58 protein-coding genes, 1 CRISPR repeat array and 1 other annotated feature (1 of these 60 only partly in view) are annotated in these 57,671 nt (G+C 41.4%); of the genes, 8 read left to right on the top strand and 50 right to left on the bottom strand.

What is annotated here, in order from left to right:
- Nucleotides 1-22: 22 nt before the first annotated feature.
- From Gferi_RS15940 to eutS, 22 genes are all read right to left on the bottom strand, one after another.
- The gene (locus Gferi_RS15940) at nucleotides 23-490 is read right to left on the bottom strand and encodes a cupin domain-containing protein (RefSeq protein WP_069978204.1); all 468 of its coding nucleotides are present in this window, start codon (nucleotides 488-490) and stop codon (nucleotides 23-25) included.
- 14 nt (nucleotides 491-504) lie between these two features.
- Nucleotides 505-1,602 carry an ethanolamine utilization protein EutH gene (gene eutH / locus Gferi_RS15935; RefSeq protein WP_069978202.1) on the bottom strand — a complete coding sequence of 366 codons (1,098 nt, stop codon included), beginning with the start codon at nucleotides 1,600-1,602 and terminating at the stop codon, nucleotides 505-507.
- Nucleotides 1,603-1,649: 47 nt separating this feature from the next.
- Nucleotides 1,650-1,931 (bottom strand): BMC domain-containing protein, encoded by a 282-nt coding sequence (locus Gferi_RS15930; protein WP_069978200.1) that lies wholly within the window; start codon nucleotides 1,929-1,931, stop codon nucleotides 1,650-1,652.
- A gap of 19 nt (nucleotides 1,932-1,950) precedes the next feature.
- The gene (locus Gferi_RS15925) at nucleotides 1,951-2,223 is read right to left on the bottom strand and encodes a hypothetical protein (RefSeq protein ID WP_069978198.1); all 273 of its coding nucleotides are present in this window, start codon (nucleotides 2,221-2,223) and stop codon (nucleotides 1,951-1,953) included.
- Between the two features lie 17 nt (nucleotides 2,224-2,240).
- Nucleotides 2,241-2,789 carry a BMC domain-containing protein gene (locus Gferi_RS15920; protein ID WP_069978197.1) on the bottom strand — a complete coding sequence of 183 codons (549 nt, stop codon included), beginning with the start codon at nucleotides 2,787-2,789 and terminating at the stop codon, nucleotides 2,241-2,243.
- Nucleotides 2,786-4,129 carry a 4Fe-4S dicluster domain-containing protein gene (locus Gferi_RS15915; protein ID WP_069978195.1) on the bottom strand — a complete coding sequence of 448 codons (1,344 nt, stop codon included), beginning with the start codon at nucleotides 4,127-4,129 and terminating at the stop codon, nucleotides 2,786-2,788. Before Gferi_RS15915 ends, Gferi_RS15920 begins: the two co-directional genes overlap by 4 nt.
- A 19-nt stretch (nucleotides 4,130-4,148) precedes the next feature.
- A complete protein-coding gene (locus tag Gferi_RS15910; RefSeq protein ID WP_069978193.1) occupies nucleotides 4,149-4,421 on the bottom strand; it encodes a EutN/CcmL family microcompartment protein in 273 nt (90 codons plus the stop codon).
- Nucleotides 4,418-5,116 carry a hypothetical protein gene (locus tag Gferi_RS15905; protein WP_069978191.1) on the bottom strand — a complete coding sequence of 233 codons (699 nt, stop codon included), beginning with the start codon at nucleotides 5,114-5,116 and terminating at the stop codon, nucleotides 4,418-4,420. Before Gferi_RS15905 ends, Gferi_RS15910 begins: the two co-directional genes overlap by 4 nt.
- A 30-nt stretch (nucleotides 5,117-5,146) precedes the next feature.
- Nucleotides 5,147-5,779 (bottom strand): phosphate propanoyltransferase, encoded by a 633-nt coding sequence (gene pduL / locus Gferi_RS15900; protein WP_069978189.1) that lies wholly within the window; start codon nucleotides 5,777-5,779, stop codon nucleotides 5,147-5,149.
- Between the two features lie 13 nt (nucleotides 5,780-5,792).
- A complete protein-coding gene (locus tag Gferi_RS15895; protein WP_069978187.1) occupies nucleotides 5,793-6,545 on the bottom strand; it encodes a hypothetical protein in 753 nt (250 codons plus the stop codon).
- Nucleotides 6,546-6,605: 60 nt separating this feature from the next.
- Nucleotides 6,606-6,890: a BMC domain-containing protein gene (locus Gferi_RS15890; protein ID WP_069978185.1), complete on the bottom strand. Its 285-nt coding sequence runs from the start codon at nucleotides 6,888-6,890 to the stop codon at nucleotides 6,606-6,608.
- A gap of 15 nt (nucleotides 6,891-6,905) precedes the next feature.
- Nucleotides 6,906-8,354, bottom strand: a complete 1,449-nt coding sequence (locus tag Gferi_RS15885) for an acetaldehyde dehydrogenase (acetylating) (RefSeq protein WP_069978183.1) — start codon at nucleotides 8,352-8,354, stop codon at nucleotides 6,906-6,908.
- Nucleotides 8,355-8,915 (bottom strand): BMC domain-containing protein, encoded by a 561-nt coding sequence (locus tag Gferi_RS29490; RefSeq protein WP_069978180.1) that lies wholly within the window; start codon nucleotides 8,913-8,915, stop codon nucleotides 8,355-8,357.
- 31 nt (nucleotides 8,916-8,946) lie between these two features.
- Nucleotides 8,947-9,600 (bottom strand): ethanolamine utilization microcompartment protein EutL, encoded by a 654-nt coding sequence (gene eutL / locus Gferi_RS15875; protein ID WP_069978178.1) that lies wholly within the window; start codon nucleotides 9,598-9,600, stop codon nucleotides 8,947-8,949.
- A gap of 26 nt (nucleotides 9,601-9,626) precedes the next feature.
- Nucleotides 9,627-10,511 carry an ethanolamine ammonia-lyase subunit EutC gene (eutC, locus tag Gferi_RS15870; protein WP_069978176.1) on the bottom strand — a complete coding sequence of 295 codons (885 nt, stop codon included), beginning with the start codon at nucleotides 10,509-10,511 and terminating at the stop codon, nucleotides 9,627-9,629.
- Nucleotides 10,512-10,527: 16 nt separating this feature from the next.
- A complete protein-coding gene (locus Gferi_RS15865; protein WP_069978174.1) occupies nucleotides 10,528-11,895 on the bottom strand; it encodes an ethanolamine ammonia-lyase subunit EutB in 1,368 nt (455 codons plus the stop codon).
- Between the two features lie 12 nt (nucleotides 11,896-11,907).
- Nucleotides 11,908-13,275, bottom strand: coding sequence for an ethanolamine ammonia-lyase subunit EutB (locus Gferi_RS15860; RefSeq protein WP_330389328.1), 1,368 nt, complete (start codon nucleotides 13,273-13,275; stop codon nucleotides 11,908-11,910).
- A 12-nt stretch (nucleotides 13,276-13,287) separates the two neighbouring features.
- The gene (eutA, locus tag Gferi_RS15855) at nucleotides 13,288-14,724 is read right to left on the bottom strand and encodes an ethanolamine ammonia-lyase reactivating factor EutA (RefSeq protein WP_069978173.1); all 1,437 of its coding nucleotides are present in this window, start codon (nucleotides 14,722-14,724) and stop codon (nucleotides 13,288-13,290) included.
- Between the two features lie 103 nt (nucleotides 14,725-14,827).
- The gene (locus tag Gferi_RS15850) at nucleotides 14,828-16,237 is read right to left on the bottom strand and encodes a sensor histidine kinase (protein ID WP_069978171.1); all 1,410 of its coding nucleotides are present in this window, start codon (nucleotides 16,235-16,237) and stop codon (nucleotides 14,828-14,830) included.
- Between the two features lie 67 nt (nucleotides 16,238-16,304).
- On the bottom strand, nucleotides 16,305-16,874 hold the full coding sequence (locus Gferi_RS15845; protein WP_069978169.1) for an ANTAR domain-containing response regulator: 570 nt from the start codon (nucleotides 16,872-16,874) through the stop codon (nucleotides 16,305-16,307).
- A gap of 475 nt (nucleotides 16,875-17,349) precedes the next feature.
- The gene (locus Gferi_RS15840) at nucleotides 17,350-17,775 is read right to left on the bottom strand and encodes a EutP/PduV family microcompartment system protein (RefSeq protein ID WP_069978167.1); all 426 of its coding nucleotides are present in this window, start codon (nucleotides 17,773-17,775) and stop codon (nucleotides 17,350-17,352) included.
- A gap of 8 nt (nucleotides 17,776-17,783) precedes the next feature.
- Complete coding sequence (eutS, locus tag Gferi_RS15835) at nucleotides 17,784-18,131, bottom strand: ethanolamine utilization microcompartment protein EutS (protein WP_069978165.1); 348 nt, start codon at nucleotides 18,129-18,131, stop codon at nucleotides 17,784-17,786.
- Nucleotides 18,132-18,299: 168 nt separating this feature from the next.
- Between eutS and Gferi_RS15830 the strand changes: the two genes are divergently transcribed.
- Complete coding sequence (locus tag Gferi_RS15830; RefSeq protein ID WP_069978162.1) at nucleotides 18,300-19,379, top strand: DUF2157 domain-containing protein; 1,080 nt, start codon at nucleotides 18,300-18,302, stop codon at nucleotides 19,377-19,379.
- Nucleotides 19,369-19,920 carry a GDYXXLXY domain-containing protein gene (locus tag Gferi_RS15825; protein WP_069978161.1) on the top strand — a complete coding sequence of 184 codons (552 nt, stop codon included), beginning with the start codon at nucleotides 19,369-19,371 and terminating at the stop codon, nucleotides 19,918-19,920. The genes Gferi_RS15830 and Gferi_RS15825 overlap by 11 nt, the downstream gene beginning before the upstream one ends.
- 32 nt (nucleotides 19,921-19,952) lie before the next feature.
- Here the strand turns inward: Gferi_RS15825 and Gferi_RS15820 are convergent, their stop codons facing one another.
- From Gferi_RS15820 to Gferi_RS15775, 9 genes are all read right to left on the bottom strand, one after another.
- Nucleotides 19,953-20,489 (bottom strand): GNAT family N-acetyltransferase, encoded by a 537-nt coding sequence (locus Gferi_RS15820; protein ID WP_069978160.1) that lies wholly within the window; start codon nucleotides 20,487-20,489, stop codon nucleotides 19,953-19,955.
- A gap of 96 nt (nucleotides 20,490-20,585) precedes the next feature.
- Nucleotides 20,586-21,299, bottom strand: a complete 714-nt coding sequence (locus tag Gferi_RS15815; RefSeq protein WP_069978159.1) for a YetF domain-containing protein — start codon at nucleotides 21,297-21,299, stop codon at nucleotides 20,586-20,588.
- A 229-nt stretch (nucleotides 21,300-21,528) separates the two neighbouring features.
- Nucleotides 21,529-22,593 carry a ribosome small subunit-dependent GTPase A gene (gene rsgA, locus Gferi_RS15810; RefSeq protein ID WP_069978158.1) on the bottom strand — a complete coding sequence of 355 codons (1,065 nt, stop codon included), beginning with the start codon at nucleotides 22,591-22,593 and terminating at the stop codon, nucleotides 21,529-21,531.
- A 411-nt stretch (nucleotides 22,594-23,004) separates the two neighbouring features.
- A complete protein-coding gene (locus tag Gferi_RS15800) occupies nucleotides 23,005-24,057 on the bottom strand; it encodes an ABC transporter substrate-binding protein (protein ID WP_069978151.1) in 1,053 nt (350 codons plus the stop codon).
- 13 nt (nucleotides 24,058-24,070) lie between these two features.
- On the bottom strand, nucleotides 24,071-24,844 hold the full coding sequence (locus Gferi_RS15795; protein WP_069978150.1) for an ABC transporter permease: 774 nt from the start codon (nucleotides 24,842-24,844) through the stop codon (nucleotides 24,071-24,073).
- Nucleotides 24,838-25,671: an ABC transporter permease gene (locus Gferi_RS15790; RefSeq protein WP_069978147.1), complete on the bottom strand. Its 834-nt coding sequence runs from the start codon at nucleotides 25,669-25,671 to the stop codon at nucleotides 24,838-24,840. Before Gferi_RS15790 ends, Gferi_RS15795 begins: the two co-directional genes overlap by 7 nt.
- A gap of 2 nt (nucleotides 25,672-25,673) precedes the next feature.
- Nucleotides 25,674-26,717, bottom strand: a complete 1,044-nt coding sequence (gene potA, locus Gferi_RS15785; RefSeq protein ID WP_069978145.1) for a spermidine/putrescine ABC transporter ATP-binding protein — start codon at nucleotides 26,715-26,717, stop codon at nucleotides 25,674-25,676.
- A 482-nt stretch (nucleotides 26,718-27,199) separates the two neighbouring features.
- Nucleotides 27,200-27,547: a DUF6054 family protein gene (locus Gferi_RS15780; protein ID WP_069978143.1), complete on the bottom strand. Its 348-nt coding sequence runs from the start codon at nucleotides 27,545-27,547 to the stop codon at nucleotides 27,200-27,202.
- Between the two features lie 28 nt (nucleotides 27,548-27,575).
- On the bottom strand, nucleotides 27,576-29,222 hold the full coding sequence (locus Gferi_RS15775; RefSeq protein WP_069978141.1) for an MFS transporter: 1,647 nt from the start codon (nucleotides 29,220-29,222) through the stop codon (nucleotides 27,576-27,578).
- A 250-nt stretch (nucleotides 29,223-29,472) separates the two neighbouring features.
- Between Gferi_RS15775 and hcp the strand changes: the two genes are divergently transcribed.
- Entirely contained in the window at nucleotides 29,473-30,801 is a 1,329-nt protein-coding gene (gene hcp, locus Gferi_RS15770; protein ID WP_069978140.1) for a hydroxylamine reductase, read from the top strand.
- 41 nt (nucleotides 30,802-30,842) lie between these two features.
- Here the strand turns inward: hcp and truA are convergent, their stop codons facing one another.
- From truA to ilvB, 9 genes are all read right to left on the bottom strand, one after another.
- Complete coding sequence (gene truA, locus Gferi_RS15765) at nucleotides 30,843-31,580, bottom strand: tRNA pseudouridine(38-40) synthase TruA (RefSeq protein WP_069978139.1); 738 nt, start codon at nucleotides 31,578-31,580, stop codon at nucleotides 30,843-30,845.
- A 61-nt stretch (nucleotides 31,581-31,641) separates the two neighbouring features.
- Nucleotides 31,642-32,208, bottom strand: a complete 567-nt coding sequence (locus Gferi_RS15760; RefSeq protein WP_083273597.1) for a cysteine hydrolase family protein — start codon at nucleotides 32,206-32,208, stop codon at nucleotides 31,642-31,644.
- A 208-nt stretch (nucleotides 32,209-32,416) separates the two neighbouring features.
- Nucleotides 32,417-33,181 carry a L,D-transpeptidase family protein gene (locus tag Gferi_RS15755; RefSeq protein WP_236932611.1) on the bottom strand — a complete coding sequence of 255 codons (765 nt, stop codon included), beginning with the start codon at nucleotides 33,179-33,181 and terminating at the stop codon, nucleotides 32,417-32,419.
- A gap of 144 nt (nucleotides 33,182-33,325) precedes the next feature.
- Nucleotides 33,326-34,393, bottom strand: coding sequence for a 3-isopropylmalate dehydrogenase (gene leuB, locus Gferi_RS15750; RefSeq protein ID WP_069978135.1), 1,068 nt, complete (start codon nucleotides 34,391-34,393; stop codon nucleotides 33,326-33,328).
- A complete protein-coding gene (leuD, locus tag Gferi_RS15745) occupies nucleotides 34,390-34,884 on the bottom strand; it encodes a 3-isopropylmalate dehydratase small subunit (protein WP_069978133.1) in 495 nt (164 codons plus the stop codon). The genes leuB and leuD overlap by 4 nt, the downstream gene beginning before the upstream one ends.
- Nucleotides 34,878-36,146: a 3-isopropylmalate dehydratase large subunit gene (leuC, locus tag Gferi_RS15740; protein ID WP_069978131.1), complete on the bottom strand. Its 1,269-nt coding sequence runs from the start codon at nucleotides 36,144-36,146 to the stop codon at nucleotides 34,878-34,880. Before leuC ends, leuD begins: the two co-directional genes overlap by 7 nt.
- 3 nt (nucleotides 36,147-36,149) lie before the next feature.
- Entirely contained in the window at nucleotides 36,150-37,679 is a 1,530-nt protein-coding gene (locus tag Gferi_RS15735) for a 2-isopropylmalate synthase (protein WP_330389326.1), read from the bottom strand.
- Complete coding sequence (gene ilvN / locus Gferi_RS15730) at nucleotides 37,679-38,206, bottom strand: acetolactate synthase small subunit (protein ID WP_069978127.1); 528 nt, start codon at nucleotides 38,204-38,206, stop codon at nucleotides 37,679-37,681. The genes Gferi_RS15735 and ilvN overlap by 1 nt, the downstream gene beginning before the upstream one ends.
- 22 nt (nucleotides 38,207-38,228) lie before the next feature.
- Nucleotides 38,229-39,863 (bottom strand): biosynthetic-type acetolactate synthase large subunit, encoded by a 1,635-nt coding sequence (ilvB, locus tag Gferi_RS15725; RefSeq protein WP_069978125.1) that lies wholly within the window; start codon nucleotides 39,861-39,863, stop codon nucleotides 38,229-38,231.
- Between the two features lie 61 nt (nucleotides 39,864-39,924).
- Nucleotides 39,925-40,152: a binding site (T-box leader), on the bottom strand.
- 339 nt (nucleotides 40,153-40,491) lie between these two features.
- Here ilvB and Gferi_RS15720 point away from each other — a divergent pair.
- The gene (locus tag Gferi_RS15720; RefSeq protein WP_069978124.1) at nucleotides 40,492-40,758 is read left to right on the top strand and encodes a hypothetical protein; all 267 of its coding nucleotides are present in this window, start codon (nucleotides 40,492-40,494) and stop codon (nucleotides 40,756-40,758) included.
- 117 nt (nucleotides 40,759-40,875) lie between these two features.
- Here Gferi_RS15720 and Gferi_RS28485 read toward each other — a convergent pair whose 3' ends face one another.
- Both Gferi_RS28485 and Gferi_RS15710 read right to left on the bottom strand, forming a co-directional pair.
- Entirely contained in the window at nucleotides 40,876-41,073 is a 198-nt protein-coding gene (locus Gferi_RS28485; protein WP_069978121.1) for an FmdB family zinc ribbon protein, read from the bottom strand.
- A 22-nt stretch (nucleotides 41,074-41,095) separates the two neighbouring features.
- Nucleotides 41,096-42,247, bottom strand: coding sequence for a THUMP domain-containing class I SAM-dependent RNA methyltransferase (locus Gferi_RS15710; protein WP_069978119.1), 1,152 nt, complete (start codon nucleotides 42,245-42,247; stop codon nucleotides 41,096-41,098).
- 213 nt (nucleotides 42,248-42,460) lie between these two features.
- On the opposite strand from Gferi_RS15710, the gene Gferi_RS15705 reads away from it, so the two are divergent.
- The 3 genes from Gferi_RS15705 (at nucleotide 42,461) to Gferi_RS15695 (ending at nucleotide 45,963) form a co-directional block, all read left to right on the top strand.
- Nucleotides 42,461-43,717, top strand: coding sequence for an MDR family MFS transporter (locus tag Gferi_RS15705; protein WP_069978117.1), 1,257 nt, complete (start codon nucleotides 42,461-42,463; stop codon nucleotides 43,715-43,717).
- A 187-nt stretch (nucleotides 43,718-43,904) separates the two neighbouring features.
- A complete protein-coding gene (locus Gferi_RS15700) occupies nucleotides 43,905-45,116 on the top strand; it encodes a Tm-1-like ATP-binding domain-containing protein (protein ID WP_069978115.1) in 1,212 nt (403 codons plus the stop codon).
- A 19-nt stretch (nucleotides 45,117-45,135) separates the two neighbouring features.
- Nucleotides 45,136-45,963: a phosphoenolpyruvate hydrolase family protein gene (locus Gferi_RS15695; protein WP_069978113.1), complete on the top strand. Its 828-nt coding sequence runs from the start codon at nucleotides 45,136-45,138 to the stop codon at nucleotides 45,961-45,963.
- 51 nt (nucleotides 45,964-46,014) lie between these two features.
- Here Gferi_RS15695 and Gferi_RS15690 read toward each other — a convergent pair whose 3' ends face one another.
- The 7 genes from Gferi_RS15690 to Gferi_RS15660 form a co-directional block, all read right to left on the bottom strand.
- Complete coding sequence (locus Gferi_RS15690; RefSeq protein ID WP_069978111.1) at nucleotides 46,015-46,770, bottom strand: NYN domain-containing protein; 756 nt, start codon at nucleotides 46,768-46,770, stop codon at nucleotides 46,015-46,017.
- A 189-nt stretch (nucleotides 46,771-46,959) separates the two neighbouring features.
- Nucleotides 46,960-48,207, bottom strand: coding sequence for a GNAT family N-acetyltransferase (locus tag Gferi_RS15685; RefSeq protein WP_069978109.1), 1,248 nt, complete (start codon nucleotides 48,205-48,207; stop codon nucleotides 46,960-46,962).
- A 141-nt stretch (nucleotides 48,208-48,348) separates the two neighbouring features.
- The gene (locus tag Gferi_RS15680) at nucleotides 48,349-49,413 is read right to left on the bottom strand and encodes a DmpA family aminopeptidase (protein ID WP_069978106.1); all 1,065 of its coding nucleotides are present in this window, start codon (nucleotides 49,411-49,413) and stop codon (nucleotides 48,349-48,351) included.
- A gap of 75 nt (nucleotides 49,414-49,488) precedes the next feature.
- On the bottom strand, nucleotides 49,489-50,523 hold the full coding sequence (locus Gferi_RS15675; RefSeq protein ID WP_069978104.1) for an HD-GYP domain-containing protein: 1,035 nt from the start codon (nucleotides 50,521-50,523) through the stop codon (nucleotides 49,489-49,491).
- A 209-nt stretch (nucleotides 50,524-50,732) separates the two neighbouring features.
- Entirely contained in the window at nucleotides 50,733-51,152 is a 420-nt protein-coding gene (locus Gferi_RS15670; protein WP_069978102.1) for an Hsp20/alpha crystallin family protein, read from the bottom strand.
- 193 nt (nucleotides 51,153-51,345) lie between these two features.
- Nucleotides 51,346-53,223 carry an HD domain-containing phosphohydrolase gene (locus tag Gferi_RS15665; RefSeq protein ID WP_069978100.1) on the bottom strand — a complete coding sequence of 626 codons (1,878 nt, stop codon included), beginning with the start codon at nucleotides 53,221-53,223 and terminating at the stop codon, nucleotides 51,346-51,348.
- Nucleotides 53,224-53,417: 194 nt separating this feature from the next.
- Nucleotides 53,418-54,026 (bottom strand): hypothetical protein, encoded by a 609-nt coding sequence (locus Gferi_RS15660; protein WP_069978098.1) that lies wholly within the window; start codon nucleotides 54,024-54,026, stop codon nucleotides 53,418-53,420.
- A 738-nt stretch (nucleotides 54,027-54,764) separates the two neighbouring features.
- On the opposite strand from Gferi_RS15660, the gene Gferi_RS15655 reads away from it, so the two are divergent.
- A complete protein-coding gene (locus Gferi_RS15655) occupies nucleotides 54,765-55,823 on the top strand; it encodes a 2,3-butanediol dehydrogenase (RefSeq protein WP_069978096.1) in 1,059 nt (352 codons plus the stop codon).
- A 288-nt stretch (nucleotides 55,824-56,111) separates the two neighbouring features.
- Here the strand turns inward: Gferi_RS15655 and Gferi_RS15650 are convergent, their stop codons facing one another.
- Nucleotides 56,112-56,720: a hypothetical protein gene (locus tag Gferi_RS15650; RefSeq protein WP_069978094.1), complete on the bottom strand. Its 609-nt coding sequence runs from the start codon at nucleotides 56,718-56,720 to the stop codon at nucleotides 56,112-56,114.
- 247 nt (nucleotides 56,721-56,967) lie between these two features.
- Nucleotides 56,968-57,671: direct repeats of the CRISPR family, unit length 29 nt; unit sequence ATTTACATCTCACGTAGTGCAGATAAAAC (it continues 2,943 nt past the right edge of the window).

Below are 57,671 nucleotides of genomic sequence, written 5' to 3'. Positions count from 1 at the left end.
CGCTGCCAAAATCTTTAACCCTTTATCCTCTTTCCTGCACCAGCTGCTCCCAATTGGCAGGATAGGTTACATAAAGAAATCTAACCTTATCAGGACACCCAAACTTGATAGTGGTATCTTTCGGAATGAAGAATACATCTCCTGGTTTGCCGGTCATTTTTCGCCCATCAATGGTGATTTCCAACGTTCCCTCGATAATATAATCGATTTCGTCATACACAAGTGTCCAGTCAAACTCTGAGGCTTCCATTTCCATAAATCCGCAGGCCATTCTTGGGCTTTCCTCCAGGGTAAATATATCCCGCAAAAATACCTTATCTCCTGCTTTTCCTGTATCAAATGGATTGCATTTTACCGTACTGCCCTTGACGAGATGCACGCCACTGGCATCTGCAGCCTTATCAAATTTCTGTAAAGCAGAACTTTTCATTTGTTCTTCAATCACTTTACGGACAATTTTTTCAATCAACCCTACGTCAAAAGCTTCCATGTGCATCCCCTCCACTATACCTCTTCTTTTTCTGCAGCCGGATTTTTAGGTGTAATCATTGCAGCCAAAGCGACTGCAGTCATACCGGCTACCAGCTTTCCTACAACCATCGGGAAGATCATTTCCCGGTTTACCCCTGCGGTAAAGCCCAGATGATCCCCGAATACAAAAGCGGCGCTGACCGCAAAAGCTACGTTTAATACCTTTCCTCTTTCATCCATATCCTTCATTAAGCCAAACATAGGAATATTATTGGCTAAGGTTGCCACCATACCGGCAGCAGCCACATCTCCCATCCCTAATAATTTTCCCATCTTCATTAAAGGCTTCTGGAATACTTTTGTAATAAAGAATACCATTGGGAATGCACCGATCAGCATGATGGCAATAGCGCCCACGATCTCAATACCGTCCCAAACCGGTGCCATACCCGGAATAATTACGATGCCTGTAAGGGTTTCCACTACGATGGCTGCTGTTCCAATGGTAATGACCACCACGACACCCTTTCCAAAGTTGGTAAAGCCCCTGATCATCTTATCCGGTATTTTCCACAGCCCCAGTGCAATCAATACAGCTACGATGATAATCGGAATCAGATTACGGATAATCATGCCAAAATCAAAACCTGCCACCAATCCCCCGGCCAAACATCCAATAGGAATGGTAATCATCCCGGCCAATATGCCCTTTGCCAAATATTTATGGTCCTCTTTTTCAATGATCCCCAATGCAACCGGTATGGAGAATACAATGGTGGGTCCCATCATTGCCCCAAGGATCAAGCCTGCAAACAGCCCTGCTTCCTGACTTTGGGCCAGCTCCATCGCCAACGGATAGCCGCCCATGTCGTTTGCCAGCAATGTGGTTGCAAACATGGCCGGGTCTGCACCCAATGCGGTATAGATAGGTACAATAACAGGCTTTAACAAATTTGCCAATACCGGTGCCAAAGAAACGACCCCTACCATGGCAATGGCCAGGGAACCCATAGCCATAAAGCCCTCATCAAACTTTTCTCCCAAACCGTATTTGTTTCCGATGATTTTATCCAGTGCACCCAGCACCATAAAGCCTACCATAATATAGACGATAATCTCATTAATACTCATTTCAGTTCCCCCTTCATCTCATTGAACTGTTTTCAGCAAACCCCCCATTATTTAGCTTTCAATAGGATATTGTCGACTTCACCATGGGGTCTTGGAATTACATGGACAGAGATCAACTGTCCTACACGTTCTGCCGCAGCCGCACCTGCGTCAGTGGCTGCCTTCACTGCACCTACATCGCCTCTTACCATGACGGTTACCAATCCACCGCCAACATGTTCTTTTCCTACCAATGTTACGTTGGCCGCTTTTACCATCGCATCGGCGGCTTCAATCGCACCTACCAAACCCTTCGTTTCAATCATTCCTAATGCATTTGTAACTGCCATAAAATCTCCTCCTCCTCTATCATTCCTTTATTTTTTCTAAGATCTTCTCCAGCACCTGCTTGCGCTGTTCACGATCAACCATTTGGTACTGCTGCTGCAGCAGAATATCAATTTTATTTTCAATGGTCTCTGCATTTTCTTCCTGCTCCCCATAGATGACACGAAAGCCCTTATCGTGGGCAAAATCTCTGGCACCAGGCGTTATGATTACTTTGTCGTTTACATAGAGCTCACAAATACCCTCTGAATGCATTTTAGCAATTTCCTTTAACGTAATAAGCTTCTTTCCCATGTACTCACCCCTTTATTTTAAAGTAGGCTCTGGAATAATTCCTTTCCAGGAGATGGAATCACCGCACGATACACCAGCATTCCCTGTTCCTGTGCATACCGCACCCCACTTTCTACGGCCTCTGTTACGGCACTAACATCTCCAGTCAAGGTCACAAAGGATTTTCCTCCGATTCCTATTCCTAACCGGATCTCCATCAAATCCACCTGTGCAGTTTTTACAGCAATATCTGCTGCGGTTACTGCTGCCGCTACACTAAAAAACTCCATCACCCCCAGTGCATTCAACTGATCGATTACAGTTGTTGCATTGATTGCATGGATCACCTGAGGATGGATTCTCGGCAGCATCAAATGATCCACTACAAAAACTCCTCCACCGGCTAATCCGGTTTCTATAGATGCATTTACTGCTGCCACATCCCCAGCAACTAAGATAATAAACTTCCCGGGACAAATGGCCTTCGCAAATAGCAATTCTACCTCCGCAGCCTTGATCATAAAATCTGCCGTTTCGATCCCTTTAGCAATGCTGTTGAATTCAATCATACCGACGGTTCTGATCATTCCATCACCTCCTGTTCTCCTATGATCTCAATGCTAGGCCCTATTGCAGCGATTCGTCCCCGTATGCTGGCATGGACATTGGCTCCCAGCTTGCCTTCTTCTACGATCCCGATACATTGTCCCTTTTCCACCGGATCTCCTACAGAAACCACCGGCACTGCCGCTGCTCCAATATGCTGCTGCAAAGGAATGGTTACCTGTTTCACTTGCAGTTCTTCCAATTCCCCCACCTTCTGATGGGTATATTTCTCCAACCCCAGCCTGGCGATCAATCGGTTTACGGGAATTTTTCGATATTCTCTTGTTTCATTGGGTACGACAGCGCCTTTTTCTCCTTGATAGGCAATCCCTTTCTTTCGCAGTTCCCCCTTAATATAGCCATTCACCAGTCGCGGAGACAACCCCATTGGACAGGCATACAGCTCGCAGATACCGCAATCACAGCAAATCAGTGCCTGATTAAAAACTTCATCTTCTATAGATTTTGTCGCAATGGCACCCATGATTTTATGGGGGCGCAGGGGATGACCGATTAGATAACGGGGACAGAGGTCGGTACAAAAACGGCATTGAATGCATGCGGATTTGCTCTGGTTGATAATATGTGTCATAGGCGTCCGCTTCCGCTTTACGATGTACTGGTCCTTCGGCACTACAATGATAGCTCCATCGGTCTTTTTGATCACTTGATTGCCAATATCAAAATCATCCATGATCTGCCCCATCATAGGTCCTCCCATAATGGCACAAAACCCCTCTATGGCAGCACCGCCTGCCGCCTCGATACATTTTTTCACCGGCGTTCCAATAGGAACCTTCAATAGTTTTGGCTGCTTCACTTCTCCCAAAACTGTCACATACTTATCAGTTACCGGTTTGTCCTGTACGGCCTCATAGATATTGACCATGGTCCCTACATTTGATACGACCACCTGTGCCTGCAGCGGAATCCCTCCCGGCGGCACGGTCCTTCCTGTAACTTCATAGACCAGCACCTGTTCATCTCCTGCAGGAAAAAAATTGTCCATAAGAAATAGGGCGATTCTACTGCCGCGGTTTTTCAGGGTTTTATTGAGTACTTCAATCTCTTTCCCATATTTTTTTTTCAATGCAAGAAAGGCTTTCTCCGCACCAATTTCCCGTTGCACCATTTCTATCGCTTGAACCAGTTCTTCTGTTCTTTCCCGCATGAGATATTGGTCTGTCTTCAGCAAAGGTTCACATTCTGCACCGTTTATGATCAATATTTCTACCTGGCTCTTCATCTTGACATGGGTAGGAAACCCGGCCCCACCGGCTCCGACAATACCTGCATGCTTTATTTTTTCCAACAAGTCCATCTGGGCACCTTCTTTCCCTTTACTCTGATTCAACCTCTACCGAATCAATGATTCCTACAACAGCCGCATCCACCGGTATGTCTTCTTTTCCCTGAATTCTTCTGGCAGAGCTTCCCTGTACCACCAGTACCGTTTCCCCTATCCCTGCACCAATCATATCCGTGGCTACCAAAGTGCTGCCTGCCGTTTTTTCATAGCGGTCCAATGGCTGAATCACTAGAAATTTTAATCCTCTTAATGCTTCTTCTTTTCGAGTCGCCCAAACATTTCCGATGACTTTTCCGATAATCATAGACTGCTTCCTTTCTCCGATTCTCCCAATCCCCGGGTGATCTTCAACTGCTTCTGCTTAATGTAGTCTGCTGCAAGGGGCGTAATCACCGCATTTTTTGCAACTCCAATTTCCTGATATCCCTTTAGAAACAATTCTTCCAGGAGGGATTCCGTAATGAGGCGTCCACTTACGCAGTAAGCCCTACTTTGCTCCCGGGATACATAAGGCTGCCCTGTCTCTCCAGAAAGCTCCAGCTCCTCCCAATCCACCAAAGAAATTCCAAAATGACTTAACTGGGTTTCATACCCTTGCAGCATTTTATAATAGGCCGGATTTGCCGTAACTTCACTCTCCCTATAGTCCAATCCATCCCGCAGCATGCAGACCTTCTTTCCCAGCAGCAGGGCCTTTGAAACCAGCGTTTCCGTCTCTCCCTGCTGAATTCCCAGGGCTATATGGACCATTTCTCCAACACTCACCTCCGGTAAAATAATGGCATCATAACTTTCAATCTCCTCCAAGCCTCTAAACTGTATCCGGTCCTGCAATTGCTCTATGGGAAGCTTTAGTTTTGCAGAAAGCTGCTCTTTCATCTCCCAGCTTTCCGTCCACACCAATATCTTTTTCTGCTGAAGGATGGTCGCTTTCTCCTCTGCTTTTAACTGATTCAATACTTCCATGGTGATTTTTTTGATTAACTTTTCCAGCTCCATAGGATTCACATCCTTATCTATACACATTGCTTATTCTAGAGAAATAATTCTACCCTGCGTTCCCGGCATATAGTTGCATGCATTGGCTTCGTCATAGTCAATATGCAGACTAAGCCGGTAATTTTCGTTCACCCGTACGGTAACATCCTCGAAGACTACAGGCCGGTCCGTCATGATCCGCACCGCCACCTTTTGCCGGTCTGCTACCTTTAACCGCTCTGCATCCGCAGGCTCCATATGAATATGTCTTTTAGCGATAATTGTGCTTTCTTCTGCCAGGACAACGCCTTTTTCAGAAGCGATCAACAAGGAAGCACTCCCTGTCAGGTCTCCCGACTCCCGAACCGGTGGATCTAACCCCAGCTTTACTGCATCAGTCTTTGATAGTTCTACCTGTGTATTCCCTCTCGCCGATCCTAATAGGGTAACCCCTTGAATAATCCCTTTGGGACCAATTAATGTTACCCGCTGCTGATATTGGTACTGTTTTGGCTGGGACAATTCCTTTTTGACAGTCAGCTGATCCTCACTGCCAAAAAGCTGTACGGTATGCTCTTTGCTCAGATGCACATGCCGGCCGGAGGCTTCTACTGGGAGATTTACGGTCTCTTCGATTTTTTCTATTACCCGTTCTATGATTTTACGTATTTTTACTTCATTCATTTCGCCTTTCCCCCTATTTGTAAAACCCGCCAACACATCGGCACATCAGAATATATACACCGCTGCTTAAACGGTTTAATGCCTGCAATAAATCCTGCCGTTCTATGTTTTCTTCTTTCTTAAATGCCTGGACTGCAGCCAGCTCTACCTCCCGTACCGCACTGCGCAGGCTGTTCAGCCCTAACACCAATTCCCCCATATCGTAACTGGGCACAATATGGCCAAAATCAAAGAATTTTTGGGGATGATGGGACATTTCCCTCAGCATATCCTCTTTATAACCAAAAAGGGTGATCTCCGGCAAAACTTCCTCCAGTACCTCGGCTCTCAAAATATTCCGCAGCAGCTGCAGTACTTCTCCCAAATCCTTCCGCAGCTGCTCTGTTTTGTTTTTATACGCTAAGTACTGCAGTTCTAAGGTTTTAGACTGCAGACTGTCTAGCCTGCCCCGCAGGAAAATCTGGGGATGATCCTTGTACACCAGCTTATTGCCGTAAAGCTGCGTCATGTACTCCGGTTTTTTCTCAAAAAAACCACCGGTCGTTCCACAGACATATTCGGGTTGAAATCCCTTTTCCGGTTCTGCTTTTTGAGGTGCTTCCCCCAATACCGCTTTCGACTTATTTTCAACTACCAGTTCAATATTTTTATCCTTTAGATACTGGCGTGCGGAGGGTGTGATCAATATGTCGGGACTTACTACATACCGGTCTGTTTTTTGATTTTTTAATTCGCTTCTCAGGGCGGACTCTGTTAATACGCTCATTTCATCACTTCCTTTTCAGAAGGTTTAGGACCCGGGCTAATACTAGCCCGGGTGAAGAGTTTATCCCTCAACCTTTGGCAGGATAACTTCTACCTCATTATGGGGCCTTGGAATGACATGGACAGAAACCAATTCTCCAACCCTTTCAGCCGCAGCGGCGCCTGCATCAGTAGCAGCCTTTACTGCACCTACATCTCCTCTTACAAGGACAGTTACCAATCCTCCGCCTACATGAACCTTTCCGATAAGGGTTACATTGGCCGCTTTTACCATTGCATCTGCTGCCTCAATAGATCCTACAAGCCCTTTTGTCTCAATCATACCTAAAGCATTCATATTTGCCATTTAGAATACCTCCCTTTACATTTTTTGTAATTGCTCCAGGACAAGCCTGGTGATTTGTTCAAGATCGAACCCTTGAATTTTCTTTGTTTCAGGCTTTAATGCCTCTACTTCCCTGATCCCGTATACCATCCGCTTGATATTGATAAGATGCATAGGACTTACATTGTCAGAGGTTGCACTGCCGCCAATGGTACCGCAGCCAAGGGTTAAGGATGGCGCCAGGCTGGTAGTTGCACCGATTGCCCCTTGAGAAGATGCTGTATTAACCAGAATTCTGTATACGGGCTTTTTTAATGCAAACTCCCGGATGATGGCTTCATCATTGGAATGAATCACCAGGGAATGACCCAATCCACCATAGTTTAAAAGCTCGATGCATCTTTCACAGGCCTTGTGCCAATCTGCTTCAACATAAAAAGCAAGAATGGGTGAAAGCTTTTCCATAGAGAAGGGGTACGCCTTTCCTACTCCCTCTTGTTCACAAATCAGCACCCGAGTCTGCTCAGGTACTGTAATTCCTGCCATGGCCGCAATAATTTTGGCCGGCTGACCTACGATTTTAGGGTTCAATCCACCACCGGCCTTCTGAATCACAGCCGCTACTTTCGGAATTTCTTCCCCCTTCAGAAAGTAGCCTCCCTGATGTATGATTTCTTCCCTTACTTGATTTTCTACACAGCTTTCCGTTATGATTGCCTGCTCAGAGGCACAGATGGTTCCATTATCAAAGGTTTTACTATCAAAGATCCGCTTCACTGCCATAGGGATATCTGCTGAACGCTCGATAAAAGCCGGTACATTTCCAGGCCCTACTCCCAAGGCTGGTGTCCCTGAACTATAGGCGGCTTTTACCAAAGCAGAACCTCCTGTAGCTAAAATCAGTGCTACATCTTGATGGGCCATGAGTTCTTTACTTCCCTCCATGGTTGGAAGATCCATGCAGCCAATCAATCCTTGTGGTGCCCCCGCTTTAACCGCCGCTTCATGCAATATGACTGCCGCCGCTAAGGTGCATTTTACTGCTGCTGGGTGGGGGCTGAAGATAATCCCGTTACCTGCTTTTACGGCAATTAATGCTTTATAAATCGTCGTAGAAGTAGGATTTGTCGAGGGAATCATGGCTGCGATCACCCCTACAGGCGACCCGATTTCTACAATCTTTTCTTCCCGGTCTTCCCGAATGACCCCCATGGTTTTCATGTTCCTGATATATTCATATACTGCTCTGCTGGCAAACAGATTTTTTATGATTTTATCTTCATATTTACCAAATCCAGTTTCTTCGGCAGCCATTTTTGCCAGTTTATCTGACGCATCTTCCGCAGCTACTGCCATTGCCTTTACAATCCGGTCAATGTCACCCTGCTCCAGCTCTGCCAGTCTTTTTTGTGCCTTTTTTGCAGCGGATACTAAATTCCTTGCCTGCTGTATGGATTGAAGATCCCTATCCAAAAGCTGTTCCATTTAATTCTCCCCCCTTCTGCAGCAGTATAAAATTGCATCGATCAATTCTTCTTTTTTAGCAAACTTTATAGCGTTTCGGTCTATCGGCATATCTGGGATTTGTCTTGCCAGGGTTCTTAAATCTACAACCTTCATATTTCTTAAGTCCTCCTCTGATTTGCAGTGCTGGGCTGCAAAACTGCTGTTAGAAGATCGGCCTTCTTTCCTTTCCTCTTCAGTTTTTCCCAGCGGCCCAGTTTCCACTGGCTGCATTTCCTCTTCCCGCCTCTCTGCAACCGGCTTTTCCTTTTGGATATCCAGTATTTTATAAAGTTCTGTGGAAGGCCTCGGAATTACATGGGTAGAAACAAGGGTTCCTACTTTTTTAACGGCTGTCCCGGCTGCATCAACGGCGGCCTTTACAGCACCCACCTCACCGGCAATCTTTACGGTCACCAAACCTCCTGTAGCCAGCTCACAGTCGATCAATGATACATTGGCAGCCTTCAGGCATACATCTGCGGCCTCCACGGCCCCTACGTAACCCAAGCTCTCAACCAGACCAAGTGCATAACCTTTCATTCTTTTTCACCGCCTAATCCGGGGTACTTTATTAGAATTTGGTTGGATGATCTGCCACAAATTGGACTGCAGAGGCAAAAGCATCACAGGCTGCTTTACAAGCAGATTGGCTGCCTGTTAATAATCCGCCGCCAAAGTTTGTTTCAGAAGGTGGACCATAAAATGCCGACAGTTTTACGTCCGCAGCCTTTAATGCTGCGTCCAGCGCATACATGGCCTCCATCGGAGGAGCAATTAAGTACGCCAACGCTTCGCCTTCTGCGATCCCTGCAACCGATGATAAGTAAGAACCAGTTCTGGAAATGCATTGTGCATAATAGGCGATCGTATCTTCATCGTTGGCACTGTAGAAGCAAGCATCGTTTTCAATAAACTCAATGGCTGCATTTAAGCCGCTTCTTACTTCTGCCGGAGTAGGTCCTGCCAGAATTCCGATAAACTCACCGGCCAGCTTTGTATTGGCATTGGCAGCGCCGCCATAAAAAGACTTTGCATATACTACCTGAACATCCGCCTTTTTTGTTGCTTCATCTAAAGCGGTATAAGATACATCATCAATATCTGTAGTGATCATACCAATACTTCTTTGATGGGGTTGCAGGTTAAAGGATGCAGCCAAGTCGGGACTCACATTTGAGATTAATTTAGCACTTAATACTTTTGCACGAATGGGATCATTTCTCATAACATTTCCTCCACTTCATACTTATTTTATAGTTTCAGATCAAGTCCGCTGGCTTTTTTGTCCAGCATCAGTTTTAAAATATGGGCGATATGGGCTCCGGCCTCAACAGCGGGGGTACCGCCCTTATGAATATTGGAAACCACGGTTCTTCTTGCTTCCGGCATATTGACGGTTGCCTTGTAGGCCATATAGGCACTCATACTTTCTCCCGTCGCCAGTCCCGGACGCTCTCCGATCAAAACACAAGTTACATCTGCTTCCAAAGTCTCAGAAATGACGTCCATGGCCGGTACTCTTCCATATTTTACAAAGAAAGGTGTTCCCATTTTGATGCCATAACCCTCCAGGCCCTGCTGAATGGCCGGCAGAATATCCCGTATATTTGCCTCAACGGCTGTAGAACTAAGGCCATCGGAAACATAAATCTGCACCTGGGGATTTTTCACACAGTTTTTACGAATGACGTCTAACGCTTCTTCCTCAAATTTTCTTCCCAAGTCCGGCCTAGTCAGATACTCATCCTTGTTTCTGCACTTGGTCTTGATCGATATCAGGTTCATTTCCTGCAGGAATGCTTCGGATACGTCACTGAATACAGCATCCATGGCAACTGCATGATCTGCCCGAAACCGCAGCAGCGTCTCTGTTTTATACCTTGGACCTGCCCGCCAGACACCGATCCTGGCTGGTGTTGTTTCTTTCATTTTCAACAATCCTTCTAAATCTTCCGGCGTAGGCACCAGCACCTGCTTTTTTAAATCTACTGCTGTAATATCCGGCAGACCTTCCTCTATGTCCAGCACCTGCTCTGCCGCTTTTTCAGATATACTGCAAGCTTCACTTCCTCCAGCAGCCCCAAGTTCCAGCAAAACCTGCTCAATTACTTTCTTTAAGTCCTTCTCAGAAATCATACATTTCACCCCTTTATTATTTTAAAAATAGAGAAGCGTCTCCCGCTCTTTCTGTAAGCCTTCCCCGTTCATCCATGATCCCTATGGTGACCTGCCATTGGAAGAATTCCTCAGCAGGCTTCAGGTTCAATAATTCTCTAAGTGTAGCATCATCATGATAACTGGTATCCTGGTAGCTCAGCATAACGTCATCCCCAACAGGAACGCCCATATAGTAGTTCGCCCCGGCCATAGCCAGCAGCATCGTAGCAGTTTCCTGATCATTTTGATCTGTATTCACATGATTGGTATAACAGGGTGCCATTCCCATCGGCAGACCTGTCAGCTTCCCCATAAAATGATCCTCCAGATTGGCCCGCAAAATTTGTTTGCCGTCAAATAAAGTCTCTGGGCCAATAAAGCCTGAAACATTGTTTACCATAAAAGGCCTATAGCGTTTTGCAAATCCGTAGGTTCTTGCTTCTAAAGTCATCTCATCAGCACCATGGTCTGTATTCAAGGACATTTCAGATCCTTGCCCGGTTTCAAAATACATTAAATTCGGCCCTGGCGCTGTTCCATACCGCTGAATCAATTGAAATGCTTCATCAATCAGCTCCTGATCGATGCCAAATGCCTTATTGGCATCCTCTGTACCGGCTACACTCTGGAAAAATACCGAAACTGGTGCTCCTCCCTGAAGTGCCTGCATCTGCGTAGATAGATGGGATAACACACAGGTTTGGGTAGGTATCTTCCATTTCACCATAAACTGATGAATAGATTCCATAATTCTTTTTGTATTCTCTACTGTATCTTCTACGGGATTAATTCCGATAATGGCATCTCCACAACCATAGGACAGTCCCTCCATCATCGACGCGAGAATCCCGTCAATAGAATCTGTGGGATGATTGGGCTGTAATCGGAAGGATAATGTACCTGCCTTGCCGATTTCATAGTTGGCTTTCCCTGTAACGCGAATTTTACTGGCACCATATACCAGATCCATGTTGGACATGAGCTTTGCAACAGCCGCTACCATCTCCCCGGTCAACCCTTTGCTTATCCTAAGAATATCTGCCCCCATCGTTTTATGGTCTAAAATATATTCACGAAAGCTACCTACCGTCCAGTTTTTAATTTCCCTGTAGATGGATTCATTTACAAAATCATCAATTACCCGGGTGACCTCGTCCTCTTCGTATGGAATCACCGGATTCTTTCGAAGTTCCTCCAAAGTCAGTCCGCTTAATACCACCTTTGCAGCAATCCGCTCAGAAACCGAACCGGCAGCTATACCCAGCAGCTGATCCCCTGACTTTTCCTCATTGGCTTTGGCTAAAACCTCTTTTACATCTCTAAAGGCATATGTACTTCCAAAAAGCTTTGTTTTCAACCGCATGCATAGGCCTCCTTACTTCAGAAATATTGAAGCATCCCCTGCTCTGGCTGTCATTTTTCCTTTATGCATCAAATCCATTTTCTCTAACCACCGCTCAAATTCTCCAATGGGTTTTAGATTCAGCAATTCTCTTAGGGTCTGCGTCTCATGGTATCCTGTACACTGATAGTTCAGCATAACATCATCCCCTGCCGGAATCCCCATAAAGTAGTTGCATCCTGCATTGCTCAGCAATACAGCTAGATTTTCAATATCATTTTGATCTGCCCGCATATGATTTGTGTAGCACGCATCAACACCCATAGGAATGCCCGTCAGCTTACCCATGAAATGATCTTCCAACCCTGCCCGGATAACCTGCTTGCTGTCATAAAGATATTCGGGCCCAATAAATCCAACCACTGTATTCACTAGGAAAGGATTGTATCTTTTCGCAAAGCCGTAACATCGTGCTTCCATCGTCACCTGATCTGCATCATGATGAGCATCAGAGGACAATTCAGAGCCTTGACCGGTCTCGAAGTACATGACGTTCGGCCCCATGGCGGTTCCTTCTTTTAAAGCAAGCTCTCTTGCTTCGTCCAGCAATGCGGCGGAAATACCAAAGGCTTCGTTCCCTTTTTGTGAGCCTGCAACACTTTGGAATATTAAATCTGTAGGTGCACCCTTTCGAATGGCTTCCATCTGGGTCGTTACATGGGCCAGCACACAAATTTGTGTGGGTATTTCCCACTCTCTTTTAAACTCTTCAAAAGTTTTCAATATTTTGGCCACATTATCTACCGTATCTTCTACCGGGTTAAGTCCGATTACGGCATCTCCTACCCCATAGCTCAAGCCTTCCATTACAGAAGCCATTACCCCTTCAATATGGTCCGTTGGGTGATTGGGCTGCAGTCTGGCAGACAAGGTTCCCGGCAAACCGATCGTGGTATTGCAGTGGGCACTGATCCGTATTTTCCCTGCCCCATAGATTAAATCCAAGTTTGACATGAGCTTCGCTGCACCGGCAACCATTTCACTGGTTAATCCCCTACTAACCCGCTTAATCTCTTCTGAGGAAGTGCTGTCGCTTAAAATCCACTCCCGAAGCTCCGACACACTCCAATTTTTGACCTCGTTATAAATCCTTTCGTTGACACTATCCTGAATAACTCTTGTTACCTCATCCTCTTCATAGGGAACTACAGGATTGTTCCTAAGATCTGCCAGAGTCAGGTTGCTCAATACTTCCTTTGCTGCAATTCTTTCTGTAACCGTGGCAGCGGCAATGCCTGCCAGTTTATCTCCTGACTTTTCTTCATTTGCCTTGGCCAATACTTCCTTTACTGATTGAAACTGAAACACTTGACCGAAAAGCTTGGTTTTGAGTCTCATCATTCCTCACCTCTCCTATTCAGCATTAAAAACTAATGTTTTGATTACAACAGGCACCACCCTGCCGTTTGCAAGTGGTCTTCCAATGTCAATGTAATCTCCGTTTTCAACCTTCACTCCGTCAATACAAACAATGTCTTTCTTATACTGCAGCTGCCTGTGCAATGTCTGTCCCAGTACCTTTGCCATATCATTTTCTACAATCACTACCAGGGGTATCTTCTGTGCGGTTATTGGCTCCATCCCCTCAATGATACTGGAAGCGATACGCTGTACCTGTAGAAAGCTTGGATTTTTCACCCCCCTTATTGCCAATGCCATCTGCTGCGTTTCTTTTTCCAAATCAAACCATTTTACTTTTTGCCTAATCTTCTCTGAAAAATCTTTATCTTGCAGCTGCTCTTCCTTGAGCAGCATTTTCAGAATCGGAATATTTTTTAACGGAAACACATCCTCCGTATAGGTAATCGTACTTCCGCTGATTTCTACCGTATGGGCACCGGCCCCCACCACTGTGGCGCGAATGGTTTCTTCCGGTTTATAGACCTGAAAGGCATTCATCACAGGGGACTGTTGAATCGCTTTACCTAGAAGGATTCCGATGTCACCGTATTTATAAAAGCCTTCCTTTTTGTTCTCATAGATAAAGTCTGCAACGCCCCCAGAAAAAGAGATTCCATCCATTGGATAATTTCTTTTTAAGTCTTTTCCCGTGAGCATCACCGAAAGCAGTGGTGTTGCCGGTCGAATCCCCAATACTTCTTCTAATATGGCGGCCATTCTCCCGGTAATCTTTTTTGCCTCTTCAAAGGAAAGCTCCTTGCCTTCCTCTAAATGAACACCTATCTCCTCACTCAAAAGCTTAAGCTTGGGTGCGGCATAGGCAATGCGCGTACTGTACTCTTGAAAACGGATCAATCTGCCTCCTATATCCAGACAGGCAGTGTCTATCACCTGGCCATCTTGAAATACGGCAATATTTGTTGTGCCTCCACCGATGTCTAGATTTACAGCGGTACAGCTTTTTTGCTTCGACCACTTATCAGCACCGGCGCCACGTCCCGCAATGATGGCCTCTAAATCAGGCCCTGCAGTAGCCACCACAAACTCTCCCGCTAAATCACTGAGGGTTGCTAAAACAAGGGCTGCATTTTCCTTTCTCGCCGTTTCTCCCGTAATGATCACAGCACCGGTTTGGAGATCCTGAGGGCTGATTCCAGCCTTCTGGTACTCCTTCAAAATCATTTCCCGCACCTTCCCGCCGTCAATTTCATTTTGAGACAGCAAAGGCGTAAAATAGATGCTGCTCCTATAAAAAAGTTCTTTATCTACAATACTAATTCGGGGAACCGATGCTGCAGAAGCTGTATTCTCTAAAGTAATCCTACTAAAGACCAGCTGGGTGGTTGAAGTACCGATATCAATTCCTACACTCAAAATCACTTCCCGCATAGTCCATCACTCCCTTCCATATCATGAAAAAAGGAGCCATAAGAAAATGTCCGGACATTTCCCTATGGCTCCTTTGCCGCTTAAACACACCCTTGTGTTTTTTCTATTCATTTTTAAAATCAAAGATGATCTTTGTTCCCTCCGGTGACGAATCGATATGCAAATCTCCGGAAAGCTTATCCTGAACAATACTATTTACAATTTTTAATCCTAAGCTGCCCTGCCTTACCTCATAAACATTAAAGCCTACTCCGTTGTCTATAATAGATATGCTGGAATACATGCTTCCTCTTCGAATCCAAACCTCTATGGAACCACTATCCCGATCAGGAAAAGCATATTCAAGACAATTTTGCAGCAACTCATTGACCACTAAGGCAATGGAAGTTGCTTTATCTGAATCAATAGTAAAGCTGTCTCCCTGTATCTCAATCTGAATGTGCTTATGGGGTGCAAGACCATAGTCTAAAGTACTATCCTTGATTCGGGATAGAATCGTCTTAATATCCACATCATCAACACCATTCTGCGCCAGGATTTCGTGGGTTACTGCAATGCTAAGAATTCTACTGATGCTCTCATGAAAAGATTTTTTTGCCAGCTCATTGTCAATCCTTCTGGATTGAAGCCGGAGCAGGCTGGCGATCGTCTGGAGATTGTTCTTCACACGATGATGAATCTCCCGTATTGCCACAGATTTTAAAATCAATTCTTTTTCCTTTTCTTTCACCTCAGTGATGTCCTTGATTAGCATAATGACTCCTACTAGTCTGTTCTTTTGTTTCACAACAGCATATTTTACCTGTAACGAAAGCTTTCCAACATCAATCTCCCGGATATTAAAAGACTGTTCCCCGATGACTTTATCGAAGACACTGCCATCAAATACCAAATTATTAAAATTCATTCCGATAATATTATCCCGGTATCCCAGCTTTTTATATAATTCATCGGCCATAGGATTTGTAAAGGTGGCAATGCCCTGCTTATCAAACATTACAATGGCATCATTTACATGGTAGGTAATATTATTTTCCTTATCCATGAAAGAGATCAGGGTCTCTGTCAGCTGTTCGGCTGTTTCAGCCAATATTTCCATATGCTTGTTTTGATTGACATGATCTGTAATATCCTGCTCCATAATCAACACACCAATTGTTTTACCAATGTCATTTTTGATCGGTACTACGTTTTGCTTTACGCTCATATTTTCTTGGGTAATGGCTTTCAAATCCCTGGTAGCCATGCCGATTTCCAATGTCCTCAGAGCTGCCGGTTCATTTTCCCGCAGGGCCAGCTCTCCTACAACTGTATACTTATACATAGACGGGTAAATGGATGGTTTTGCCTCTGCTACCACAATAGCCGTATTGGAATCTCTCGTCATACAATCAATAAATACATCTGCTTTTACTAAATCTGCTATGATTGGAAGATTTGCCGCAATGTTTTCCAGTTTATTGATATCTGTATCTGACAAATTCGTATGCATATAGCATAATTCCCTGAGCATCCTCACCGCTCCTAACAATTTTTCGTCTTTGAAAAATGGAGTGCTGTTCTTTTATTTCCCTCTGAAGTTATTCATTAATCACGATGGCAGCCGCTATTTGTTTCATTGGACACCGTTTGTCCATACTTAATTTTCTGATTTGGTTGTAAGCTTCGTTCTCTGACAAATCATGCTTATTCATTAATATCCCCTTTGCCTTCTCTACCAGCTTCCTGCTCTCCAATTGCTCTTTTACCTCTTGAATATCCTGCTTCATTTTTTCAATTTCCCGCCCTTTGCTGATTGCTACTTCAATCGTAGGCATTAATGTTTTTTCATCAATCGGTTTAACTACATAACCCATTACACCGACTTCCTTTGCCTGTTCGATGAATTCCCTTCCACTATAGGCAGTTAAAAGCACCACTGAATTCGCTAAGTTTTCATGAACAATCATTTTCGTCGCCTTCAACCCGTCCAATAGCGGCATTTTCACATCCATCAACACCAAGTCCGGCTTGAGCTTTCGACAAAGCTCTACTGCGTCGAATCCATCAGAGGCCTCTCCTACTACAGTGTATCCTGCCTCCCGAAGCAATTCACTCAAATCCATGCGAGTAATAGGTTCATCATCGGCTATTACCACTTTTTTATACATGGTTTTCCCCCCTTGGATATGAATTTTCTAGTTTAGCCTTTATGTAAATATCTCGTTTGTCATAGTGTTATTTGAATATATGCTTGTTCAATTTATTTATGTCATAGGTTTTTCTCTATTCTTTTCGGAACAACACAAGCCTGCTTCCTACGTTCCTTACGGCAGAGCATAAATTCTCCGCTGCATCATGAATAGATCTGCATCCTTAAACACATATCAATATTCCTCCAAGATAAAACCCTTCAAATAAACAAAAAGCTCCTAAGGATATTCACTATATCCCTCAGAAGCTACACTGCTCTTTTTATTGCACCCCATTGTGCAACAACTTTTCAGTTATGAAAACCTTATCACTAATAAGAGTATAATACAAATTTTTTCATATTACAACTATTTACGAATATTTTTTTAAAATTATTCTGAATAGTATTACGATTGCATGCTTTTTATAAATATATGCTCGATTGTCCTACTTTTATTCCACCAATAAAGCACGAATTTCTTCAATTCCTGTCCCATTTTTGGCACTAACTTCAAAGACCTGCTCGACACCTGCGCTCTCGAGCATCTTTCGGACATGTCCTATGGAATCTGTCCCTTGATCCGTTTTCGTAATAATCCCAATGGTTTTTTTCCCAAGCAAGGCTGCAAAACCTGGCGGGAATATACATGACTCATCCTGACAATCCTGGACAAAGGCAATCAGCTGGCAGTCTGCTGCAGAAATCAGCAATGCATGATAATAAAACCTTTTTTCAATATATTCCCCCGGTGTATCAACTACCTGCGGGTAGTACTCTATGGTTTGCGTCTTTGTTTCTTCCTGGGGCAGTCTGTGAATCGCCTGAGACAAAGTTGTTTTCCCACAGCCTGAGCGTCCGATTAGCATTAATTTAGCCATAAGTGCTCCTAAGATCGGGTGACCTTTGTAGGAGTAAATGCCAAAACTGTGCTGAGCATCTGAATAACTTCCCTAAGGGCAGATTCTACACTGGATACATTTCCGGTGATGATCAAGGAACCGCTAAATCTATCTATAAATCCGATTTCTACACCCGCCGCCTTTTTTGCAACATCTGCAGCAATAATTGCAGCTTCACTGGGTGTGATCGTTAATATTCCAATGGCTTCCCGATATTCTTCTGTGAGCCCCAGCTTTTTATAAATGCTTGCATCGGGGTTTGCAATTAAGTGTGCCAACGTAATCTGCTTTCCCGGTACATATTCTTGTATAATCCTTTGTTTTTCCTCTGCCATATTCCCCACTCCCTTTTGATCTTTTACAAGATCCTATTTATGTTCATTATATTATGAATACACATACAATTCAATGGAATATTTAGAACCTCCGGCAAGCACCTTTAATTGTTACAATACCGAAGGAAAGTGGTATAATGAGAATAAATAACAGAGAGGGGTGATAAAATGAGAAAAAAAATTGAGCCAAAACAATATCAATTCCTTAAGGAAGAACTGCAGCACTGGACCAATGAACAGCTGATTACAAAAGAACAGATGGATGACGTAGTCGCCCTTTACGATGTAAAAGAAAAAATAAGTTTTATCCGCATCCTGCTGACCGTCGGTTCTGTCCTGATCGGATTAGGAATCCTAAGCTTTATCGCCAGCAATTGGGCCTATATGGGTAAAATATCCAAATACGTACTGATTCTTACTTTGTATACGGGCGTAAACTACGCCAGCTTTCGTATCGCAGATCTGTATCCAAAAACCAGCCGCAGTCTTACTTATCTTGGTATTCTCATATTTGGAGCCGGCATTTTCTTAGTGGGGCAAATTTTCCATTACGGCGGCCATTTTACTCAGGCATTCTTGCTTTGGACAATTGGAACACTTCCAATGGCACTGCTTTATCAAGATAAACTGTTATTTATATTTGCAGGAATTCTGCTAATGGTTTATGTAAACGGGTCTTTTGCATTGGGAAGCCTTCCCCTTTTATTGTTTGTTCTGGCTCCAGCCTATTATTACTGCATTCGTTACTTTAACAACCATCCGGCTGCAGTCTTCTTTGGCAATCTATTGATTTTAAACAGTATTTTGCGCCTTACGGTGTATGCAAATTTTGGTTCTCTGTATAGCCTTCTATTTTTCTTTGCAATTGGCGTGGCCATGTACTTTGTTCCCGTCTCCTTCGGCAGACATGTCTTTAAACTGCAAGGAGGATTGCTCTTCGGGATATTGGGATTGGTCCTGACGATTTCAGGTACTTGGGAATCCGTATTTTCCTATAGTACAGCGGACTTTGCCAGTGTCTTTTTTGCCATAAGCTATGCTGTTTTTCTCTTTTATCTGACCCGAAAGCAGGACCTGCTCAGTTTGGTTTTTATCTGCATCTTGATCTTCCGCTACTATGTGGATACCCTATATGACTTTATGCCAAAATCCCTGTTCTTCATCTTAAGCGGTCTGCTGCTCACCGGATTTGGTTATTGGTTTGAACGTTCCCGCAGGAAGAAAGGAGGGATCTTCCATGAAAATTAATACACAATCCCGTTTCCTGATTGCCGCAGGCATCCCCTTAATCATTCTTCTATCTATGGTAATCCTTCCTGTAATGACTACCTTTATGGGTGAAACCATCCTGCTGCAAACACGCCCCTTCGACCCCAGAGACTTATTCCGGGGAGATTATGTGGTACTAAGTTATCCCATTGAAGATATACCGTTGGATAAGTTTTCCCCGACAGAACAAACTGCGTTAACACGAGGCGAATCCTATCCTAAGTTTCGCAATAAAGCCATCTATGTATCTCTGGCCCCCAATGCTTCAGGAATCTTTGAAATCCAAACCGCTTCCTTCAATAAGCCCAAAGATGGCATATACATGAAATCCGTTTACCTCTATGACCGCATCATAGAAGGCAACCCCACCATACGGGTTGACTATCAATTAGATAAATATTTCGTACCGGAGAATACGGGTACGGATCTGGAGGATGCCTCCAGAAAAGGAGAACTGCTGGCAGAAATAAAGATTTTTAGGGGTTATGCTGTCATACAGAATGTATATCCCAAAAAATAAAGCAAGCCACAGCTTGCTTTATTTTTGTTTTATTAGGACACCTGGTCTAATTCCCATTCCATAATATACCGGTGATGCCCTTCTCCATATTCATTTTCACTCATTTCTTTTATCTCAAAACCGATTTTATCCTTATAGAGACGGATAGCCGGCTTGTTTTCTATATCTACGGTCAAACTCATCTGCAGAAATCCCTGCTCCTTCAGATTCTTTGCAATAGCCGTAAGAAAGTGATATCCTAATCCTTGCCCTTGCAGCTCTTCTGCAATGGCATAATCAAACAAATAACATTTCCCGGTATCTTCCCAATCTCTCATCAGAATCGCTAACCCAATGATTCGGTTTTTATCTTCTTCCTTCAAAACAAATACATTACCATGACGTATCTGGGGAACCAATCCCCATTCGTCCATGCCTAAATCTCCAAATATATTTAATCCAAAATCAACCATACGCTTTAATAGGCTTAAATTAAAATCCTGGACTAAATACACCTTAAGATTGCCGATGTCACCATCGAGATTCTCTACAACTTTTTTGGGTAATCTTCTAATTTCCTCTAAATACACCAAATCACACTCCCCATTATTTATTGTGTTTTGCTTTCCCCCCATTATAGTAGAGAACATAATAGATTTCAAATACTTCAAGCCCGGATATCTTTGCTAACGATCGATTTCCATGATTATCCCCTTGTATTCATACGGAGATATACTAATTTCTCCCTTTTGATCCATAGATGCATGGAAAATATCTTTCAGACTGCTATATCCTTTTTCTTTCAACTTCTGCCATATTTGATCTTCACTAGTATGCAGTTGTCGGATATTTTCCTGCATAAAGGCTCCATCCAAAACTACTGTTAAAGGAAGACCTCCTTCTACGACGGGAATCTGCATATCCTTTTTAGTAGGATTTTCTTCATCGGCTTTTTTGAGAACGGATAAATTCCCATTGGACTCCACAATAGCAAAAGCTACTTTACTGATATCAAAAATATCCTTTTCCCGAAGCAGCATCAGTACCTCATCCACCGTATAGTGAATCTTCTGCAGACTCTTAAATAAGATTTTTCCCTCCTGCACAATAACGGTAGGCTCAAAGGTAATCATCTGTCTGACTTTCTTGTTTTGTACGATCGTATAACTAATCAGTCTTTGAAATAGTGCCAGCACCACTACCGCAAAAGCTGTAGGCAGATGCTTTATTTCAGGATCTGCAATATCTGCCCCTACAATGGCACCGATCACGATGATTGTAATAAAATCAAACACGGGCAGCTCTCCAATGGGTCTTTTTCCCATAATAAAGAGCGTAATAAATAAGGTCAAAAGCATAATGCTTATAATCCTGCCAAAGATAATTAAATAGGCATTCATGCGGTTCTATTCCTCCTTTTATAAATCTCAACAATTTCCCTATTAGAATCTGTGAATAACCCTTTGTTTATACGATCGAAAAAACAGAAAAAAAAACATAGCATCACCACTGTTCCTGTGTCTTTTTCTATAGAGGTGTAATTTAAAAATTGAAGCGGGCAGACACAAGGCCTGCCCCTACTCCAAATACATGTTTTAATCAAGCGATAACCCGGCCGATCACCAATTTCTAATACTTATGCTTGTAAATTTCTCTCAAATTCTTATTTTGAGCTTTATGGCTTTTCTTTGCCGCCAATCTTACTTGCAGTTCCTGTTTTCCTTGGAGAAAAAGAATCTCCTTCTGCAGCTTTTTATAGCTCAGCCATCTACTTTCATCCAACGCACCCTCTGACAGCGCCTCCTGTATGGCACAGCCTGGCTCCTTCTCATGGCTGCAGTCTTTAAAACGGCAATTTCCGGCAATCTCCTCTATATCTTCAAAAGCCTCTTGTATTCCTTCTTCGCTGCCCCACAGCTGCAGCTCCCTCATTCCAGGCGTATCAATAATCACACCTCCACCAGGTAATACATGCAGTTCCCGATAGGTAGTTGTATGCTTTCCTCTGTCATCTCCTGCCCTTATTGCCTGGGTTTTTGCCGCTTCTATACCAATCAAAGTGTTTACCAATGTGGATTTTCCTACACCGGAAGAACCTAAGAGGGCTATGGTTTTTCCCTCTCCTATATATTGCTTAATTGTCTGCATTCCCTCTCCCTTAATAGAGCTGATTACATGAACCGGTATCCCACAGGCTATTGCTTCTACCTGCAACTGCTTTTCTTCAATATCCTGACATAAGTCTGCTTTGCTCAATACAATCACAGGCGCCGCTCCGCTTTCCCATGTCATGGTTAAATACCGTTCTAATCTGCGGATATTAAAATCTCCATTGAGGGCATTGAGAATGAGTACCGTATCTACATTGACTGCTACCAATTGCTCTTCTGTAGTATTCCCGGCTACTTTCCTGGAAAATTTGCTTTTTCTTGGCAGAATGCTATGGATGATTCCTCTATTTTCTTCTCTCAGGGAAAGTGCCACCCAATCTCCTACAGCAGGAAAGTCTTCCCTGCCTGCAGCATGGTATCTCATTTTTCCTTTTAATTCTGCCAAAACCTCTCCTTGCTCCGTAAACACCCTATAAATCCGCTTATGCTCAACGGCAACTCTGCCTGGAATATATCCTTGACCATAATGATTTTGAAAATATGTTTCGTAATCGGAATTCCAACCTAATGCTTTTAAATTCATGCTTTTCCTCCTCTTATTTTAGGCAAAAAACTGAAAAAATTCCACAGATCTTCATAAATCCACGGAATTTGGCTAAAGGAAAAAAGGTAATAAAAAAACACGATAAGCAAATCGTGCACCATTGTATCTACCTTAAAAGGATTCCTTATGGACATGACATCAGCTTTTTGCAAGTTTTCCGAAAAAAAGAACAAAGCAAAAACGCCTGTTGCAACAGGTTCGCTGTTTCATTTTTTCGGCACGATTCAGTTATACATCATTCACCTCAATCACATTCTCTACTTTTCGCATATTCCAGCACTCCCTTCAGTGTATATTCTACATTAATATTCTAACAATTTCATTTTATCTTATGTATATATCTTCGTCAAGGTACCAAAAGAATAAGAGACGGTTATCCGCCTCTCATTCTTAATAAGCTTTGATCTCTGTCCAAACCCGGTCATACTCGGTTGTAAATTCTCCTAAATCTATAAAAACCTCACCCTTCTCAAAAATGTTGCCTTTTGGATAAGCCAGCTCATCTTCTGTAATTTCTTCAGGCAACAGCTTCATTGCTTCTACATTGGGTGTAGCATACATTACATAGGCAGCACACTTGGCCGCAACGTCAGGACGCATCATATAATCAATAAATAACTCTGCTTCTCTTTTATGCTTGCTGGTTATCGGTACAGCCATGGCATCAAACCATAGATTGGTTCCTTCGTTAGGGATCACATAGTCTAAATCTGGATTTTCTTCAATGAGCAGCATAGCATCTCCAGACCAGGCCAACGCCATAGCAGCTTCTCCCGCAATCATCATATCTTTATAGGCATCCACTTCATAAGCCTTTACCAATTCCTTCTGACGCACCAATTCGTCTTTCGCTTGTTCCAGCTCTTCAATATTTCTTGTGTTGAGCGAATATCCCAGTTTTTTCAAAGTAATCCCAATAGTATCCCTTGCACTGTCAATCATAATAATATTTCGGCGGTATTTAGGATTCCACAAAGCTTCCCAGCTGTCAATCTCTTCCTCTACCAGTTGGGTATTGTAGATGATACCCATAGTTCCCCAAAAATAAGGAATCGAATACTTATTTTCCGGATCATAAGGAAGATTCTTAAATTGCTCCCCAATATTCTTAAAATTAGGCAGATTATTCATATCTATCTCTTGCAGCAGCTCCTGATTAATCATAGCCTCTACCATATATTCCGATGGAAAGATTACATCATAATCGGTTCCGCCTGCCTGTATTTTCGCAAGCATCTCTTCATTGTTGGCATAGTTTTCATAATTGATTTTTATACCGTATTCTTTCTCAAAATCCTCCAATACTTGAGGATCTACATAGTCTCCCCAGTTATATACATTTAATCGGTCATAATACCCTTGCTCATTGGTTTTACCTGATCCACAGGCTGTCAACGCAAGTAGCAGCAGGAGTATCCCCATCCAATTCACTATTTTTTTCATATGGATCACCTCTCTAATCATAAATTTTTCGAATTCTTGCCTGCAGTATGCCCAGCATACTGATAACACCTACAAAAAGCAGCGCAGAAAGTGCATTTATTTTGGGACTTACGCCTAGTTTGGTCATAGAATATATTTTAATGGATAAAGTATTTACCCCAGAACCTGTAGTAAAAAAGCTAACCATAAAATCATCCAGAGATAAGGTAAAGGCCAGCAAAGCTCCCGTAATTACTCCAGGCATAATTTCCGGCAGGATTACCTTCAAAAATGCTTGCATAGGTGTGGCGCCTAAATCTAAGGCAGCTTCCTCCAGATGCGGGTTTAACTGCTTTAGCTTGGGCAAAACCGCTAGGATGACATAAGGAATATTAAAGGTAATGTGTGCCAGAAGCAATGTGACAAATCCAAGTTTTAGCTGCATCCAAACAAATAGGGCCAGAAGAGATATCCCGATTACAATATCTGGATTTAGCACAGGCAAATAAGTAATATTCATAAAGAATACTTTACTTCTTGGAGACATATTGTGAATCGCAATAGCACTAACCGTACCAATAATGGTGGCAATCAAAGAAGCCAACAGGGCGATGGTAAACGTATTATAGAGTGCAGCAACAATGGTCCGGTCTCTAAACAGCTCTTGATACCAGCGAAAAGTAAAGCCGCTCCAATTGCCCCGATATTTAGAATCATTAAAGGAATATATAATCAACAGAAAAATAGGCAGATACAGGAACAGGTAGAGCAGTGTCACATATATATATTTGAATGCTTTTTTTACCACAACTCTCCCCCCTCTTCCCGGTATCTTCCCATGATGGCCATACAAATCAATATCATGGAAATCATAATAATGGAAATGGAAGAACCAAACTGCCAGTTTCTAGCTACCAGGAACTGGTTTTGGATCAAATTCCCTAACAGGATCGTCTGACCGCCTCCAAGCAAATCAGAAATAATAAAAGTACTCACTGCAGGCATAAAAACCATTATCGTACCCGAAACCACACCGGGTAAGCTTAAAGGAAAAACTACCTTCATAAAAACCTTTAAGGAAGTAGCTCCCAGATCCTCTGCTGCTTCAATCAAACTATGATCCAGCTTAGAAAGTACTGCATAAATCGGCAGCACCATAAAGGGCAAAAAGTTGTATACCATTCCAAGCAGTACAGCACCATTGGTATACAGCAGCTTTAAAGGCTCCTGTATAATCCCGAGAGAGATCAGCAAATGATTGATCACACCCTGATCTCGAAGCAGTACCATCCAAGCATAGGTTCTTAATAGAAAGTTCGTCCATAAAGGCAGTATAAACAGTAGAATCATTAAACTTCTTTTTTTTACATGACTGCGTGCAATAATCAGCGCCATAGGATAGCCTATAAGAAAGCAAATGACTGTGCTCTGTACGGCTAACACCACAGATCGCCAGAGCACATTTAAATAAATCGGTTCTAAAAACCGGTTATAATTGTCCCAAGTAAAGACATAGATGATGTTTCCATAAGGAGACCGGCCGCAAAAGCTGTATATGGCAATAAGCAAAATCGGTATGATACTAAAAATCAAGGCCCATAAGGCATAAGGAATAGCCAACCACTGTTTCCGCATGGCTACACCGCCTTCTTCATGATATGGATGGCATCAGGCAAAATGCTTAAACCTACCGTATCTCCCTTTTTTGCCATATGAATGCTGTGGATCATCCAACCTACACCACTTTCATCTCTGACCATAATCTCATAATGAACACCTTTGAAGACGACAGACTCTACTCTCCCCTGAAGCATCCCGGTCTCCGGTGCTACCACCTGAATATCTTCCGGTCTTACCAATACTTCAACTGATTCATTCTTTCCAAATCCCTTATCTATGCAAGGAAAAACCTGTTCTTCAAACTTTACACGATAATCCTCCAGCATAACGCCATTGAGTATATTTCCTTCTCCAATAAAATCTGCTACAAACTGATTCACCGGTTCATTATAAATATCCTCTGGGGTCCCGATTTGCTGAATCTCTCCATCACTCATAACCACAACCCGATCGGACATCGTAAGCGCCTCTTCTTGATCATGGGTTACATAAATGAAGGTAATTCCCAACTGCTGCTGCATTTTTTTCAATTCCAATTGCATCTCTTTTCTCAGTTTCAAGTCTAATGCACCCAACGGCTCATCCAGCAGGAGAACCTTTGGCTCACAGATTAAAGCTCTTGCGATGGCAATACGCTGCTGCTGCCCTCCGCTTAGGGAATGTATCTTACGTTTTTCGAATCCTTCCAGATTAACTAACTGCAGCATATAGGCAACCTTCTTTTCGATTTCCTTTTGTGCTACTTTTTTTATATTCAGCCCAAAGGCAATATTGTCGTATACGTTTAAATGGGGAAATAATGCATACTTTTGAAATACTGTATTCAACTGCCGTTGATAAGGTGGAAAATCATTGATTCTCCGGCCTTCAAAATAAAGTTCTCCGTTTGTAGGCTGCTCGAATCCTCCGATAATTCTCAGCGTTGTCGTTTTGCCGCAGCCGCTGGGGCCCAGCAGCGTTACAAATTCCTTCGGCTTAATGCTAAGGCTGATATTTCTTAAAGCATCTTTCTCTGCAAATTTCTTAGACACATCCTTTAATTCAATAATATATGCCTCCATTCTATCCCTCCTCCTGATGTTCCTATAGACTAGCTACCCATTCCCTTGTTTTTTATGCAAAGAAGCATACAAAATTATTTAGTTTTAGTAAACTTAAAGTTTACTAAAACTAAATTCAATTAATTATATTTTTTTTGTGCGTTTTTGTCAATATTTACCCTGCAAACAAAAAACTTTTTTAAGATCGTGTTTAATGATCCTTTTCTGTGGTATTAATAAAATAAGAAGGACATCCTTCTTAGAATAGTATCCGGTAATTCCCTAGCAGCCAGATCCAGTAAAGCTAGAAAAAAGAAGAAAACCGATAATATCTCCAAAGAAAAGAAAGTCCGTATTCAAAAGATTGTACAAAGAAGGAAGGTTGTGAAAGATTGATAAAAGATAGTCCACCAAAGTTCTTAGAAGGCTGCTACAGTTACTTCCGATTCTATTCATCATAAAAACGAGTCACCGTAGATTTATCTAAGTGACTCGTTTTTATTTTATAAATCGGCTAATTCAGTTTTTTCCCGTATGTAATCTGCCAGAATTCTTTCTACACTACCTACAAAGCTATTAGCCGCACCCCAATCAAAATTGATAAACATTCCTTCTGAACTTCCAGTGGAAATCACTCGTAATCCCGTCTCTCCTTTAAAGTCTTCCAAGATTATTATCAATGCTACGCGATTCTTCACCCGCATAAAGTATTTTTCAAATACTAAGGTAGTAATAGACTGATCTCCTACCTGATGGGATTCTTGATGCACTAAACTGGCATCTAATTGATCCACGATCATATCCGCTGCCTGCTTGGGTGACAGACTGACTTTCATAGCAACTCTGCTCATTTTTAATACCCCTTTCTTTATAAACAAACTACAATTTTGTAAAATAGGCCAATGTGATATAGGTGTAGTAGTAAGGAAGCACCAATAGACCATATAAGAAAATATCTACGATTGCAAAAAAGGCATAGCTGGAAAAAAAGTGCGGTTTTCCTTTTTTGGTCATGTAATTCATCACGCAATAGAATGCAATAACCGTTGTTAAAAGAAACAAAATTCCAAATACAAAAGGATTTTTGATAAACGCAGGCAATACATCACCCAAGTTTTCGTTATTAAAGATTGCGCTATAGGTAAAGGACAGCTTTGCCAAGGTATGGATCCCCACAGCTCCATAGAGTACCTTCATCGTATTTTGTTCCATCCAGCTTAATTTTACCATTGATCCAATAAACATGAGAATCATAATCGGTACAAAGGTATACATCAATGGAATGGTTGCAATGTACGTAATCGGTACTAATCCCAGAGTCGTATCCATAAAAAGCCTCATCCATTGATCTCCTCTCAGGTTGCCGGCAGCTTCCATTATTTGCGGACTATTTCCAGCAAGCATGATACGTTTTTTATTTCCTACGATGTCAATCCACTGCAAATAATAGTTTTCTCCAACCTGAAACCATTGGGGGCTTACTGACAATCCATCGGTTTTTGATAGTAGCTTTTTGTCAATAATCTCTCCATCTCTAAAGGTAAACTCCACGAGATTATTCATCTTTTTATTGTTTCCTTTTGTAGTTTCTGTTGTTGCAATAAAAGTAAGGTCTTTCCTGTTTTGATGAAGAATAACGGGATTTGGGGCATAACCGTTGATTGCCATGATACCTCTTTCTACACCTTCAGGTCTGTTTACGGGAAATTGAAAATATTCTACCGTACTGCTCCCAAATTTAGCGTCTGTACTTACAGCTATAATATACAAATCATTTTCTACGCTGCCGATATCAATATGTCCTAGGGATATGCTTGTATTGCTGGTGATATTTCCAATTTCTTGAGATTTTAGAGAACCCTCCAATGGGTTATAGAGGGCGTATCTCATGACTTTGCTGCTATCGGCTTTTTTTTCTACAAAAGCAATATGATAAAGATTGTCTGCTTTTAGCACTTCCAGCTTTTCAATAAATAGGCCTTCCATAGCCCGATGGACTTCCCCTCCGTCAGTCCACTGCAGTCCCTGCTCTCCAGCGAAAAATACCAGGTTTTCTGCTACGGCCATATCCCGTACTTCTTCACCCATTACCTTTCTTCGGATTACCTGGCCGGTTTTCCAATCCACCACATAGCCCTGCAAAGTCTTATTCTCCAGACTGTATAAGTAAATGTTCTCTTGATCCCTCCACGCTTTCAACTTAAAAGTTTCCGGGACCTCCGGCTCCAGATCCCTTACAGCAATCATTTTGCCGCCATAATCCATCTGTAAGGTATAAAGCCTTTCTCCTTCATGATAGATCGTTAAAAATCCATTTTCCTCGGGCAGATGTACGGTTGCAACATTTCTGCTGTTCATAATTTGCGATACATTGACTGCATTAAACTCTTTGACAAATTGTTCCCTACTCCATTTTTCTGATGGAAGTTTGACTTCGTCCATATAAAGCACTGAGAAAAACAAAAAGTACAATGCAAAAAAGGAAATCAATAAAACAAACTTCCAATCCCTTATTTTTACCAGCATTTTAATCCCCCCTGGGATATCCCCTTTAGATTCTGAAAATTTCCATAATACGATTATATAGTAAAAGCGGCACCCCATGTTGTGGATAATTCTTTAACTTTTTGTAATGAGTACCTATAAGATTGATAATCATCACATTATTTCGTGATACATGTCACAGAGTATATATCTGAAATCAATTAAAATAGTATTGTACTTAAGATTTCGAGAAAACATAAAAAATTTCAATATATTATAAGGAGGATGTCCAATGTTTTTCAAAAAGAATGAAAAAAGTGAACCCAATCCAATGTTTTGTTATCAATGTGAGCAAACACCTGAAAACGGTTGTGTGAAGTTCGGTGTCTGCGGAAAAAATCCTGATATTGCAAGTTTACAGGATACTATTATTTTCGGTTTAAAGGGTGTCGCAGCTTACGCTACCCACGCAAAAGAGTTAGGCATGAGAGATCCGGAAGTAGACGAGATCATGCATGAAGCCCTCTACACAACACTAACAAATTCAAATTTCAACCTGTCAGAGCATATTGGCATGGCAATGAAAGTTGGTCAGGCTACTGTAAAAGTAATGGATCTGCTGGATCGTGCACATACTTCAAGATTAGGTGTTCCACAACCGGTAAAGGTATCGCAAGATAAAGTGGAAGGGCATGCAATCTTAGTAACTGGACATAACCTGTATGCCTTAGAAGAATTGTTGAAGCAAACAGAGGGAAAAGGTATTAATGTTTATACTCACTCTGAAATGCTTCCAGCGCATGGATACCCTGAGCTAAAAAAATACACCCATCTAAAAGGCAATGTCGGTAAAGCATGGTTTGATCAAAGACAGCTCTTCGAACAATTCCCCGGAGCAATCCTTGGAACAACCAACTGTCTAATGCCTATTAAAGGTAATTATTCTGATAGAATGTGGACTTATGGCACTGCTGGTTTAGAAGGCGTAGCTAAAATTGAAAACAATGACTTTACACCGATTATCGAGAAAACTCTCGCATTACCAAAAGCAAATATCGAATCCGATAAAACATTGACAACCGGTTTCCATCACAATACAGTATTAAGTATTGCTCCAGAAATCATTGATGCAGTAAAGAGCGGCAAAATTACCCGTTTCTTCGTTGTAGCCGGCTGTGATGCTCCTACAAAAGGAAGAGACTATTACAGAGAATTAGTGCAGGCATTGCCGGCAGGTGCGGTATTATTAACAACTTCCTGTGGTAAGTTCAGATTTAATGACTTAGATCTTGGCACCGTACCTGGTACAGATATTCCAAGATACATCGACCTTGGCCAATGTAATAACTCCGGTTCTGCAGTTAAGATTGCCCTTGCATTGGCAGAGGCTTTCGAATGCGGGGTAAATGATCTTCCATTATCTATCGTATTATCCTGGTTCGAGCAAAAAGCTGTAGCGATTTTATTAGGATTGTTCAGCTTAGGCGTAAAAAATATTTACGTTGGGCCAAGTGCACCGAAATTTGTTAGCCCCGGCGTATTAAAAGTACTGCAAGATACCTTTAATTTACAGCTAATCAGCGGAAACCCACAAGAAGACTTAAAGGTAATGTTAGGATAATATCATTAAAAGAGATTTGCGGATATTCGCAAATCTCTTTTTTAATAATATACCTCATAGAGAAACAATCCCTGGGCAGGTGCCGTTACCCCTGCCTTTTCCCGTATCCTGCCTTCCAGAATAATAGGAATTTCTTCTGCTTTTCTTTTTCCCTGCCCTATCTCTATCAGCGTTCCTGTAATAATCCGAACCATATTATGCAAAAATCCATTTCCATGAAAGAAAATATCTATTCGTTCTCTTTCTTTAATGATTTCTATAGCATAAATCTCCCTCTCTGTAGATTTTTTCTTAGATTTCATAGAAGAAAAGGCTTGAAAATCATGATTTCCAATAAAATAGGAGGATGCCTTGCGCATCTTTTCTATACTGAGCGGTCCTGGTACATGATAAGAATATTTTCGGTAAAAAGCTGTAGGTATATTGCTGTTCCAAATTCGGTACATATACTTCTTACTGGTGGCATTATAGCGGGCATGAAACCGTTCCTCAGCCTCCTGTACTCTTTTTACTACGATATCCTGGGGAAGATATTGATTGCAATAATCCAGGATCTCCCTTGTGTTTAAAGCGCTGCGGGTATGAAAGTTAGCCACTTGCCCTAAGGCATGAACTCCTGCATCGGTTCTTCCCGAACCAATGATTTCGATCTTTTCCTCCGACATGAGGCTCAGTACATTTTCCAGCTTATGCTGAATGGTATTTTCTGTGTTTCCCAATCTCTGCCAACCATTATATTTTGTACCATCATATTCTATAAGCAATCGTATATTTCTCATTCTTATCCTATTGTCTCCTTCCTCCCGGTTATAAATCCCTATTGAGGCATTCATGCTTTCTTTAGAAAAGTTCCATGAGTGCTTCAGAGCTTATTACCGTAGCAAAACCATTATCCAGTATAGACTGGGTCATTTTCTGAATCTCTTCCCGCGGTATCACATCTCCATTCTTTTCAACGATGTCAAATGTAGCCGTACAATCTGAAATAAAATAGTTTCGATAACCCAGAGCATGGGCCTCTCTGGTAGTCGTATCGCAGCAATGCTCTGTTCGCATGCCTGTAAGAATCAGATTTTCAATTCCTTTTTCCCGCAGCATCTCATGCAGGTTTGTGTTAAAAAAAGCACCGGGTGTATGCTTCGTGATTACGGTTTCTTCCGGCAGCGGCTTGATCTCTTCCATAATTTCCGTACCTTCTGTTCCCTCTTGAAAAAAAATGCTTCTTGAGCTGTGACTAATATGCCTAATATAAACGACTTTTACTTTGCGGCTTCTACAAAAATGAATTAGAGTTTTTAGCTTAAACAGCAAAGAAGCAGGGGGTACTTGGGGCAGCTTGAGCTTCCAATAATCCCACTGTACATCGATTACTAAGAGCGCCGTCTTTTCAGGTACTAATTTCATCATGTCATTCCCTCCCAATCATTTTTGCGTTATGCAGTATGAGTATAGTTTATACTATTTATACCCATTTGTAGGATAAAATAGACTATATCATTCATTTCTATACATCAATGAATTTTCCTCCTATATTTATATAATTTTCACACGGGTAAAAGACGCTGCATAAACGGGCGCACACTGTTCTCCCGATATGCTTTGCTCCATATAACTATTATTCGAACAGTATTATATCTAAGGCATTATAAAATTCAAAATCTATATTATGCGTCAAAGGCAGTTCTTTATCTCTCCGAAACTTGATTACATGGGATTTCATTCCTTCACCGTATATACCATCTATACGACCAGGGTAATAGCCGATCCGCTTCATACGCTTCTGTACTTCAAAAACATCAGAACCGCGATCTCCGGGACTTAAGACGCGAAAACCATTGCCAAATGGTCCAAAAACTCCACCCCAAATAACTACAGAATCTCCAACTTTAACATACTTATATAAATCTTCAACATCCTTATTCCGCATTCTTATACACCCGTGAGAAGCATCTTGTCCTATGGAATGTGGTTTATTGGTGCCATGTATCCCATATTTACCCCATGGCACATTTAAGCCCATCCACCTTGTTCCGAATCCCTTTCCCCATTTGGATTTTCCTATAACCATCCAGCTTCCAATAGGTGATGGAGTTCCTTTTTTCCCACTGGCAATAGGATATTTTTTTAAAATACTGTTGTCATCTAGGTTAATTAGCTCTAATATGTTGGAATTTACATCAACGAAAATTACTAAATTAGGATAGTCTGGGTTTTCTTTCATTACTTTTTCTTCCCAGCTTACATATTCGTTCTTCCTAGAAATCTTTATTGGAATATCAAACTCCATCCTACTGACTGTATAAGAAAAAAGACTTCCAGCAAGAAATATAACTACAATGAGTATAGTATAGGCAACTGTACGCAATAACTTTTTTCCCAAAATAATACCCCCTCCACATCACTATAATTATATGTTCGAGAAGAAATCTTCCATTCCATAAATCAGAGCTATTTTTTGGCGGTAATATACAATTTACCTAAAGTAACTGCTTGCAATAAAATGAAGAAGATGCAGCCAAAAAGGCTACATCTTCTTTATTTGCTCCGCAATCAAATTTCCCATCTCTTTTGTTCCAACCAGCTTCATGTCCTTTTCCATGATATCCTTTGTCCGGTAACCGTCTTCCAATACATTGGCAACTGCCTGCTCAATCATCACAGCTTCTGCTTCCATCTCAAAGGAATATCTAAACATCATAGCAGCCGACAGAATGGTAGCAATCGGGTTGGCAATATCCTGTCCTGCAATGTCCGGTGCTGAGCCGTGGATCGGCTCGTACATTCCCAGCTTTCCGCTGCTTAGGCTGGCAGAAGGAAGCATTCCCAGAGATCCTGTTAACATAGAGGCCTCATCACTCAATATATCTCCAAACATGTTGCTGGTGACCATCACATCAAATTGATGGGGATTTCGGATCAGCTGCATGGCACAATTATCTACATACATATGCTGCAGCTCTATTTCCGGATATTCCTTTGCTACTCTCTCTGCCACCTCTCTCCACAGGCGGGAGGTTTCTAAAACATTGGCTTTATCAATAGAGGTGAGTTTTTTCTTCCTCTTTTTCGCGATTTCAAATCCTATTCTTACAATCCGTTCTATTTCATCCTCCGAATAAGTTTCGATGTCATAGGCACTTCTCGTTTCCTCAACTCTTCCTCTCTCCCCAAAGTAAATACCTCCGGTTAACTCCCGCACTACCATGATATCAATACCAGCCCCTATAATCTCTTCCTTTAGGGTGGAGGCTGATTTCAACTGCGGAAACAATATAGCAGGTCTTAGGTTTGCAAACAACGTCATTTCCTTTCTTAGCCCCAGCAGTCCTCTTTCCGGCCGCAGATGTCCAGGAAGTGTGTCCCATTTTGGCCCCCCTACTGCACCTAGCAGTACTGCATCACTTTCTTTACAGCCTTTGAGTGTATCTTCCGGTAAAGGTGTTCCTGTATGATCAATGGCACTGCCGCCTACCAAATAGGTATTGAATTCAAGTGAAATTTGCTTTTTCTCTCCTATGGCATGAATCACCTTCACCGCTTCTTCTATAATGTCCGGTCCAATTCCGTCACCGGGTATTAATGCAATCTTCATTCCTGTGCCCTCCCTTTTTTCACATAGTTGATCAGTCCTCCCGCTACAATGAGTTCCTGCATGAATTCAGGGAAGGGAGCAGCTTTATAGCTTTCTCCGGTAGTATGATTGATAATATTGCCGCTGCCTAAATCTACTTCTACTTGTTGTCCTTTTTCAATAGCCTTTGCAGCTTCTTCACATTCTAATATCGGTAAGCCGATATTAATGGCATTGCGGTAAAAAATTCGGGCAAAGCTGACAGCGATAATACAGCTAATCCCTGATGCTTTAATGGCAATCGGTGCATGTTCTCTGGAAGATCCACAGCCAAAGTTGCGCCCTGAGATCATCACATCTCCTGTTTCAACACGCTCTACAAAACTAGCATCAATGTCTTCCATGCAATGTTTAGCTAACTCCATTGGATTAGAGGTATTGAGGTATCTTGCCGGAATAATTACATCGGTATCTACATTATCTCCATATTTGATGACCTTTCCCTTTAACATCCCATTACCTCCTTTGGTGATGATATTTTTCCCGTAATGGCAGATGCGGCAGCCACCGCAGGACTAGCCAGATATACTTCGCTTTCCGGGTGTCCCATTCTTCCCACAAAATTTCTATTAGTAGTAGCTACAGCTCTTTCGCCTTTTGCTAAAATCCCCATATGTCCTCCCAAGCAAGGCCCACAGGTAGGTGTACTCACCACCGCACCGGCTTCTATAAATATTTTCAGCAATCCTTCTTCCATCGCCTGCAGGTAGATTTTTTGGGTTGCAGGGAAGATAATGGCTCTTACATTGGGATGTACTTGCTTCCCTTCAAAAATTTTTGCTGCAGCACGCATATCTTCAATACGACCGTTGGTACAGGAACCGATCACTACCTGATCTATAGTCACTTCTCCCACTGTATCAATGGATCTGGTATTCTCCGGCAGATGGGGAAATGCAACCGTAGGCTGGATCTCTGATAGGTCAATATGATAGACTTCGCTGTAAACTGCATCCGAGTCCGCATGATATACCTTGTAGGGCTTGGTAGAATGTTCTTTTACATATTGCAATGTAATCTCATCTACTTCAAAAATCCCGTTTTTAGCCCCTGCCTCAATGGCCATATTGGCCATGGCAAACCGGTCGTCTATAGAGAGGGCCGCTACCCCTGCTCCCGTAAATTCCATAGATTTATATAATGCACCTTCTACGCCGATTTTCCCTATGATATGCAAAATCACATCCTTGCCGCTTACCCATTCTCCTAAAGTTCCTGTCAATTCGAACTTAATCGCCTCTGGGATCTTAAACCATGCTTTCCCTGTAGCCATGCCTGCTGCCATGTCTGTGCTGCCAATGCCTGTAGAAAACGCACCCAGTGCCCCATAGGTACAAGTATGAGAATCTGCACCGATGACTACATCTCCCGGCACGACTAATCCCTTCTCTGGAAGCAACGCATGCTCAATACCCATCTGTCCGATCTCAAAGTAATGCTTGATATCATATTTCTTTGCAAACTCACGCAACCTTTTAGCCAGTTCTGCTGATTTTATATCTTTATTTGGTGTAAAATGATCCGGTACTAGAGCGATCTTTTCCTTATGAAATACGTCTTTGCATCCAACCCGGTTAAATTCCTCAATCGCTACCGGTCCTGTGATGTCATTTCCCAATACCATATCTAAATCTGCTTGAATCAGCTGTCCTGCCTTTACTTCCTGCAAGCCTGCATGGGCAGCTAATATTTTCTGCGTCATTGTCATACCCATATCCTATTCCCCCTTATCTTCCTGCTCTGTATAGATCATCTTATTAATCGCATTGATATAAGCCTTGGCACTGGCCTCAATGATATCGGTGCTAATACCTCTTCCCAGATATAAAGTGCCGTTTTTCCGTATTCTCACCGTTACTTCCCCCAATGCATCCTTTCCGCTGGTAACCGCCTTTAGGAAGTACTCTGCTAAAATGATTTCCATGCCTACCGCTTTTTCTATTGCCTTAAAGGTCGCATCGACAGGTCCATCTCCCGTAGAAGCTTCTTCAATCAATGCATCATGTTTTTGCAGCTTAACCGTTGAAGTAGAAACGGTCTTATTCCCGCTAGATATGTGGAAGTATTCCATCACATAGGTTTCCGGAATCTCTGTGATTTTTTCAGAGAGGAGTGCTTCTAAATCCTGATCGGATACTGTTTTTTTCTTATCTGCTAAATCCTTAAACTTTACAAAACACGCTTCAATCTCCTCTTTGTTCAAAGAGAACCCAAGCTCCTTCAGCCGTTCTTCAAAAGCATGCCGTCCTGAATGTTTACCTAATACCATCTGATTTTCCTTCAGTCCTACAGACTCAGGGGTCATAATCTCATAGGTGGTTCTTTCATTCAGTACCCCATGCTGGTGGATACCTGATTCGTGAGCAAAAGCATTATCTCCTACGATAGCTTTGTTGGGCTGTACAGAGACACCTGTCAGTTTGCTGACTAAAGTACTGGTTCGATGTATTTGTTCGGTGATGACACCTGTAGCTCCACTAAACCAATCTTTCCTTGTATGCAGCGCCATCACGATTTCTTCTAATGCAGCATTGCCAGCCCGCTCTCCCAAGCCGTTGATGGTACACTCCAGCTGCTGTGCCCCATTTTCTAAGGCTGCTAAAGTATTGGCTACCGCCATTCCCAGGTCATTATGGCAGTGTACACTCACAATGGCTTGATCAATATTGCTGACATTTTCTTTAATATTCTTGATTAATCTACCAAATTCAATGGGTGTAGCGTAGCCTACCGTATCTGGTATATTGATCACCCTAGCCCCTGCAGCAATAACCCCTTCAAAAACTTGATATAAGAAAGCGGGGTCACTTCGAAATGCATCTTCTGCTGAAAATTCAATGTCTTCGCATAAACTTCGCGCATATTTTACCATTTCTACAGCTCGCTTCAAAACTTCTTCTCTAGACATCCGCAGTTTGTGCTGCATGTGAATCTCAGAGGTTGCAATAAAGGTATGAATTCTAGGTTTTTTAGCATACTGCAGTGCTTCCCAGGCCCGATCAATATCCTTTTTCTCTGCTCTGGCCAAACCGGCAATTACAGGCCCTTCTATTTTCTGTGCGATCGCCTTTACTGCTTCAAAGTCTCCTTTAGACGCAATGGGAAATCCTGCTTCAATCACATCTACATTTAATTTCGCCAGCTGTGATGCGATCTGAAGCTTTTCTTGGATATTTAGGCTAACCCCTGGTGATTGTTCTCCATCCCGCAACGTCGTATCAAATATATGAATTCTTCCTGCCATCATTATCCCTCCAATTTACTTGAATCTTCCGAACTGCCGTTATGCTGTCTGCCTGTTTTGCTGCCTCTATCAATGCCAATAGCTCCCGTCCGAACCATTTCTTTGATTCCGAAGGGTCTCAGCAATTCTTCTAATGCTGAGATTTTTTCGCTGTCTCCCGTAATTTCGATAGTGATGGAAGTTTTGCTCAAATCCACTACCTTTGCACGGAAAATATTAATGATTTGGATAATCTCATTTCGATCAGCAGGTCCTGCATTTACCTTAATCAGCGCAAGTTCCCGCATTACTGAATCTTTAGATATATCGAATACCTTAATCACATCTATCAACTTGTTTAGCTGCTTTGTAACCTGTTCAACCACTGCATCATCTCCATCTACCATGATAGTCATTCGAGAGATGCTCGGGTCTTCCGTAGTACTCACTGCCAAGCTCTCTATATTAAATCCCCGGCGGCTGAAAAGTCCAGATACTCTGGATAATACACCGGGATGGTTTTCAACTAATACAGATATGGTATGTCTCATCACACACTTCTCCTTTCATCAGCTATTTGCTACAAGGTATTACATTGTCATGGACATCGATAGCAAGTTCTATTAAGATTGAAGTTTTACTCTCCAACAGCTGGCGCAGCCCATCCGCTACACCCTCTGGATGCTCTACCTTTATGGAAGGAATTCCATAAGCGTTCACTAGTTTGCCAAAGTCAGGATTACCCTTTAAATATACTTGGTAATACCTTGATTCGCAGTAATGCTGCTGCAATTCCCGAACCATGCCAAGGGCGTTATTATTAAACAGCACGATCTTTACGGGAATATCCTCTTGCATCAATACGGCCAACTCTTGGACACTCATCTGGAAGCTTCCATCCCCTGTCAGAAGAATGATCTCTTTTTCCCGGTCTCCTATCTTAGCCCCAATAGCTGCCGGCAACCCATATCCCATGGTCCCTAGTCCGCCGGAACTAATGAAGGACCTTGGCCGTTCAACCCGATAGTGGCTGCCTGCCCACATCTGGTGCTGCCCTACATCGGTTACCAATATGGTTTTTTGTGGATCTACCATGCCTGAAAGTTTGCGGAGAATGTCTCTTGGATTTAAAGAAGGTTCTTCTGTATAGGGGTATGCCAAGTTTTTCTTCCATTGAGCTACCTGATTTGCCCAGTCATTTTCCATGCGTGTCGGTTGATGTTTAATCAACTGGCCTAAAGTATGTTTGATGTCTCCTACAATAGGAATTTTGGTAGATACATTCTTTCCAATTTCTGCAGGATCCACATCAATGTGAATAATCTTCGCTCTAGCAGCAAAATGCTCCACATTTCCTGTAGCACGGTCTCCCAAGCGGGCACCTAGAATAATCAACAGATCTGACTGACTAACTGCCTTATTAGCTGCAGCACTGCCATGCTGTCCCACCATACCTGCATATAAAAAATGCTTCTCCGGAAAGGCACCCTTCCCCATTAATGTATTTACAACCGGCGCTTGAATCATCTCTGCCAATGTCAAAACCTCTTCGCAAGCATTTGCAGAGATGACACCTCCACCCACACAAATCATCGGTTTCGTACAATCCCCAATCGCTTGCACTACTTTTTTAATCTGAAGGGGGTGACCGGCAATGGTCGGCTTATAGCCCCGTAATTCTACTTTTGACGGATATTTGTAATGCATCTGCTGTTGGGCTACATCTTTTGGTATATCAATCAGCACGGGGCCCGGCCTACCACTTCTGGCGATATAAAAAGCCTCTGCCATAATCCGCGGAATTTCTTCCGCATCCTTTACCAAATAGCTATGCTTGCAGAAGGGTTCTATCGCTCCGGTGATATCTACTTCTTGAAAAACGTCTCTTCCAATCATCTGTAATGACACCTGACCTGTAATGGCTACAATAGGTATTGAGTCCATGTAGGCCGTGGCGATTCCTGTAATTAAATTTGTAGCACCTGGACCTGATGTAGCAATACAAACCCCTACTTTGCCTGTAACTCTTGCGTATCCACTGGCATTATGGGCAGCACCCTGCTCATTTCTTACCAGCACATGATGAATTCCCGATGCAATCAGACTGTCATATACAGGGAGGATGGCACCTCCCGGATATCCAAAAACTACTTCAACCTTGTTTTCTTTTAGACATTCCACTACTGCCTGTGCTCCTGTTATTTTCATAAAACTCTACCTCCCTTTTAAGAACAGTAAAATGGGTATAAAAAAACTCCTTCTTTCCCCAGCTAGGGGCGAAAAGGAGTTCTGTTCGCGGTACCACCCTAATTTACGGCATGCCGTAATCTTGTCATTGTTAACGATGGCATATACCACCGGAATGTCCTACGCAGATCCATATCCTTCAAACATTCACTCTGGAGCGAGTTATTCTATATCTGCTTTCACTGACTCACACCATCCGCCAGCTCTCTGAAGAAAGATAGATATTTTTTCTCTCCATCACTGCTTTATCTTATCAAAATTATTTTACACAGTAGGATTTCAGCGCTGAAAACTTTCACCTGTAAAAAGAAAGCTTTCAAAAGATTGTATCAGCATATATCTCTATTGTCAACAGTTCGTTTCTGAATAATTATAATTTTTTGAAAAAAATTTTTTTTAGGTCGGCCTTGGCAGAACTTTCGGTCATTTTTCTATAAAAATCACTTCTCTATCCTAAATCTTTTTTGTTTTCATGCAAATTTTTCATATGCATGGCAAATTTAGGGTACTTAAGCCTATTTTTTTCTACGTATATCTATATTATTATAAAATTATATTATTTTTAACCATTGCCGTTGGAGGTACCTCCATGAATATTGATAACAAGCTAAATGAATATTATTCATCGAAAACTTGCAAGTATTGTCAGGGTCTCATCCAAGATCCCTCCCCCTATGGCTGCTGTAAAAAATGTGAGGGGTTGATTGCTGAAGCATACCATCAGGTTAAAGAGCATCTTGCTCGGTTTCCCGGCGCTACCCTCACGGATTTGCGAAGAGAACTGGATATTCCTTTTAAGGTGCTTCATCACTTGATCAAGGAAGGACGCATTTCCCTCTTAGATGATTTTCTATAAATTTACTACATAGCAACCCCATTACTTTCATTCACTCATATAAGATAAAAAGGAACAGCACACAAAGCCGTTCCTTTTTATCTTATCCTTTTCTCCCAACGAGAGTACTTATATTCCTCATCCTCTTCCGCAATCGTGATTGTGACAGCCGCCTCCCCCTTCACTTTTTTGTCCTACACCAAAGGTGGAGAATATTTTCTTTACCTTTGAGCCCTCGCAATGAGGACACTGCTGAACTCTCTCATAATCGCCGGTTTTCATTAATAAATCGAAAGTCTTTCCACAGTCTTCACATTTAAACTCATAAACAGGCATTTCCTCACCCCTTTCACTTATACTACAGATTTCCAAACAGCTCCTTTGGCGGCTTTGGGCCAAAGAACTGATAATAATCCACTTTAATCCTGCCATTAAAGAGCTTCCGTTTTTTACTGGTTTTTTTCCCGTATAGCCTTTCAAATTCTTCATGAGAGGTAATCACATAAACAGACCATGTGTCAAATTTGCTAAATACTTGCCCCATTCGCTTATAAAGATCCTCCACTTCTTTCTGTTCTCCCAATCTTTCTCCATAGGGAGGATTACAAATAATATAGCCGTATTTTTTATCGGACCGAATCCGTGCCATGTCTTGTACTGCAAAAGTAATACAGTCGTCCACATTGGCTTGATAAGCATTTTCCTCTGCAGTCTTTATCGCCTTTGGGTCCGCATCTGAAGCATAGATTTGAATATCTGTATCCTGCCGAATCGCTTTGAGCGCCTCTACCCTGGCTTCTTTCCAAAGGGCCTCCGGGACTCTAGGCCATCCTTCCGACACAAAACTCCGCTCTAACCCCGGTGCAATATTTTTACCGATCATTGCAGCTTCGATCGCAATGGTACCAGATCCACAGAATGGATCAATCAATACCCGGTCCTCTCTCCAACGGCTAATCAGCACCATAGCTGCTGCCAGGGTTTCCTTTAGCGGTGCTTCGTTGGCCTTTTCCCGATAACCCCTTTTATGCAGTCCTACGCCACTGGTATCAATCGTCAGGGTAACCACGTCTTTTAATAATGCTACCTCTATAGGAAACTCCGGCCCTTCCTCAGAAAACCACTCTACCTCATAGTTTTGCTTTAGCCGCTCTACAATGGCTTTTTTTACAATTGCCTGACAATCAGACACACTGAAAAGAGTAGATTTCACTGATTTTCCCGTAACAGGAAACTTTCCATTTTCGGGAATCCACTGCTCCCATGGCAGCGCCTTTGTTTTCTCAAATAGTTCATCAAAGGTTCTGGCTTCAAATTCTCCCATTTTTACTAAAACTCTATCGGCAGTCCGCAGCCATAAATTTGCTTTTGGGATCGCGCCTTCATCTGCATTAAAAGTCACCCGTCCATTTTCTACAGTAATTTCTTCATATCCAAGCTTTTTCACCTCAAGCTTAACCATCTCTTCTAAGCCAAAAGTAGCCGTAGCAATTAGCTGAATCTTCTCCATATGATCTCTCCTAAAATAAGCTTTATTTTTCCACTTTATTGGTATTATAGCATAAACTCAGCCTTTGAATACATTTCCACTCAAATTAAACTTCCTTGCTGTTTTTCGACATCTTATCCATATAAAAAAAATTATATACAGTGAATTCTGAAAATGATATAATAAAATACATGGTATAATTTGGATAATTTTATAAAAAAAGGAGGAATTTGCTTGTCAATACGTCGCTTTCTTGGCCCCTATCAGCATTTGTCCAACAGTATCTTCATCATTTTTTTCGCACGCATGGTCAACAGTGCCGGTCATTTTGTTATGCCTTTTATGGTTATGTTCCTGCGTGACAAAATCGGATTAAACCCAGAACAAACCGGTTATTATATGATGCTGGCAGCCTTTGCCTATGTGCCCGGGTCTATAGCAGGAGGCAAGCTGGCCGATATTCTTGGTAGAAAGAGAATATTTATTCTTTTTCAGAGCTTGGCAGCTTGCAGTTTTATCCCCTGTGCTTTTCTGGAAAGTTCAATGCTGATCCCCTGGCTTCTAATTTTATCAAGCTTCTTTAGTGGTGCAGCAGGCCCTGCCAACAGTGCTATGGTCGCCGATTTAACGAAGAGTACCAATCGTAAGGAAGCATATTCTTTATTATATATGGGTCATAACCTAGGCTTTGCTATAGGCCCCCTGGCAGCCGGATTTTTATACCGTAACTATTTGCCTTGGATTTTTATCGGTGACGCCTTTACCAGCTTTGTTTCAATTTTTCTTGTAGCAAAGTTTATTCCTGAGACAAAACCTGATTTAGAAAAAAAGGAAATTCATGAGGAACTATCCCATAATGAGCATGCAGAAACCGGCAGCTTCATAGCCGCTTTACTCAAAAGACCGGTTTTATGTATCTTTATGCTGATGATTGCGCTTTACTCGTTTATCTATGTACAGCATCATTTTACCCTGCCGCTGCAGCTGGAAGAAGTTTTTGGTGAAAAAGATGCGTCTTATTACGGCATGATTATGACAACCAACGCCCTAACTGTAGTTTTTTGTACAACCCTCGTTACCCATTTAACGTTAAAGTTAAAACCTATTTTCTGCGTGGGACTGGGAGGACTCTTTTATGGAATCGGTTTTGGTATGCTTTTTGGGATTAACCACTTCTATCTTTACATATTGTCTACATTTATCTGGACATTGGGTGAAATATTAGTAAGCACAAATGGAATGGCCTTTGTAGCCAACAATACACCGATATCCCACCGAGGCAGATTCAACGCCATCTTTCCTATTATTGCAGAGGCGGGTCATGCAGTAGGACCCTATCTAACCGGAAAATATCTTTTGAGCCATAGTTTGCGGTCCGTATGGCGCCTTGCCTTCTTTGGTTCCCTTAGTGTTGCCTGCCTTTTGTTCCTCCTGCAGATGATGGAAAGTATGCGCAGTCCTGAAATAAACCGAGAGCAAGAGCAAATATGACGCTACCCTGAAACATCAAGTCTATCCGCTTGGTGTTTTTTCTTTTGAAAACCAAGGAGGATTTTCCAGAATTTTATGGAAAATTATATCTAAAAAGATCTCTGCCATGATAGAAGCTATTTTACTCATAAGCCAGTCCAACCGGACATAGATTATGAACAAAGAATACAAAAGGGAGGGGATTCACATGAAAAAAATTCTAATCGTCGGAACGCTCGATACCAAAGGGATGGAGTTTAAGTTTATCAAAGACGTGGTAGAAAGCACGGGTATGGAAACCATTGTCATCAACACAGGGGTAAAGGGTGCTGCTGCTTTCCAGCCGGACATTTCAAACAGTCAGGTTGCTTTAGCCGGGGGTTCTAGCATTGAAGCCTTGATCGCTAAGGACGACAGAGGTGAAGCAATGGCAGTCATGACCCAAGGTGCTGCCAAAGTTGTTCTCGATCTATATGAAAAGGGGCAAGTTGCCGGCATCATTAGTCTTGGCGGCTCCGCAGGAACTACGATTGGCTGCTGTGCCATGCAAGCCCTTCCCATAGGTGTCCCGAAAGTAATGGTATCCACTGTTGCATCGGGGGATACACGTCCCTATGTAGGTGTAAAGGACATTACAATGATGTACTCTGTAGTAGATATTTCGGGAATCAACAGCTTATCACGCCGTATATTATCAAATGCAGCCTATGCGGCAGTAGGTATGGCTAAAGGGGAAATACCCGCAGCAAAACAGGAAAAACCACTGATTGGGGCTACCATGTTCGGTGTTACGACTCCTTGCGTTACAAAGGCAAGGGAGTATTTGGAAGAACAAGGCTATGAAGTATTGGTGTTCCATGCTACAGGAACCGGTGGAATGGCCATGGAGAGCCTCATTGCGTCTGGCTTTATTAAGGGAGTCCTGGATATCACTACTACAGAATGGTGTGATGAACTGGTTGGGGGTATTTTAGCCGCAGGGCCCGCTCGCTTAGAAGCTGCCGCGAAGATGGGTATTCCACAGGTCGTCTCCACAGGAGCTTTAGATATGGTAAACTTTGGTCCTTATGAAAGCGTTCCCGCCCAATTCAAAACTAGAAATCTCTATAAGCATAATCCTACCATTACCCTTATGCGTACTACTAAAGAAGAGAATATTGAGCTCGGTAGAATCATCTCCAGTAAGCTGAACAGGACAAACGGTCCTACAGCTCTCTTTCTTCCGCTGAAAGGCGTCTCCTTGATCGATATGGAGGGAAAGCCTTTTTATGGACCGGAAGAAAATGCGGCCCTTTTCGACACACTGCGTGCAAACATTGACAGGAGCAGGGTTGAGTTAATTGAGATGGATACAGATATCAATGATGAAGCCTTTGCTTTGGCAGCAGCAAAGAAATTGGTAGAAATGATGAATCAATAATATAGAGGAGGAAATAAAAATGCCTATAAAAAGAGAACAAATTCTGCAAAATTTAAAAGGTCAGATTGCACAAGGGAAAGCACTGCTAGGCGCTGGCGCCGGTACAGGTATCTCTGCTAAAAGTGCAGAAGCCGGTGGTGTTGACTTAATCATTATATACAACTCAGGACGTTACCGTATGGCAGGAAGAGGTTCTTTAGCCGGTCTTCTCCCCTATGGCGACGCCAATGCCATCGTAGTAGAAATGGCCAGCGAAGTATTGCCTGTAGTGAAGCATACTCCTGTATTGGCTGGGGTTTGCGGTACAGATCCTTTCCGTCTAATGAATGTATTCTTACGGCAGTTAAAGGACATCGGTTTCTCAGGCGTACAGAACTTTCCTACAGTAGGACTGATAGACGGTGTATTCCGCGCCAATCTGGAAGAGACCGGCATGGGTTATGATTTAGAGGTGGAAATGATCCGCAAAGCCCACGAACTGGATCTGCTAACCACGCCTTATGTTTTTAATGAAGAAGAAGCAGAAAAAATGGCTAAAGCAGGAGCAGATGTCTTAGTAGCCCATATGGGCCTCACTACGAAGGGAACCATTGGTGCTAAGACAGCCTTAACCTTAGATGGCTGCGTAGAGCGCATTCAGGCCATTCATGACGTAGGTAAAGCCATTAATCCGGATATCATGGTCATTTGTCATGGCGGTCCCATCGCAGAACCGGAAGATGCAAGATATATATTATCTAAAACAGCAGGGGTAGTAGGTTTCTTCGGTGCTTCCAGCATTGAAAGGCTGCCGACGGAAGTGGGTATTAAACATCAGGTAATGGATTTTAAAAATATTTTGCTGTAATCGAATAAAAACCCTCAAATTGAGGGTTTTTTCATCATTATTCTCTAAATTTTATGCGCCCTGCTCTTTGGATTGAACATATACTGCGCTGGGACCCGATTCATCAATCCGTTTCAGTACAAAATGCTTTGAATAAGCCCGAATCAGTTGAGACAGCTGTTTGTGTCCGTAAGTACGAGGATCAAATCCAGGATCTAACTGCAGCAATGCTTTTCCCATAGACCCGAGATGGGCCCATCCATCTTCCTGGACTACCATTTCAAAAGCCTCCCGCAGCATTTGGACCAATGCCAATGCCTTTCCGTTTTCCTTCTTCTTTTGATTATCTTCTTTCAGGATCGGCTTAATTTCCCTCGGTGATATGTTCTCTGTATAAATAAATACGTCACAAGCATTTACAAAAGCCTTCGGTGTTTTCTTCTCTCCGATGCCCATAACAAAAATTCCTTCCTCCCGAATTCTTGTTGCCAATCTTGTATAGTCGCTATCACTGGAAACGATGCAAAACCCATCTACCAGTTTACCATGCAGAATATCCATAGCATCAATGATCAACGCGCTGTCGGTGGCATTCTTCCCCACAGTATATCGAAATTGTTGTATCGGCTGTATTGCGTAGTTATGTAAAGCATCTTTCCATCCGTTCATATTAGAAGTGGTCCAATCCCCATAAATTCGTCGTACTGTCACGGAACCATGCTTTCCTGTCTCCGCCAGCATTTTTCCCAAAAGAGACGGCTGCGCATTTTCCCCATCGATGAGTACTGCCATCCGATTTTCCTTTGAGTCGTTGTAGTTTTCGATCATTTTATTACTCCCTTCTCTGTCCGTTTCTCTTTATATGGGTATTCATCGTTCTGCTCTTTTGGTAGATCATCTATTCCAGCAAGCAACTTTTCTTCCTGTTCCTTCCATTCTCCTTATACATCATTCTTCCTTCTTCTTTATTTTCCTGCTTTACTCGCAAACTTTATATCAGCAATACAGTTCTTTTTATTAAAACATGGTCATACAAACGGGTTTATGATCTGTCATAAAAATTCTGTTGACTTGACCGACATATTTTTCATCAGAAATCTCAGCTAAACCGAAGTGATAAAGTGTTCTAAAGTTCACAGCACCCATCAGCATAGAAGAAAAATCACAGATTTTCATCGATACTTCAGCTTCATAATCTTCCTCAGACACACGCACTGCTTTTCCATTTATAAAATGTATAATCCAACTGCCATTGTTTTTCGGAAAAAAGTCATCTTCGATCCATAATTTCAAACGGCAGGTTTCGTCGTTAAAATTATGGGCATGCAGTTCCTTAAAAATTCCCTCAACGTTAATAACACGATACATTACACCAATCCCCGAAGCATCGGTTTCCAAAAAAAATGTTTGGAATGTGTCATTTAATCCATTTGTAGGATCTGAAAGCAGATAATGAAAGCTTTCTTCCTGCAGATTTATGTGAATCCGATGGACCTGATCTGCCTGGGTATGAAGAAAGGTGCACAATTCTGCAAGTGCTTCCTTTGTTTCATATATAAATTCCTTAACAATCATATTGTATATAAAGCGGTAAGACTCCTTCTCCTTTTCAAAGGTAAAGACAACATATCCTAACAGCTTCCCGTCTTCCTTATATCCCACAATCCTGTAATCTCCATCAAAGGTATTTCTAATCTCAAAGGATTTCTTTGCCAAAAGGCCGTTTGTTTTATTCATGTACCGTTGATAACACTCTATATATGCCTGCTGATCCTTTTCATTTAAATATACAATATGTTCTTTAGAAGTTCCCTTGGGAAAGCTCTCCGGTTTTACCCGATATTGGTTCATCTTTGTCCCATATCCAAAACCCATTCTTCTGTAGAAATTTGCATTAAAAGGGTAGAGCATAACCATACTGCTCCCCGCATCTCTGTAGTGCTCCAAAAAATAGGTCAATAACTCTTTTGCAATTCTTTCCTTTTTGTGAAGCAAATCTACACAAACTGCACCAATTCCTCCCACATTAATTTTCTGTGAAAACAAGTTCATCTGAAAATCAAACAATCGCATTCCACCTACAATGGTTTCATCTAAGAAAAATCCGTAAAAGCCACCTCCATCATCAGTGTCTACAATGCTATCCATTCTCGATTGAAAGTTTTCCCTATCCGTTTGTGTATGCCCAAACCCAGGATAAGCATTCACAATCAATCTGGAAAACGTTTCGCTATCTTGTTTTGTTAGCTTTCGAATAGAATTCATACCCCTGCCCCCTTTTGGTAAAAATTCCGAAATACTCATCCCCCGATTGATTTTCGGAATTTTCATTATCCATATTATATCATAAAATGATAATGGTCTCTTGATAACTATTTTGAATACGCCATAACGGGATCTGTTGACCTATCGTTTTTTTCTTTCAAACAAATCTTGATACAGTTTTAAACTCTTTCTTATATGTCCGTTTCTTCCGACGGCAGTCTCAGCTGCGATCATGGAATTTAGTATCGCTTCTTCCACAGCTTCAGCAGAAGCTTGAAACACTTCATCAATGATATCTTCATGGATCATTCGGATTGCATAGGTTCCCTCATGACGTTCATGGGGTACCTTATTGGCCGTTGTAAAAGTAATCACGATATCTCCGCTGCCGTGGCCTATATAAGATCCCGTTCTGGCAAGTCCTACCACAGCACGCTTTGCAACCCGCTTTAGCTGCCGTTCTGTCAACGGAATATCCGTAGCCAACAGCATAATGATCGAACCTCTATCCTCTTCTTGTACGATCTCTTTATCTCTCTCTTTTATCCATCTCCCTAAGGGTTCTCCACTAAGCAGAAAATCTTCTGTTCTTCCCATATTTGTTAATACAAGGGCACCTACCGTATAGTCCTCATTGGAAAGGTTCACAATTCTGGAGGCTGACCCGATCCCTCCTTTTAATCCATAACAAGACATCCCGGTGCCTGCACCTACCCCGCCCTCTTCAAAATCTTCACTTGCATTCCGAATCGCATGCCACACATCTGTTTCAGTTACATGTCTCCCGCGAATATCATTCAGATATCCGTCATTGCATTCGCAAACAACCGGATTGACGGTTCCTGTAGTTAATCCTATATCGCCGTTACCTTCCAGCATATAGGAAATTAGTGCATCGCTAACTGTACCAATACTTAGGGTATTTGTCATAAGAATGGGTGTTTCAATATTTCCTAACTCTTCTATCTGGATAGATCCCATGGTCTTGCCAAAACCATTGGCAACATGAATTGCTGACAAAACTTTTTCCTGAAATAGGTTTCCATCATGCGGCAGTACTGCTGTTACACCGGTCTTTATATCTCCTTTGCTAATTGTAGTGTGTCCTACTTTTACTCCAGCTACATCTGTTATAAGATTCTTCTTCCCTGTAGGCATACTTCCGATGCAGATCCCATAGTCCCGTATTCTTTTTTGTTTCTTCATTTTCTTCGCCTCCCCCGGTAAAGTAATAATTTTTTTACATAATGAAAAAATCAAGAAAAAATTCTTGATCTTTGCTTATTCTATCAATATTTCTTCTACAGTTAAATCCTTCTGCTCATATAGATCAATGATCTTATGGCTTCCTTCCAGCCGTATCACTGGATAGCCTATGGCCTTTGGATCAACAAAGGTTACATGTCCTTTTCTACCATCACTTAAACCTACTTTACTGCCGATCAAACAATTCAACATATTTTTAACAAAAACAAGGATAATCTCTGTGTCCAATCGATCCATATTACTATGTAAATGATCCAGCACCAGAAAAGGACTGATTCTACCGCGATAAACCCGTTTGGAAGTCATGGCGTGATAGACATCTGCAACGGCAATAATTTTTGCATAGGGATGAATATCGTCTCCCACGAGTCCCTGAGGGTACCCTCTTCCGTCTTCTCGCTCATGATGCTGCCGAACTGCTAGTTTAATCTCGTCCTCATAGGAGGGCATCTTATTAAGAATATCATAGCCCAGTCTTGGGTGTTTTTTTATGACTTCAAATTCTACTGGGGTTAATGGTCCCGGTTTCTTTAAGATTTGCATAGGTATCTTGCTTTTTCCAATGTCATGCAATGTGCCTGCAATAGTAATTTTTGACAATTCTTCTTCATCCGTATATCCCATCCACTTGGCAATCACACCGGCAACGATGCCGATATTCACTGTATGCTGAAATGTATAATCATCTTGAGATTGAAGCTGGAGCAGCAGTCTTACAATATTTTTTTCCCGCCTTGTTTCCTTGAGGAGCGGCTGCAGCATTTTAACAACTTCTTTTTTAGTAATGGGTTTGCCGTCCATAGCTTTTTTCATTAATACTTTACTGTCTTGAATAGATTTTATGTATACTTTTGTTAAATCAATCGATACAATTTTCTCCTCCATATTTTTTAACCTGACAATGTGATTCACGGTGAGCTTCGTTCCGGCCGGTATAATCATTGCCCCATGATCAAGATATAGATCATAAGCCAAAATATCTCCCGGTGTCAATTTATTCACTTCGATTTTCTTTGTATATAGTTCCATCTCTTCCAGTGAACGTACCATGCTATTTTTCTCAGCTCCCCGTCTATATTATAGAATACTACATACAGTTTGTTATTCGACTTTTTAAACTTGTTTTCCTCTTATTTCGTCATATTTCTTCTATCATCTTAACAAATCTTCTTTGTAGTTGTAAACAAGACATCGTTTTCTTTTCAAAGTTTTAATAATTATGGGAATACTAAAAAAACTCCGGTGTTATCACCGGAGTTTTACTGAATTTCAATCTTTTTGCTTGTTTTTTTATGCTCATCCTTCGGAAGCAAAATCTTGAGGATTCCATTTTCATATCTGGCCTCGATCGCTTCACTGTGAATGTTTTCTACATAGAAAGATCTACTGGTCTTAGCCATCTTTCTTTCTCTCCAAATATAATTTTCTCTTTCTTCATTTACTTCCACTTTATTCTCAACAGAAATGATTAAATAGTCATTTCTATAGTCGATATGAATCTGTTCCTTATCTACACCTGGAATCTCTGCTTCTAAAACATAGCCTTTTTCGTCTTCTTTAATATCTACTCGCATTCCTGTTGAAATTGCCGGAAGTCCAAAGTCCTCCTGAAACATCCTTTCGAAGATATTCTCCATTTCTCCGGTTCTTTTGCTGAAAGGTACTAATCCACCAAACATATTGAACACCTCCATTAAATATTTATATCTACTATAAATATAAAATAAAGGTCAAAGAAAGTCAAAACGGTTTATGCCTAATTATTCTCTGTTTACTTTTTTCGATAGCTATTTATTCCGTTTGGCTTTCTCTTCCTTCTGTTTTTATCATATTCCTTTATTTTTCATTGGGAATCACTTTTAATTTTTTTATTTATATTTTTTGTTCACTTTCTACAGACACAGCCACTTCTCGCTGTGCATTTGATTGCTTTTTATGGGCCAGCATCTGAATAAATGCTTCTACAATATTGGGATCAAAGTGTTTTCCTGCACAGCTTCTTAGTTCAACCAGTGCCTCCCCTTTTGACTTAGCTCTGGCAAAGGGACGGTCATGGGTCATACAGTCATATGCATCAATCACTGCAATAATTCTTGCCAAAAGCGGAATTTCTTCTCCCTGAATGCCCTGGGGATATCCGCTGCCGTCCCAATGCTCATGATGGTATAAAATAGAATCTGCAATGACCGTTAATTCTTGAGATGCACCTGCTATACGATAACCAATTTCACTATGGGTCCTCATAATCTTCCATTCATCTTCTGTTAGCTCGTTATTTTTTTCAAGAATATAGTCAGGAATAGCAATCTTCCCTATATCATGAAGCTGTGCAAGTAGATCAAGTTTGTATAATTGATTTTCGTTTAACCCAATTGTTCGCCCCAACTTCAATGCAAGCAACTTCATTCGCTGCCCGTGTTCCTCCGTTTCGTGGGTACGCTCCTCTAAACTCTGCTTCAGAGACGCCAAGATAGAGCTTCTGGTACTTTTGCTTTCAAAAAGCTTATTTTGGTACATTCTGTCTTCAGCAAGCTTAAATAAAGCCTGGATATTCTGGCTTTCATATTCTTTTGTAGCTGCCCCTAAGGCAATACTGACCTTGATTGGATCTGCAGTTTCTTCTTTGCAGCGGTCCTTCATTCGTGCAATGATATCTGCTAATTCATCAGTTCCAACGTTTGGCAGTATGACAGCAAATTCATCTCCTCCAACCCGGGCAATAATATCTTCCTGTCTACAGACCTCTTTGAATATTTCTGCCACCCGCTTTAATAGATTGTCTCCCGCCTCATGTCCAAAAGCATCATTTACTAGTTTTAACCCATTGGCATCTCCTAAAATCAAACTCAGCGGCAGTTGCCTGCCGGTATCCAATCTGGCCAATTCCTCTTCAAAATATGCCCGATTATATAAACCGGTCAGCTTATCATGAAAACTCAAATAACGTATTTCTTCTTCGGCCTGCATGGTTTGTGTGATATCATTAATGGCAAATACGATACCGCTAATGATTCCTTCTTCATTCAAAAGCGGTGCCCCATTAATCGAAAGAAATACCCTTGTACCATCTGGCCGTTCGATCATTTGATGATAATCATCTATAGCCTCTCCGGTTTCTAATACTTTTCTAAAAATTAATTCTTCATCAGCTAGAGGCCTCCCATTAATGTCCATATTTCTCCATTTTGCTTCATTATATTTTCTCGTTGTGATTTCACTTCGTGTTAAGCCAAATATCTTCTCTGCTCTTGCGTTTGCGAATATAATCTGTCCCTTTCGATCGACAACAGTGATTCCTGCAGGACTTGTTTCCATTAATTTTGTGATTACATCCCGTTCCCGGCTTAATTTTTCCTCATTTTCCTTATTGTTTGTGATATCATGGAAAATTGTACTGAAGTAGCCTGTTTCATTGCTGTAGGCGGAAACAGAATACCATCGCTTCAACGGATGAAAATATTTTTCAAATCGAATGCTCTCACCTGTTATTGCCACTTGTCCGTATAAATCAATCCAATCAGAATCTTCCTCTAAATTATTTTCAAAAACTGAGGTCATCCGTTTTCCCAATATTTCCTCTTTCTTCAATCCGGTTAACTGTTCGAATGCATCATTTACGTCAAGAAATATATAATCAATCGGTTTCCCCTCATCATCAAATACAATTTTATGATAGGCAAAGCCATCCAACATATTTTCTATCAGTGCCCTGTATGTATCTTGGCTATGACTTTTCAATTGTGCTGTCATTTGATTTCCCTCCCACAGGTATTGAAATTTAGGCCTTTTGCACAGAGATGTTATTGTTTTTAAGGAACTATAATTTTCTTTGAATAATAATTACCCAGATTTACTAAGAAAACCCAGTGCATTAAAATTTAAAGCCTGTATATGATTCTTAATAAAAAAACAGGAGATCAATGGTGATATCTCCTGTTTTTTATCTATCTTATTTTGATAAACTTTAGTGCAAATTCTAAAAAATCATTTTCGTTCATAAAGTACCCCGGTTTGTTTTTGCCCCTATGATTTGCAGTTTCCCATTTGTCCAGAATATCGAACTTTCTTGAGATATTTTGAATTTCTTCATGGCTTACATAAATCTGCATGCTTTTTAAATCTTCCTCTATCTCTGGAAATTTACTTACAATACGATACATTAAACATACCCCATGATAAAATACTTCTGTATCCATATTGTTTTGCATAGCCTCTACAATCGGTTTCATAAAACTCTTTACAATTGCCATATCGTCGGGTAAGGCGTTGCATGACTTAAATATTGACTGTACTTGAATCGGTTTAACTGCCTCCTGAACAGCCTCCATCAATACTGGAAAAAATTCTTTTCTTCTGGTCTTTTCGATGGTTTTCATGCAGATCGTAAACTGTGACCCATTTTCTTCTACACTTCGAAAGAAGATTTGGCAAAATTCTTTGACCTTATTCGGATTTCCGATCATTCGCATATACATTTCCATCGGTTTTTTGTCTGTCTCGTCTAGTTGTTCAAGAAGCCCCTGTACTTCCATGTCAAAAAAATTTTGGTTCACTTTCTATGCCCCCTTAATATAATCCCTTTATGCTAATCCCTATTTAGATTATAGTATATTGTTCTATATTTCTGCAAACTGAAGAACTCATAATTCAGCTATAAGAATGGCCTATTGCAGTTAAGAAAGAGCTTAATATGGCTTTTGAAAAAACATCCCATGTTATGGTTCAACATGGGTGCTTTTTTTTGTGTAATGAAAAGCTCCGGTTTTACGTTAGAATCCAGTAGAGTAAACATAGGAAGTTTTCCTAAAACCATCTCATAAAGATTATTACTGCTATATTCATGAAGAAGATACTGCTTGTTATGACGGAATAGTATAAAGAAATCTATGTTAGAAGGAAATTTTATAAAGGTGTCCTGATATCTATCTATGTTAGAAGACAGGACAATTTCCTTTAAAGGGCTGTTTATCGACAATCCACAAGACTTTCTGTTAGAATAACGAACAAACGTACAAAGATAATGATTATTTGTAAAAGCAACTCAATCTTAATTGCATAAAATTTTCCTGTAGCTTCTGTTAAAAATAGCAATTGTGTATAAATTTAAGAACAATATTTAAGATTTGGCATATTAATTGCGACATACAAATCAAAATATAATAAATACCAAAAAACTTTACTTTTCAACCTAAGAAGAAGGGATGAAAATTCAACGATTTTGCTATCACTATAAGAAAACCTATATAAATTGGAGGGTAAAAAATAACAAATCATTTAAAGGGAGGATTTTTATGAAGGCAGCAGTATGGTATGGAAAAAAAGATGTTAGAATTATGGATGTTCCTGAGCCATCAGCGCCAGGAGAAGGAAAGGTTAAGATTAAAGTTCACTGGTGTGGCATCTGTGGTTCTGACTTACACGAATACTTAGTGGGGCCTATTTTTATCCCAACGACAGAGCCCCATCCTTTAACAGGTGATGTAGCCCCTGTTATTCTTGGTCACGAATTTTCTGGAGAAATCGTAGAGATAGGTCCAGGTGTTACAAACTTTAAAGTAGGAGATCGAGTTGCTCCTGATGCTTGTCAAGTTTGTCATAAGTGCTATGCCTGTAAAATCGGGAAGTACAATGTATGTGATCAGCTAGCCTTCACGGGATTAATGACAAATGGGGCCTTTGCAGAATATGTTGTAGTTCCAGAATACACCCTTTATAAGATACCAGACAATATGTCCTACGAGACAGCTGCTTTGCTTGAACCCCTTGCGGTAGGTGTTCATGCTGTACGACAGGCACCAATTGCCCTGGGAGAAAGTGTAGTAATCTTTGGTGCAGGTACCATCGGATTAGCAACCCTTCAAGCAGTTCGTGCAGCTGGTGTCAGTAAAATATATGTTGTTGAGGTAGCAAAAGCAAGAAAAGATTTTGCAAAGCAGTTGGGAGCTACTGAAGTTTTTGATCCGACCAAAATGGACATTAAGGAAAAGATTAAGGAAGTCACGAAGGGTGTAGGAGCAGACGTTGTCTTTGAATGCATCGGCAGTCATAAAGTAACCCCTATAGCTGTAGAAATAGCAAGGGCCGGTGGAAAGATTGTAATAGTAGGGGTTTATGAAAAAGAAACAAGTCTAAATTTCAATAATGTTGTTTTTAAAGATAAGCATATTATCGGTTCTCTAGCTTATGCAGGGGATTTCGCTATAGCCATTGATTTAATCAATGATGGACGTATCAATGTTGAGCCTTTGATTACAGGAAAAATTAGAATTGATGATTTAATAGAAAAGGGATTTGATGAATTAGTTAACCGAAAGGAAGAAAATATTAAAATTATTGTTACACCATGGTAGTATCGATAATTAACGGCAACAGGTTATTATATACAGAAATCTTTGATAAAGGATAATAATAAAGGACTGCAAAGAATAAAGTCTCGATAATAAAAGTTCTATATTTTTAAATAGCTCCTGGATTATTCAATTAGGTATCACTTTTAATGTTTTTTTATTTAGGAATACAGCTATCCCGCTTTATCCTGCAAACCGGCACTTCCTCCCACTAACTCCATCGTCACATGTTTTTTCAATAAAAAACAATGGTTCCGATTCTATTGGATTCCATTGTTCTCTATTTTTCATCTACTTTATTCTAATAAACTTTAATGCAAATTCTAAAAAATCATTTTCGTTCATAAAATAACCCGGGGTGTTTTTGCCCCTATGATTTGCAGTTTGCCATTTGTCCAAAATATCGAACCTTCTTGAGATATTTTGAATTCTTTCATGATTTACATAAATCTGCAGGCTTTTTAAATCTTCCTCTATCTCTGGAAATTTACTTACAATACGATACATTAAACATACCCCATGATAACATACTTCTGTATCCATATTGTTTTGCATAGCCTCTACAAACGGTTTCATAAAACTCTTTACAATTGCCATATCGTCGGGTAAGGCGTTGCATGACTTAAAGATTGACTGTACTTGAATCGGATTAACTGCCTTTTGAACAGCCTCCATCAATACTGGGAAAAATTCTTTTCTTCTGGTCTTTTCAATAATTTTCATACAGATCGTAAACGCTGATCCATTTTCTTCTACACTTCGAAAGAAGATTTGGCAAAATTCTTTGACCTTATTCGGATTTCCGATCATTCGCATATACATTTCCATCGGTTTTTTGTCTGTCTCGTCTAGTTGTTCAAGAAGCCCCTGTACTTCCATGTCAAAAAAATTTTGGTTCACTTTCTATGCCCCCTTAATATAATCCCTATTTAGATTATATTATATTGTTTTATATTTCTGCAAATTTTGGAACACATAATCTGGCTTTATTTGTAATTTTATATATATCCATCTATACAACCTGAATCTGCCTTTTTAGCCGGATAAGATAGGCAAACAGATCCGCCACTAAGATACCTCCTTTCTATTTCACGTAATACAGATAAAACGATATTTTTCTTGGCTTCATTGTTATTCGGGCCCTTAACTTTACATCTCACGTAGTGCAGATAAAACATTTTCAGGATAACACTTTTTGTAGAGGTACAATATATTTACATCTCACGTAGTGCAGATAAAACAAAAAGAAGTGGATGACAGAATAAAGGTTTTTTATGATTTACATCTCACGTAGTGCAGATAAAACCTGGAGGGGTACTGCTACTGATGCAGGTGGTAATACCATTTACATCTCACGTAGTGCAGATAAAACGTTGCGTAAAAAAGTCAAGCCACTTCTGCCGAAACATATTTACATCTCACGTAGTGCAGATAAAACATACGAGTTCTGGTTCTGTATCTGCTTTTGTTACCCCATTTACATCTCACGTAGTGCAGATAAAACACAAGTAAGCATCCATGATCTTATAGAATATGTTTGTAATTTACATCTCACGTAGTGCAGATAAAACCTATCTTTTTTACTATTTGTCTTACCAAGTTCTTTTAATTTACATCTCACGTAGTGCAGATAAAACTCGACCTGTTTACCCGGGAGCAATTTATCATGTTTCAATTTACATCTCACGTAGTGCAGATAAAACGAAGTGGATGCGTTAGACCTGATAATGCTTATGATATTTACATCTCACGTAGTGCAGATAAAACGCAGATTTTTTCAGAATTGTTGTATGGGGAAAGACAGATTTACATCTCACGTAGTGCAGATAAAACCAATAGAGGCCATATGGT

Origin of the sequence: Geosporobacter ferrireducens (assembly GCF_001750685.1) — a bacterium.
Taxonomy (GTDB): Bacteria; Bacillota; Clostridia; order Peptostreptococcales; family Thermotaleaceae; genus Geosporobacter; species Geosporobacter ferrireducens.
The sequence above is the reverse complement of the archived record's forward strand: the minus strand, read 5'-3'. Positions and strand labels throughout refer to the sequence as shown.

What these genes read in the sequence shown, in the direction of transcription:
- Gferi_RS15940 (WP_069978204.1), bottom strand. Translation starts at nt 490, where the DNA reads ATGGAAGCTTTTGACGTAGGGTTGATTGAAAAAATTGTCCGTAAAGTG.
- eutH (WP_069978202.1), bottom strand. Translation starts at nt 1,602, where the DNA reads ATGAGTATTAATGAGATTATCGTCTATATTATGGTAGGCTTTATGGTG.
- Gferi_RS15930 (WP_069978200.1), bottom strand. Translation starts at nt 1,931, where the DNA reads ATGGCAGTTACAAATGCATTAGGAATGATTGAAACGAAGGGTTTGGTA.
- Gferi_RS15925 (WP_069978198.1), bottom strand. Translation starts at nt 2,223, where the DNA reads ATGGGAAAGAAGCTTATTACGTTAAAGGAAATTGCTAAAATGCATTCA.
- Gferi_RS15920 (WP_069978197.1), bottom strand. Translation starts at nt 2,789, where the DNA reads ATGATCAGAACCGTCGGTATGATTGAATTCAACAGCATTGCTAAAGGG.
- Gferi_RS15915 (WP_069978195.1), bottom strand. Translation starts at nt 4,129, where the DNA reads ATGGACTTGTTGGAAAAAATAAAGCATGCAGGTATTGTCGGAGCCGGT.
- Gferi_RS15910 (WP_069978193.1), bottom strand. Translation starts at nt 4,421, where the DNA reads ATGATTATCGGAAAAGTCATCGGAAATGTTTGGGCGACTCGAAAAGAA.
- Gferi_RS15905 (WP_069978191.1), bottom strand. Translation starts at nt 5,116, where the DNA reads ATGGAGCTGGAAAAGTTAATCAAAAAAATCACCATGGAAGTATTGAAT.
- pduL (WP_069978189.1), bottom strand. Translation starts at nt 5,779, where the DNA reads ATGAATGAAGTAAAAATACGTAAAATCATAGAACGGGTAATAGAAAAA.
- Gferi_RS15895 (WP_069978187.1), bottom strand. Translation starts at nt 6,545, where the DNA reads ATGAGCGTATTAACAGAGTCCGCCCTGAGAAGCGAATTAAAAAATCAA.
- Gferi_RS15890 (WP_069978185.1), bottom strand. Translation starts at nt 6,890, where the DNA reads ATGGCAAATATGAATGCTTTAGGTATGATTGAGACAAAAGGGCTTGTA.
- Gferi_RS15885 (WP_069978183.1), bottom strand. Translation starts at nt 8,354, where the DNA reads ATGGAACAGCTTTTGGATAGGGATCTTCAATCCATACAGCAGGCAAGG.
- Gferi_RS29490 (WP_069978180.1), bottom strand. Translation starts at nt 8,915, where the DNA reads ATGAAAGGTTATGCACTTGGTCTGGTTGAGAGCTTGGGTTACGTAGGG.
- eutL (WP_069978178.1), bottom strand. Translation starts at nt 9,600, where the DNA reads ATGAGAAATGATCCCATTCGTGCAAAAGTATTAAGTGCTAAATTAATC.
- eutC (WP_069978176.1), bottom strand. Translation starts at nt 10,511, where the DNA reads ATGATTTCTGAGAAGGACTTAAAGAAAGTAATTGAGCAGGTTTTGCTG.
- Gferi_RS15865 (WP_069978174.1), bottom strand. Translation starts at nt 11,895, where the DNA reads ATGCGGTTGAAAACAAAGCTTTTTGGAAGTACATATGCCTTTAGAGAT.
- Gferi_RS15860 (WP_330389328.1), bottom strand. Translation starts at nt 13,275, where the DNA reads ATGATGAGACTCAAAACCAAGCTTTTCGGTCAAGTGTTTCAGTTTCAA.
- eutA (WP_069978173.1), bottom strand. Translation starts at nt 14,724, where the DNA reads ATGCGGGAAGTGATTTTGAGTGTAGGAATTGATATCGGTACTTCAACC.
- Gferi_RS15850 (WP_069978171.1), bottom strand. Translation starts at nt 16,237, where the DNA reads ATGCTCAGGGAATTATGCTATATGCATACGAATTTGTCAGATACAGAT.
- Gferi_RS15845 (WP_069978169.1), bottom strand. Translation starts at nt 16,874, where the DNA reads ATGTATAAAAAAGTGGTAATAGCCGATGATGAACCTATTACTCGCATG.
- Gferi_RS15840 (WP_069978167.1), bottom strand. Translation starts at nt 17,775, where the DNA reads ATGGCTAAATTAATGCTAATCGGACGCTCAGGCTGTGGGAAAACAACT.
- eutS (WP_069978165.1), bottom strand. Translation starts at nt 18,131, where the DNA reads ATGGCAGAGGAAAAACAAAGGATTATACAAGAATATGTACCGGGAAAG.
- Gferi_RS15830 (WP_069978162.1), top strand. Translation starts at nt 18,300, where the DNA reads ATGAGAAAAAAAATTGAGCCAAAACAATATCAATTCCTTAAGGAAGAA.
- Gferi_RS15825 (WP_069978161.1), top strand. Translation starts at nt 19,369, where the DNA reads ATGAAAATTAATACACAATCCCGTTTCCTGATTGCCGCAGGCATCCCC.
- Gferi_RS15815 (WP_069978159.1), bottom strand. Translation starts at nt 21,299, where the DNA reads ATGAATGCCTATTTAATTATCTTTGGCAGGATTATAAGCATTATGCTT.
- rsgA (WP_069978158.1), bottom strand. Translation starts at nt 22,593, where the DNA reads ATGAATTTAAAAGCATTAGGTTGGAATTCCGATTACGAAACATATTTT.
- Gferi_RS15800 (WP_069978151.1), bottom strand. Translation starts at nt 24,057, where the DNA reads ATGAAAAAAATAGTGAATTGGATGGGGATACTCCTGCTGCTACTTGCG.
- Gferi_RS15790 (WP_069978147.1), bottom strand. Translation starts at nt 25,671, where the DNA reads ATGCGGAAACAGTGGTTGGCTATTCCTTATGCCTTATGGGCCTTGATT.
- potA (WP_069978145.1), bottom strand. Translation starts at nt 26,717, where the DNA reads ATGGAGGCATATATTATTGAATTAAAGGATGTGTCTAAGAAATTTGCA.
- Gferi_RS15780 (WP_069978143.1), bottom strand. Translation starts at nt 27,547, where the DNA reads ATGAGCAGAGTTGCTATGAAAGTCAGTCTGTCACCCAAGCAGGCAGCG.
- Gferi_RS15775 (WP_069978141.1), bottom strand. Translation starts at nt 29,222, where the DNA reads ATGCTGGTAAAAATAAGGGATTGGAAGTTTGTTTTATTGATTTCCTTT.
- hcp (WP_069978140.1), top strand. Translation starts at nt 29,473, where the DNA reads ATGTTTTTCAAAAAGAATGAAAAAAGTGAACCCAATCCAATGTTTTGT.
- truA (WP_069978139.1), bottom strand. Translation starts at nt 31,580, where the DNA reads ATGAGAAATATACGATTGCTTATAGAATATGATGGTACAAAATATAAT.
- Gferi_RS15760 (WP_083273597.1), bottom strand. Translation starts at nt 32,208, where the DNA reads ATGATGAAATTAGTACCTGAAAAGACGGCGCTCTTAGTAATCGATGTA.
- leuB (WP_069978135.1), bottom strand. Translation starts at nt 34,393, where the DNA reads ATGAAGATTGCATTAATACCCGGTGACGGAATTGGACCGGACATTATA.
- leuD (WP_069978133.1), bottom strand. Translation starts at nt 34,884, where the DNA reads ATGTTAAAGGGAAAGGTCATCAAATATGGAGATAATGTAGATACCGAT.
- leuC (WP_069978131.1), bottom strand. Translation starts at nt 36,146, where the DNA reads ATGGGTATGACAATGACGCAGAAAATATTAGCTGCCCATGCAGGCTTG.
- Gferi_RS15735 (WP_330389326.1), bottom strand. Translation starts at nt 37,679, where the DNA reads ATGATGGCAGGAAGAATTCATATATTTGATACGACGTTGCGGGATGGA.
- ilvN (WP_069978127.1), bottom strand. Translation starts at nt 38,206, where the DNA reads ATGAGACATACCATATCTGTATTAGTTGAAAACCATCCCGGTGTATTA.
- ilvB (WP_069978125.1), bottom strand. Translation starts at nt 39,863, where the DNA reads ATGAAAATAACAGGAGCACAGGCAGTAGTGGAATGTCTAAAAGAAAAC.
- Gferi_RS15720 (WP_069978124.1), top strand. Translation starts at nt 40,492, where the DNA reads ATGAATATTGATAACAAGCTAAATGAATATTATTCATCGAAAACTTGC.
- Gferi_RS28485 (WP_069978121.1), bottom strand. Translation starts at nt 41,073, where the DNA reads ATGCCTGTTTATGAGTTTAAATGTGAAGACTGTGGAAAGACTTTCGAT.
- Gferi_RS15710 (WP_069978119.1), bottom strand. Translation starts at nt 42,247, where the DNA reads ATGGAGAAGATTCAGCTAATTGCTACGGCTACTTTTGGCTTAGAAGAG.
- Gferi_RS15700 (WP_069978115.1), top strand. Translation starts at nt 43,905, where the DNA reads ATGAAAAAAATTCTAATCGTCGGAACGCTCGATACCAAAGGGATGGAG.
- Gferi_RS15695 (WP_069978113.1), top strand. Translation starts at nt 45,136, where the DNA reads ATGCCTATAAAAAGAGAACAAATTCTGCAAAATTTAAAAGGTCAGATT.
- Gferi_RS15690 (WP_069978111.1), bottom strand. Translation starts at nt 46,770, where the DNA reads ATGATCGAAAACTACAACGACTCAAAGGAAAATCGGATGGCAGTACTC.
- Gferi_RS15685 (WP_069978109.1), bottom strand. Translation starts at nt 48,207, where the DNA reads ATGAATTCTATTCGAAAGCTAACAAAACAAGATAGCGAAACGTTTTCC.
- Gferi_RS15680 (WP_069978106.1), bottom strand. Translation starts at nt 49,413, where the DNA reads ATGAAGAAACAAAAAAGAATACGGGACTATGGGATCTGCATCGGAAGT.
- Gferi_RS15675 (WP_069978104.1), bottom strand. Translation starts at nt 50,523, where the DNA reads ATGGTACGTTCACTGGAAGAGATGGAACTATATACAAAGAAAATCGAA.
- Gferi_RS15670 (WP_069978102.1), bottom strand. Translation starts at nt 51,152, where the DNA reads ATGTTTGGTGGATTAGTACCTTTCAGCAAAAGAACCGGAGAAATGGAG.
- Gferi_RS15665 (WP_069978100.1), bottom strand. Translation starts at nt 53,223, where the DNA reads ATGACAGCACAATTGAAAAGTCATAGCCAAGATACATACAGGGCACTG.
- Gferi_RS15655 (WP_069978096.1), top strand. Translation starts at nt 54,765, where the DNA reads ATGAAGGCAGCAGTATGGTATGGAAAAAAAGATGTTAGAATTATGGAT.